The sequence below is a fragment of the Caulobacter segnis genome, from assembly GCF_003243465.1.
GTDB classification, from domain to species: Bacteria; Pseudomonadota; Alphaproteobacteria; order Caulobacterales; family Caulobacteraceae; genus Caulobacter; species Caulobacter segnis_A.
This window is the reverse complement of the sequence record NZ_QFQZ01000018.1, coordinates 1-53,324: the sequence shown is the minus strand read 5'-3', so window position 1 is coordinate 53,324 and position 53,324 is coordinate 1. Positions and strand designations below refer to the sequence as shown.

The following is a 53,324-nucleotide window of genomic DNA, read 5'->3' as shown; positions in this document are numbered from 1 at the left end:
TGGCGCTTCTGCCAGCGGATGAAGGTCTTGCGGGCGGCCAGAGAATAGCGCAGCACGATCATCAGTCCGATGACCAGCAGCGGCAGGCCCAGGTGCCCCGGCAGCGGGGTCAGCACGGCGCCGGCCAGGATCACCAGCGTCCCAAACCCGATGGCGATCCAGCGGAAGGCGCGGGCCGCCGACTCGCGCAGCAGCAAGGCCAGGCGCGCGCGACGCCGGACCCGGTGCTTGATGTCGATCGTCGCGACCGTGGGATTCACTGTCCGTTGCGCCTCGCCGCCCGGCGCTTCAGCGACTTGCGCCAGCGGACCGCCACGCGCCAGCGGCGCGGCGTGACCAGCCGCTCGACCCGCAGGGCCTGTTGCCAGGCGACGAGCACGACCTCGGGTTCGCGGCGCAGCAGACGGCGAAGCGGGAAGATCAGCTTGGGGTGGGCGTGCTGGAAGCGCACGAATTGCTTGCGCGCCTTGAACGAGTTGCGCAGCACCAGCATCAGCCCCACCACCGTCAGCGGCAGGCCCATGGGCCCGGGCAGCGGCGCGATGACGATGCCGCCAATGACCAGCAGGACGCCCAGGCTGAGCAGGATCACGCGCAGGAAGCGCGCGATGAGCTCACGGGCGAGATCATCGGCGGTGCGGCGGGCGCGCGGCATGGCGAGGACAAAGGCGGTCATGGGAGGGACAACGAGCTTGCGCGACGCATGCTCCCTGGATCACCCAGTCAACCCCGACGCGCTCCCCCGATATGTGGAGCGATGAGGGCGCCGTAAAGGCGCCCTCTGGTCGCAAGGGGGGTATGGAGAATGCTATTCAGCCGCCAGTGGCGCCGCGGCCACAGGTTTCCACCTCAACCGGGGCTTGCGGGCCGCTTGCGTCTCATCCAGGCGCCGGAGCGGGGCGTGGAACGGCGCGCCCTTGAAACGCTCCGTGTCCCCCGCCTTGGCCGCGCCGGCCAGGGCGCGCAGCGCCGCGACGAAGCGATCCAGCTCGTGGCGGCTTTCGGTCTCGGTCGGCTCGATCAGCATCGCGCCATGCACCACCAGCGGGAAGTACATGGTCATCGGGTGGAAGCCCTCGTCGATCATCGCCTTGGCGAAGTCGAGCGTGGTCACCCCCGTGCCTTCCAGCCAGGCGTCGTCGAACAGCGCCTCGTGCATGCACGGGCCGTCCGGGAAGGCCGGGCTCATCACGTCCTTCAGGCGCGCCTTGATGTAGTTGGCGTTCAGCACCGCGTCCTCGGCCGCCTGTTTCAGGCCGTCGGCGCCGTGGCTGAGCATGTAGGCGTAGGCGCGGACATACATGCCCATCTGGCCATGGAAGGCGCTCATGCGGCCAAAGGCGGTCTCGGCTCCCTCTTGGCCGGCGTGCTCGACCAGGTCAAAGCCGTCGTCGTCGTGAACCAGCCAGGGCGTCGGAGCGAAAGGCGCCAGGGCCTCGCTCAGCACCACAGGACCCGCACCCGGGCCGCCGCCGCCATGCGGCGTCGAGAAGGTCTTGTGCAGGTTGATGTGCATGGCGTCGACGCCCAGATCGCCCGGGCGCACCCGGCCGACGATGGCGTTGAAGTTGGCGCCGTCGCAGTAGAAGTAGGCCCCGGCCGCGTGGGTCAGGCGGGCGATCTCGACGACGTCGCGCTCGAACAGGCCGCAGGTGTTGGGGTTGGTGACCATGATGGCCGCCACGTGGTCGCCGAGCTTGGACTCCAGGTCCGCGAGATCGACGCGGCCGTCCTCGGTCTGGGCGATCTCGACGACGGTGTAGCCGACGAAGGCCGCCGTGGCCGGGTTGGTGCCGTGGGCGCTGGTCGGGGCCAGGACCGTCTTGCGGTGGCCGTTGCCGGCCGCCTCGTGCGCGGCGCGGATGGCCAGAAGGCCGCAAAGCTCGCCATGGGCGCCGGCCTTGGGCGACAGGGCGACGGCGGGCATGCCGGTCAGGGTCTTCAGCCAGTGGGCCAGGCGGTCCATCAGCGCAAGCGCGCCCTGCACGGTCGAGGTCGGCTGCAGCGGGTGGATGTCCGAGAAGCCCGGCAGGCGCGCCATCTTCTCGTTCAGGCGCGGATTGTGCTTCATCGTGCACGAGCCCAGCGGATAAAGCGCCAAGTCGATGGCGTGGTTCTTCTGGGACAGGCGCACATAGTGGCGGACGGCTTCCGGCTCCGACAGGCCCGGCAGGCCGATCGGCTCGGACCGCAGCAGGCCGGCGAGATCGCTGGACGGCGCGGCGGCTTCGGGCAGGTCGACGCCGGTCTTGTTCCAGCCGTCCAGTTCGAAGATCAGGGCCTCGTCCTGCAGCAGGCCGCGCGCGCCCGTTAGGGTCTCGTGTCCGGCGGGAGCGTCATTCGCGGCTTCAGGGCGCGTGGGGCGGCCGACGTTGTTCATGCTCATTGGCCCACCACCTTGGTCAGGAGCTTGGTCAGGAAAGTGATGTCGATGTCCATCGTCGTCTCGGTCGCGGCGACCAGCAGGACGTCGTCCATGCCGGCGCCGGCGTCGAGGCGCGAGAACGGCACGCCGGCCAGGACGCCGTGGTCCGCCAGGGTCTCGACCAACTCGGCCGCCTTGCCTGGGACCCGGACGGCGAACTCGTTGAAGAAGCGCGGCGTCAGGATCTCGTAGCCGGGGACGGCCGCCAGGGCGTCGCGCAGGGCGACCGCCTTCTGGTGGTTCAGCGCGGCCAGCCTGCGCAGGCCCGTCTCGCCCAGCAGGCTCATGTGGATCGAGAAGGCCAGGGCGCACAGGCCGCTGTTGGTGCAGATGTTCGAGGTCGCCTTGTCTCGGCGGATGTGCTGCTCGCGGGTCGAGAGCGTCAGTACGAAGCCGCGCTTGCCGTCGGCGTCCACCGTCTCGCCGCACAGGCGGCCCGGCATCTGGCGAACGAACTTTTCCTTGCAGGCGAACAGGCCGACATAGGGCCCGCCGAAGTTCAGGCCGTTGCCGATCGACTGCCCCTCGGCCACGGCGATGTCGGCGCCCATCTCGCCGGGCGACTTCAGAAGGCCGTAGGAGACCGCCTCGGTCGTCACGACGATCAGCAGCGCGCCGGCGGCGTGGGCCGCCTCGGCGATCTTGGTCACGTCGGTGACCGTGCCGAACACGTTCGGGGTCTGGACAACGACGCAGGCGGTGTCGGCGTCGATCGCGGCGATCACCGCATCCTCGGCGTCGATCGCGGCTGGCATGCGCGCCGTCTCCACGCCGGCGGCGTGGGCCAGGGTTTCGATCGCGCCGACATAGTGCGGGTGAACGCCGCCCGACATCACCGCCTTGTTCCGGCGGGTGACGCGCTGGGCCATCATCACGGCCTCGGCCGCGCCGGTCGAGCCGTCATAGAGCGAGGCGTTGGCCACCTCCATGCCGGTCAGGGCCGCGACCTGGGTCTGGAACTCGAACAGCACCTGCAGGGTGCCTTGGGCGATTTCCGGCTGGTAGGGCGTGTAGCTGGTCAGGAACTCCGACCGCTGGATGATGTGGTCGACCGTGGCCGGCACGTGGTGGCGATAGGCGCCGGCGCCGCAGAAGAACGCCCCCTCGCCCGCCGCGCGGTTGCGCTTGGCCAGGGCGGCCATCTCCCGCTCGACTTCCAGTTCGCCGACATGGTGCGGCAGGTCGACTGGCTTGTCGCGGCGGGCCGAGGCCGGCACGTCCACGAACAGGTCATCGATCGACTTCACGCCGATCACGCCGAGCATCTCGACGCGGTCTTCGGGGGTCAGGGGGAGATAGCGCATGTTTCTGTCCTGCTCCCTTCTCCTTGATGGGGAAGGGTGGGGATGGGGTGTTACAGGGTGGCCAGGAACGCTTCGTACGCGTCGCGGTCCATCAGGGCGTCGACCTCGGCCGGGTTAGCCAGCTTGATCTTGGCGAACCAGCCGCCGCTTTCCGGCAGGGCGTTGACGGTTTCCGGGGCGTCCGACAGTTCGCCGTTGCCTTCGATCACCTCCCCCGAGACCGGGGCGTAGACGTCCGAGGCGGCCTTGACGCTCTCGACCACGGCCAGGCCTTCGCCCTGCTTCACGGTCTTGCCGGCTTCCGGAACCTCGACGAACACCACGTCGCCCAGCTGCTCGGCGGCGTAGGCGGTGATGCCGACGGTCGCCACGTCGCCCTGGACGACGACCCATTCGTGATCTTTGGTGAAGCGCATCTGTCTCGGCCCTTGGATGGATTAGAGTTTGCGAACGTAACGGTTCGGAACGAACGGGCTGGCGACCACCTCGGCGGCGGCGGCCTTCCCGCGAACGATGACTTTCAACTTCGTCCCGATCGCGGCATGAGCCGGCGGGGCGAAACCGATGGCGATGGGGTAGCCCAGGCTGGGGGCGAAGCCGCCGCTGGTGACCTTGCCGATCACGGCGCCGGTCTCGTCGGCGATCTCGGCGCCTTCGCGGGCGGGGGCGCCTTCAAGCACCTTCAGGTTCACGCGGACGCGGGTGAGCTCGCCGGCCAGCTCCTTGGCGATACGATCGGCGCCCGGATAGTCGCCGGCCTCGCGGCGCGACTTGCCGACGGCGAAGTTCAGGCCCGCCTCGATCGGCGAGACGGTCTCGTCCAGGTCGTGGCCATAGAGCGGCAGGCCAGCTTCCAGGCGCAGGCTGTCGCGCGCGCCCAGGCCGATCGGCTTGACGCGGTCGTCGGCCAGCAGGGTGTTCCAGACGCGCTCGGCGGCGTCGGCCGGGACCGAGATCTCGTAGCCGTCCTCGCCCGTGTAGCCCGAGCGGGAGACGATCGCGTCGACGCCGAAGGCGGTCAGGGCCCTGGCGTCCATGAACACCATCTCAGCGGCCTCGGGGATGTGGGCGGCCAGCACGGCGGCGGCCTCGGGGCCTTGCAGCGCCAGCAGCGCGCGGTCCTCGAGGCGGGTCACCGTGGCCTCGCCGGCCAGCTCGCGGGCGATGATGGCGTAGTCGTTGTCCTTGCAGGCGCCGTTGACGACGACGAACAGGCCGTCCTCGTCCGGACGGGCGGTCATCAGGTCATCGACGATCCCGCCCTGCGCGTTCAGCAGCACGCCGTAGCGCTGCTTGCCGGCCTTCAGGCCCTGGTAGTCGGCGGAGACGACCTTCTCGAAGCTCTTCGCAGGGTTCTCGCCGCGGATGCGGGCCTGGCCCATGTGCGAGACGTCGAACAGGCCGGCGTGCTCGCGAGTCCAGAGGTGCTCCTTGAGCACCCCGTCCTTGTACTGCACGGGCATGGCATAACCCGCGAACGGAACCATGCGCGCGCCGGCCGCCACGTGGGCGTCGTAAAGCGGGGTCTTCTTGAGGTCTTCGGACACGGCATGGGCTCCAAACGAGGTCGGCGACGGGACCGGCTATCGCCGGTTGGTCGCGCCCCCGCTGTCCCTTGGGCCTGAGAGATTCCGGGACGAAGCGTCCCTTGCTCCTTCGGCGAGCCGCCCCCTCGGGAGGCCTCTTTCCAGCGTTCCTAAACCCGCGCGGTCCTTTTGCCTGAGCGTTTCCGGGGCGGTTGCGCCTTCGGCCTCGGGAGCGAATCCCGATGTCTCCCGCGGGGGTCCTCGGCGTGATGCGGGAGGCGGCGGCGGGAGTCAAGCTGGACCACCTCCAAGGGATCCTCTCAACGCCCCTTTCGCCGCCCGTGGCGCTTAAGGCAGCAGGTCCCCGAACCAGTCGTCCTCGCCGATCGGCGGACCCGGCGGGATCGCCACCCGCCCCTTGCCGCCCTCGACCAGAGCCGCCAGGGCCTCGCCGCTGTCGTCGTCGACGATCTCGGCCAGCCTGCGCGCCTGGGCGCGGTCGGCCGCCGAGGCGGTGGCGGGAAGCTTCAGCCCCTCGCCCCACTCTTCCAGGCGCGCCCGGATCAGGGCCCCGGCGGTGGAGGCCAGGGTCTTGTCGCCAAGGCTCTGGCCCAGATTGACCACCATGCGCTGGCGAACGCGGCGCGCCAGCTCGGCCTCGCGGCCCGAGGCCTTGCCGTCGAAGGCCACGGCGGCGAAGGCGCGATCCAGCAACCCCTCCAGCCCCGGCTGGGCCGGATCGCGGCGCTTGGCCTCGACGAGGCGGTTCAGGCGCGCCGGGGCGAACAGGGCGCCCCAGACCAGGTCGGCCGCCACCTCTGACGCCGCCGGCAGGTCGAACACCGGACCGTCGCCGAAGGTCTCGATCTCGTAGGCGTGGTCGGTCGATTGCGATTGGCCGACCGTCAGGAGGTCGAGGGTCTTGTCCGAGAGATCCAGCGCGGCCGGGTCCAGGGTCTTGAGCAGGGCGTCGATCGCGGCGGCCTGGCGGCCGGCGGGCACGGGCTTGGACGCTTCGCGGCCGTCGCCCTCGGCGGCGTAGGTGAAGTCGACCCCGCCCACCAGCTTGGCCGTCGCGTCCACCTGGTAGCGATGGAAGATGTAGATCGGCGCGATCACCCGCCGCAGGTCCGCCACCGACGCGCCCTTGGGCAGGTTGCGCAGGCCGAAGCGATCGAGGGCGATCTTGCGCACCGCCATCAGGTGCGAGAGCTCGGCGACCGGATCGGCGCCGTTGTCCCAGACCGCGCCCAGCGGATGGGCGGTGTCGGCGCCGCGCGCGTCCTCGTCGGAGACGTAGCGCAGGCCGTCGGCCTGGCTCTTGTCGGCCTTGGCCTTCAGCCAGGCCTTTTCGTCGGCGCCCGAAGGCGCGGGGCTATACAGCCACTCGATCGCGAACTTGTCCCAGGCGCCGATCCCCCGCGCATAGGCGTCGGAGAAGTCGAGCTGGCCGTCCTTGATGGCGATCTTCGGCGCGGGATAGTCCATCACCGAGGCGCGGCCCTGGGTGCTGGCCGCGAAGTTGTGCTGCAGCCCGATCGAGTGGCCGATCTCGTGCGGGGCCAGCTGACGCAGGCGGGCCAGGGAAATCTCGATGGGGTCGTTGGGTCCGCCCTTGCCCGTCTTTTCGGCGCCCTCCAGCCCCTCGAAGATCAGGCGGTCCTGGCGCACGCGCTGCGAGCCCAGCAGCACGTCGCCCTTGATGATCTCGCCGGTGCGCGGATCGACCACCGAGTGGCCGTAGGACCAGCCTCGCGTCTGGCGATGGACCCAGTTGACGACGCTGTAGCGGGCGTCCAGCGGGCTCACCCCCTCGGGCAGCACCTCCACCTTGAAGGCGTCGATGAAGCCGGCGGCCTCGAAGGCCTGGTTCCACCAGCGGCCGCCTTCGATCAGGGCCGAGCGCACCGGTTCGGGCGCGGCGCGGTCGACATAGAAGACGATCGGCTTCTTGACCGGCGAGCGGGCGGCGGTGGGGTCGGTCTTCTCCAGGCGGAAGCGATGGGCCAGCCGATAGACGAGCGGCTCGCCCAGCGGCGCCGAGTAGTCGGCCACCACGTGGTCGATCACGCCCACGCGCGGATCGTTCTGGCGCGGAACGAAGCCCGGCGCTGGCAGGGCCACGAACGAGTGGTGCAGAGCCAGGGTGACGTTGCGCGGATCGGGAACGATGCCGCGCACCTCCGAGCCCGGCTCGTCGCCGACGAAGGTCTCGACCGCCTCCAGCTCGATATTGGTCGGGAAGACGTTCACCGCCCCGGCGTCGGCGTAGGACAGGCCCTCGCTCAGCCGGAAGTCGCCCTGGCGAGTGCGTTTCAGCGTCTTGGCCACGCCCTGGGCGTCGCGCACCAGGAAGCTCGTCACGTCGACCAGCAGGCCGCCGTCGGCCGCCTCGGCCGCCACGTCGCCGGACCACACCGTGGAGATCGGGAACGACTCGGCCACCGCCTTCCGCTCGTCGAGCGAGCCCCGCGCCGCCGAGAAGCCCCAGTTCTCGAACTGGGCCAGGACCTTACCGCCGACCCGGCGGAAGGCGATGATCTGGGTCTCGCCCGGCGCCGAGCGGTCGAGCCCCGTGGGGTTGGAGCCCAGGCCCGCCCGCAGATAGGTCTGGTAGATGTAGCGGCCCGAGATCCCGTCCGGACCCGGCTTGGGCAGCAGCATCATCACCCGCGCGCGCTTGCGGTCGACGAAGACCGGCGCGAGGCCCTCCTTGCGCTCCAGGCCCGCGGTCGCCTCGGCGAACTTGTCGACCGGCTTGGCCGGCGCCGGGTCGGCCGCCAGGGCAGGCCCCGCGAGCGCGCCCACGCAGGCGCTCGCCATCAATAACGCGATCGAATTCTTCCCCATGGCCCCTCGTCCCCTCGACTCGCCGCAGACTGTCGAACCCCGCTTCAGGGAAAGCAATCCACAAGAGGGACGGGAGCCTGCGGCGCCGATGGAGCGGCGGCCTTACATCCTTTCCGGCGCTTCGATGCCGAGGAGCTCCAGCGCCAACTCCAGCTGACGCAGGGTCGTTTCCGCCAAGGCGAGGCGCGAGGCCCGCAGGGCGTCGCTGTCGGCGCTCATGATCGGGCAGGCCGCGTAGAATTTCGAGAACGACTGGGCCAGCTTGTAGGCGTGCTCGGCGACGAAGTTGGGGGCCTTCTTGTCGTAGGCCTCCTGCAGCGCGCCCTCGAAGGCGTCCAGCAGCATGGCCAGGTCCCGCTCGGCCTGTTCGCCGATGACGATCTCGCCCGCGCGAGCGCCCGCCTCGGCCGCCTTGCGCAGCACGCTCTTGATGCGCACCGACTGGTACAGCAGGTACGGGCCGGTCTTGCCCTCGAAGCTCGTGAAGCGATCCAGGTCGAAGACGTAGGAGGTGCCGCGGAAGTTCTGCAGGTCGGCGAACTTCAGAGCCGCGACGCCGACCTTGTGGGCCGTGTCCTCGAACTGCTCTTCCGAGAGCTCGGCGCCGAGGCCGGCTTCGCGCAGGCGTTCACGCGCCTTTTCGCGGGCCATCTCGATCAGGTCGTGCAGCTTCAGGACGCCGCCGGCGCGCGTCTTGAACGGCTTGCCGTCCGTCCCGTTCATGGTGCCGAAGCCGATGTGCTCCAGCGAGCCCTCCTCGGCGTAGCCGGCCAGATAGGCGGCGCGGAACACCGTCTCGAAGTGCAGAGCTTGGCGCTGGTCGACGCAGTAGAGGATTAGGTGCGGGTCGAACGACTGGCGGCGATCCACGATCGTGGCCAGATCCGTCGTGCCGTACATGGCCGAGCCCTCCGAGGAGACCACCAGCAGCGGCGGCACGTCCTGCTTGTCATCCTCGCGGGCGACGCGGACGATGCGGGCGCCCTGGTCCTCGACCAGCAAGCCCTTGGCCTCCAGCTGCTCGACCATCGGCCCGATCAGGTCGTTGGCGTCGCTCTCGCCCTTCCAGAGGTCGAAGTCCACGCCCAGGGCGTGGAACTCGCGCTCCAGGGCCACCCGGCTGACCTTGACGAAGTGGCTCCACAGCGCGCGATAGCCATAGCGGCCGTTCTGCAGTTCGGCGGTGGCCTTGCGGGCGCGCTCCTTGAACGCGGCGTCTTCCTTCTGGCGCAGCGAGGCGGCCGGATAGATGCGGTCGAGATCGGTCAAGCCGATGCGGGCGTCGAGCAAGGCGTTCAGCGCCGCGACGTCGGCCGGATCGGCGCCTTCGGCGGTCTCGGGCAGCTTCTCGACCAGGGCGGCGATCGTGGCGTCTTCGTCGAGGATGGCGCTGATCAGCAGGCCCATCTGGAAGCCCCAGTCGCCGAAGTGGGCGTCGCCCAGCACCTCGTCGCCGCGGAAGCGGTAAAGGCGCTTGATCGACTCGCCAATGATCGAGGCGCGCAGGTGGCCCACGTGCATCGGCTTGGCGACATTGGGACCGGCATAGTCGATCAGCACGCGGCGCGGGGCATCCAGCACCTGGGCGCCGGTCCGCGTGTCGGCGGCGATCTCGCGGGCGCGGGCCGACAGGGCCTCGTCGCTGACCCGCAGGTTGATAAAGCCGGCGCCGGCGATCTCGACCGAGGTTAGGCGCGGATCATCCTTCAGGATCTCGACCACCTGCGCAGCGATCTCGCGCGGATTGCGCTTGGCGCTCTTGGCCGCCGCGAGGGCGCCGTTGCACTGGAAATCGGCCAGGTCGGGACGGTCGGAGGCGGTGACGCGTCCGAATTCGGGAGGAAGTCCGGCGGCCTGGAACGCGGCCGAAGCCGCCTCGCTCAAGGACCGCTTCAAATCGTTCATTGCTTGGTGGAAGTCCCTGGTTGAACCTGACCGGCCTGGATGCGGAAGCGCTTGCCGTCACGGTTGAAGGCCGCCATTTCCGGCGTCACGTCGAAGCCGATCAGGACCTCGAAGTTGCTGCCGCTGACCTTGCCGTCAGCGCGCGGAATGGTGATCTGCTCGATCGTCTCGCGCGCATAGGCGCGGTCCTGGCCGGGCGCGAAGGTCACGGGCAGGTCGAAATAGTCCTTGGCGATCACGGCCTGGTTCCGCTCGGTCACGGCGACCCAGTAGCGGTAGACGTGCTTGTCGCCCTGCGCCTGCGGGCCCTTGCCCAGCTGGAACAGCGCCTCGAGGCGGATCCTGATCGGCTCGTCGCCCTTGTAGGCGCAGCCCGAGGCCAGGCTCTGGATCTCGCCGGTGAAGCCCGCCTGAGCGGCCGACTCCTTGCCGTCCTTGAACTCGACATAGCGGCTGGCGTCGTACAGCACCTTCACGAACGGGCAGGGACCGGCGTTGCGCAGCTGCGGCAGCGGCGCCTTCGGCTGGTTCCATTCCTCGTCGCGCTTCTTCTTCTTGGCGCCGTCGTCGTCACCGCCGCCCTGGTCGCCGCCGGGACCGCGCTGGGCGTAAGCGGCCGTCGCCGTGGTCGCGGCGATCGAGACGGCCATCAGGGCGCTGAGGGCGAGCGTGAAAGTGCGGCGCATGAAACGTCCGGTGAAAAGAAACGAGAGCCAAGCGAGGCCACAGGCCCCTTCGGCGTCATGCAGCCTGATAAAGGCATATGCGTGACGTCGCAACGACGCAGACTCCTGGCGCCGGCCGCGGCGAGAGACTAGGTTCCGGCCCATGAACGCCCAGACCCCGATCCGTCGCCCGATCTCGCTGCTGCTGGCCAGCCCGCGCGGCTTCTGCGCCGGCGTGGATCGCGCCATCCAGATCGTCGAACGCGCCGTCGAGAAGTTCGGCGCCCCGGTCTATGTCCGCCACGAGATCGTCCACAACCGTCACGTCGTGGACCGCCTGAAGGCCTTGGGCGCGGTGTTCATCGAGGAGCTGTCCGAGGCGCCCGACGACCGCCCGGTGGTGTTCTCGGCCCACGGCGTGCCCAAGTCGGTGCCGGCCGAGGCCAAGGCGCGCGAGATGATCTATCTCGACGCCACCTGCCCGCTGGTCTCCAAGGTCCATGTCGAGGCCCAGAAGCACTACGACGCCGGCCGCGAGATCGTGCTGATCGGCCACGCCGGCCACCCCGAGGTGATCGGCACCATGGGCCAGCTTCCGGACGGCGCGGTCACCCTGATCGAGGACATCAACGACGCCGCCGCCTGGGAGCCCAAGGACGCCGGCAACGTGGCCTTCCTGACCCAGACCACCCTGTCGGTCGACGACACCGCCGACATGATCGCCCTGCTGCGCGAGCGCTTCCCCGGCATCGCCGCCCCGCACAAGGAAGACATCTGCTACGCCACCACCAACCGCCAGGACGCGGTGCGTCGCCTGGCCGAGCAGGCCGAGCTCGTGCTGGTGGTCGGCTCGAAGAACTCGTCGAATTCGGTGCGCCTGAAGGAAGTGGGCCTGAAGGCCGGCGCCCGCGAGGCGCACCTGATCGACGACGCCTCGGGGGTCGACTGGGCCTGGTTCGAGGGCGTTTCGCGCGTGGGCCTGACCGCTGGGGCGTCTGCCCCAGAAGACCTGGTGCAGGGAGTCATCGACGCCATCGCCGCGCGGTTCGACACGACGGTCGAGGAACTGGTCGAGGCGCGGGAGACGATCACGTTTAAGCTGCCGCGGCTGCTGACGGCTTAGGGCGGTCAGCGAAACTGTGCCTATCGCTTCGGCCGAACCGTCACCCGCAGGTCCCGCGCGCTCCTCATCCGAATTTCTCCCGTGAAGCCGCTCGCCGGTCCGTCGGCGTTCGCCCGCATGTGCGAGCCGGAAAGCGGCAGCACGAGCGCCGCGCCTTCGCATCGTGGCGCGCCGAAAGTGAGGTTCAAGTGTTCATGGCGCGGCCAGCGCGTCCGAATGCTTTGGTCCACCAGCCGCACCGCATCGACAGCGCGGCTTTCCTCGGTGAAAAACACCTGCCCCTGATCCTCGGTCACCCCCACGCCCCGGAAAAACAACTTATCGGCACACGTCGTGGTGCTCCAACCGTGGCATATGTCGGTCATGATCAGCGTCGGAGCCCCGCCCGGCTTGCCCACGCGTATCTCCGAACATGACCCGCCCTGTTCGCGCTCAACTCGGATGGTCGTCTCCACAGTTGGCCGCTCCAGTGGCTCAGAAGCCGCTTGGCTAGCCGTCACAGTCAGGACGATCAGGAGAGGCAGACGAAGAGGACGCATGGCCTTAGTTGTGATGGCTAAAACCTAGACCGGCAACGGTTCAAAAGCCGACGTCGCCAGGTCGGTGCGATCCTTAAATCTCTTGGAGGCTGCAGCGTGCAGGGCTGATCAGGTCAGTCAAGGATCGCCTCGCCGTGAGATGTAAGGATGGCTCTCGCCCCGAAGGACGATCGGTCGCCGCCTTGTCGCGAGCTGAGACGTCCCACAAGATCATCACCTTGTGATCCGCCTCCGCCGCCAACGCCCTAAACGACGCGGGTTCGCAGCCACTCGGTCAAGGCGGGAATGTCGAGCTCCCCGGCGGCGACGGCCAACATGGTCTGGGTCGCGTCGTCTCCTTCGGCAATCAACTCCAGGCCATTGTCATCGAGGAAAAGACCGAGCGCCATGAACGCCGCCCGCTTGTTACCGTCGATAAAAGGATGATTGCCGGAGATCGCGACAGCATAGCTCGCGGCGAGCTCAACGAGATCCGCTACGCGCTCGTAGACATAACGATTGAGCGGACGGGCTAAAGCCGAACGCAGGAGATTGAGGTCACGCACTCCGGGCGCGCCGCCGGTCTCGCGCAGAACCTCGTCGTGAAGCCTCAGAAGAAGCTCCTCATCCATCCAAACCGGTTCGATCATCGCCTATTTTGCGAGGTCTTCGAACGTCTTGCGATATCGCCCGAGGAAGGCTCGACCGCGCTCGAACCGTTCCTCCAGGCTGCGCTGCTTCGAAATCACGAGCCGATCGCCTTCGGTCTCGGAGACGACGAAGATATCGCCGGGCTCGGCCGCGAGCAAAGCAAGGGCCTCGTCGTTTGGCACGAGCACGACATCGTCGCCTTGTTTCTCGACCTTCAGAACGATCATCTCGCGGCTCCTTCTCCGCAAATATAGCATGACCGCGAGATCGGGGACAGGATCGCCCCCCTTGACCGCCAGCGCCGGCTCCCGCATCCCCCCGTCATGGCCGTCTATACCGACATCACCGACGACGAACTCGCCGCCTTCCTCGAGGGCTACGACCTTGGCGCGCCGCTGGCGTTCAAGGGCATCGCCGAGGGCGTGGAGAACTCCAACTTCCTGCTGGAGACGGAGAAGGGTCGCTACATCCTGACCGTCTACGAGCGTCGGGTGAAGGCCGAGGACCTGCCCTATTTCCTGAATCTGCTGACCTGGCTGGCCGACAAGAACTATCCGAGCGCGCGGCCGATCCCCGACCGCCAGGGCCGGACGCTGTCGAGCCTGCGCGGCAAGCCGGCCGCGATCGTCGAGTTCATGCCCGGCCTCTCGGCGCGCAAGCCGACCGCCGCCCACTGCCGCGAGGCCGGCGAAGGTCTGGCCTGGCTGCACCTGGCCGGCGAGGGCTATCCGGCCCGTCGCGCCAACGATCTGGGCCAAGCCGCCTGGGCGCCGCTGTTTTCCAAGCACCGCAAGGCCGCCGAGGGCCTGAAGCCCGGCCTTTCCGCCACAATCGACCAGGACCTGGCGCAGCTGTCCCTGATGTGGCCGCGCAACCTGCCGAGCGGCACCGTCCACGCCGACTACTTCCCCGACAACGTCTTCTTCCACTCGGACGGCAAGTTCGCCGCCACGATCGACTTCTACTTCGCCTGCGACGACGCCTACGCCTACGACCTGGCCGTGACGCTGAACGCCTGGTGTTTCGAGGCCGACGGCAGCTTCAACATCACCGCCGCCAAGGCCCTGCTGAACGGCTATGAACGCCGCCGGCCTCTGAGCCCCGCCGAGAAGGAAGCCCTGCCGATCCTGGCGCGCGGCGCGGCCATGCGCTTCTTCCTGACCCGCCTGGCCGACTGGGGCGCGACGCCCGCCGGCGCGCTGGTCAAGCCCAAGGACCCGCTGGAGTACGAGCGCAAGCTGGCCGTCCACCGCGAGGGCCTCGTGCTGTTCGCATGACGCCCAAGGTCACGATCTATACCGATGGCGCCTGCAAGGGGAATCCGGGCCCCGGCGGCTGGGGCGCCATCCTGTTCTACGGCGACAAGAAAAAGGAAATCTGCGGCGGCGAGGCGGGGACCACCAACAACCGCATGGAGCTGATGGCCGCCATCCAGGCGCTGGAACTCCTGAACCGTCCCTGCACCGTCGAGCTCCACACCGACAGCCAGTACGTGATGAAGGGCATCCAGGAATGGATCCGGGGCTGGAAGGCCCGCGGCTGGAAGACCGCCGACAAGAGCCCGGTCAAGAACGACGACCTCTGGAAGCGGCTAGACGCGGCTCGCTCGCGCCATGACGTCGACTGGCGCTGGGTCAAGGGCCACGCCGGCCATCCGCTGAACGAACGGGCGGACGCCCTGGCCAACCAGGGGCTGCGCGAGGCCAATCCGCGCTTCTAGAGCCTTGGAGCGTGAGGTCAGCCGAAACCGGTTCCCACTTTCGGCCTCACGCTCTAACGCCGGACGTCACGCAACCTTCACGAAGCTTGGCTTGAGGCGGTCGCCGCGCGACGTCGTCTCAACGTTATGCGGATCGGCTTTCTCTTCAATCACGATCAGGTCCACCAGGTGGCGCACAGCCTGCCGATCGCGGTGGCGCTGGCGCGCGGCCGGCCCGACCTGGACATCGTGGTGGCCACGACCAACCCCCGCCTCAGCGCGGAGGTGATCAGGCTGTCCGAGGGTATGATCGGCAAGGGCGTGACCCTGGTCCAACTGGGCCTGAAACCCGGGTTGTCAAAGAACCTCGCGGGTGTCCTGGAGGCCTTGATCCCGGCCACCAAGCTGATGATCTATCGGGACAATCTCGATTTCTTCCGGTCGCTGGACATCCTGGTCGTCGCCGAGAAGACCTCGCTGATCCTGAAGACCCGCTACGGCCTGACCGATCTGAAGATCGTCCACACCCGGCACGGGGCCGGCGACCGGGCGATCGGCTTCGACAAGGCCAGCGCCGGCTTCGACCATGTGCTGGTTTCCGGCCCCAAGATCCGCGAGCGCCTGATCAGCGAGGCCGGCGTGAAGCCCGAGACGATCTCGGTTGTCGGCTATCCCAAGTTCGATCTCGCGCCGCCACGGCCGAACCTGCCGTTCGTCGACGACCAGCGTCCGGTGGTGCTGTATAATCCGCATGTCTCGCCGCACCTCTCGTCCTGGTACGACGAGGGGCGCGCGGTGCTGGACTGGTTCGTCGAGCATGACGAGTACCAGCTGATCTTCGCCCCGCACGTGATGCTGTTCGAGCGTCCGTTCGTGGTCACGATCGACAAGCTGCGGCTGGATCGCGCGGGCCATATCGACGAGAAGTATCTGCGGGCGGCCAACATCCACATCGACCTGGGCAGCCGGGCCTCGACGACCATGACCTACACCCAGCGGGCGGATATCTATCTGGGCGACGTCAGCAGCCAGATCTACGAGTTCCTGCTGCATCCGCGCCCCTGCGTGTTCCTGAACACCCACGGCTTCGACTGGCGCGGCGATCCCAACTTCGAGCACTGGCGCGCCGGTCCCGTCATCGGCCGAGCCGCAGAGCTGGGGCCAGCCCTGGCCGCCGCCCGGCAGGACCACGCCGCGATCTGGCGTCCGGTCCAGCAGGCGCTGTTCGACCGCAGCTTCGACCTCACCGCCGAACCGTCCTCGTCGCGGGCCGCGCGCGCCCTGGCCCGGTTCGCCGGGCTCGACTGGCCCGAGGCCTCCGTCCAGCCGGCGATGGCGGTCGCCGGCTAGCGCCATGCGGATCGCCTATGTGATCAACTCGCTGGAAGGCGGCGGCGCGGCCGCGCCGGTGCCGGCGGTGACCCGCGTGCTGCGCGCCCAGGGCGCCGAGGTCGAGGTGTTCGCCCTGCTTCGGCGCGACGGCCGGGCCCTGGCGGCCATCGAAGCCGACGGCCTGACGGTCCATGTCCGCGACGGCCAGGAAAAGGATCACGCCGCGGCCCTGGCCTGGCTGGACCGCAGCCTCGCCGCCTTCAAGCCGGACCTGGTCTGGACCTCGCTGACCCGGGCGACGCTTCTGGGACAGCTGGTCGGCTTGCGTCGGCGGCTGCCGGTGGTGAGCTGGCAGCACGCGGCCTTTCTCAAACCCGCCAACAAGGTCCTGCTGCGCGCCACCCAGAGCCTGAGCCAGCTGTGGATCGGCGACTCCGACAACGTCACCCGCTTGACCGCCGAGCGCCTGGGCGTTCCGGCCGAGCGACTGACGACCTGGCCCCTGTTCGCGGCGAAAGGCGAGGCGCCGACCGCCAGGCCCTGGACGCCTGGCCAAACGATCGAGCTCGGCTCGCTGGGTCGGCTGCATCGCGTGAAGGGCTACGACGTGCTGGTCGAGGCCTTGGCAAGCCTGAAGGCGGCGGGCTTCGCGCCGCCCGCGCCATTCTGCTTCAGGATCGCCGGCGACGGCGCCCAGCGCGAGGCTCTCACGGCCCAGATCGCCGCAGCGGGGCTCGACAATGTCGAACTCGTCGGTTTCCAGCCCCAGCCTCGGGCGTTCTTGGCGAGCCTGCACGCCTATGTGCAGCCCTCGCGCTCGGAAGGCCTGTGCATCGCCGCCCACGAGGCCATGGAGGCCGGCCTGCCAGTCATCGCTTCGTCGGTCGGCGAGATGCCGTTCACGGTCCTGGACCAGCGGACGGGCTACGTGGTCCCGCCCGGCGACGCCGGGGCCCTGGCGGATGCGCTGCGCAAGCTGCTCGCCGCGCCGGAGCGCTTGGCCGACCTGGGGGAGGCCTCTCGCGCCCGGGTGCTGGAGCGGTTCGGCGCCGACGCCTTCGCCCGCACCGGTGCGGCGATCTACGCCCGCCTGCCGCTGGGGCCCGACAATCGGCGCTAGGCCATGATCTCGGGCGCATAGGCGGCGAGATCTTCAGGATCCCAGTGCTCCACGATCCGGCCGATATTGACCTGGATCCAGTCGGCCAGCCCCCGCACGCGTTCGGCGGCCTCCAGGCCTAGCGGCGTCAGGCTGTACTCGACGTGCGGGGGCACGACCTCGAAGGCCTGCCGGCGGACGAAGCCGTCGCCTTCGAGCAGCTTTAGGGTCTGGGCCAGCATCCGCTCGCTGACGCCGCCGATCTGGCGCTTCAGCTGGCTGAAGCGCAGGGTGCGGGCCTCGAGCGCCATCAGCACCAGGACGCCCCAGCGGCTGGTGACGTGATTAAGCACCTCCCGCGAGGGACAGGCGGCGGCCATCACGTTCGCGCTAAGGCCGCCCTCGGCGACGATCTCGGACAGCAGCCGACGTGAAGCGGCTTCGGAGCGATCGGGTTGTTCCATACTTACCTTCATGTACGTACTTACGAAAAGTAAGCAAGGGTCTTAGATGAGCTGCGTCCGCTGAGAAGGAGCAGGAACATGACGACCATCGCCGTCACCGGAGCCACCGGCCAACTGGGCCGCCTGGCTATTGGACAACTGAAGACCCGCGCGCCGGGCGAGACGGTCGTCGCCCTGGCCCGGGATCCGGCCAAGGCCGCCGATCTCGGCGTCCAGGCCCGAGCCGCCGACTACGACAAGCCCGAGACGCTCGCCGCCGCCCTCGTCGGCGTCGATGTCCTGCTGCTGATCTCCAGCGACGCGATCGGCCAGCGCGTGGACCAGCACCGCAACGTAATCGAGGCCGCCAAGGCCGCGGGGGTGAAGCGGATCGCCTATACGAGCATCCTGCACGCCGACGACACCCCGATCGGCCTGGGCGTCGAACACCGCGCCACCGAGGCGCTGATCCGCGAGTCCGGCCTCGCCTACACCCTGCTGCGCAACAGCTGGTACCTAGAGAACTACGCCGGCGCGATCGCCGGCGCGCTCCACGCCGGCGCCTTCGTCGGCAGCGCGGGCGAAGGCCGGATCTCCGCCGCCACACGGGCCGACTATGCCGACGCGGCCGCCGTGGTGCTGACCAGCGACGGGCACGAGGGCAAGACCTACGAACTGGCGGGCGATGAGGCCTTCACCATGGCCGAGCTCGCCGCCGAGACCTCGCGCCAGACCGGTCGCACCCTGCCCTACAACAACCTGCCGGAAGCCGCCTACGCCGAGGTCCTGACCGGCATCGGCCTGCCCGCCCCTCTGGCCGCGGGCCTCGCCCAGGCCGACGCCGGCGCCGCCCGGGACGCGCTGTTCGACAACGATCGGCAGCTGTCGCGCCTGATCGGTCGCCCGACCACGCCTTGGACGGCGTTCGTCGCCGGCGTTCTGGAGTCGCTCTGAGACCGAGCCGCCGCGACCGCTCGCGAAGTCTGTGGGCGGTAGTAGTTTTCCGCTCGCCAGGGCGTGGCGGGTTTGCGATGGGCGGACGATGAAATTCGTCGGCTACTATCGCATCCCGCCCGCACCGGGGGTGTTCTTCAGCCCCGCCCAGGAGGAGCGCCTGCTGCTGCTGGGCTGCGAGCAGGTGTTCAGCGACCGCTGCCTGGCCTCGGGCGTCGTGCGTCCCGGGCTGGAGCGGGCCCTGGACGCGCTGGCGCTCGGCGGCGTCCTGGCCGCGCCCAGCCTCCACGCTCTGGGCGGCGATCTCGTCGCGGTGATGGATGTGGCTCTGAAGCTGCGCGCCCGCGGCCTGCACCTGATCGTCCAGCAGCCCGAGATCGACACGCGCGCAGACCCCGGCTTCTTCGAGGCCTGCGCGGCCCTGGCCGGCTTCAACGGCGAGCGCGCCATGATCCGTAGGGCCGAGACCGCCCTGGTCGCCAAGGGCGCCAAGGCGGGCGGGATGAAGGGACTGAAGGCAGCGGTCCCGGCCGAGGCGGAGGACGCCGAACACGAGGACGAAGACTAGACCTTCAGGCGATAGCCCGTGCGGAAGATCCACCAGACCGCGCTCAGGCATACCGCCAGGAACACCGCGGTCATGCCAAGGCTGACGCCGACCCCGACGTCCGACTGGCCGTAGAAGGCCCAGCGGAAGCCGCTGATCAGATAGACCACCGGGTTGAACAGGGTGATCTTCTGCCAGACCTCCGGCAGCATCTTGATCGAGTAGAAGCTGCCGCCCAGGAAGGTCAGCGGCGTGACGATCAGCAGCGGCACGATCTGCAGCTTCTGGAAGTCGTCGGCCCACACCCCGATGATGAAGCCGAACAGGCTGAAGGTCACCGAGGTCAAAACGAGGAACAGCAGCATCACGAACGGGTGGGCGATCTCGAAGGGCACGAAGATCCGCGCCGTGGCCAGGATCAGGAGGCCCAGGCAGATCGACTTCGTGGCGGCCGCCCCGACATAGCCGGCCACGGCCTCGTACCAGGCGACGGGGGCTGACAGCAGCTCGTAGATCGTACCGGCCCACTTGGGCATGTAGATGCCGAACGAGGCGTTGGAGATGCTCTCGCTGAGCAGCGACAGCATGATCAGGCCCGGGACGATGAAAGCCCCGTAGCTGACGCCGTCGATGGCCTGCATGCGCGAGCCGATCGCCGAGCCGAACACAACGAAATAGAGGCTGGTCGACAGCACCGGCGAGATGACGCTCTGGGCCAGGGTGCGGAACCACCGCGCCATCTCGAACTTGTAGATGGCCTTGATCGCGTAGAGGTTCATTGCGGCGCCCTCACCAGGCTGACGAAGATGTCTTCCAACGAGCTCTGGTCGGTCTTCAGGTCCTTGAACTCGACACCCTGCTCCGACAGCCGCTTGAGCAGGTCGGCGACGCCGGTGTCCTCGGCCTGTCCGTCGAAGGTGTAGACGAGATCGGCGCCGTCGTTCGCGAGAGCCAGGGACGGATCAGACAGGCTCGCCGGCAGGGCCGCGAGCGGCTCCTTGAGATGTACGGTCAGCTGCTTCTTGCCCAGCTTGCGCATCAGGACGGTCTTGTCCTCGACGAGGATGATCTCGCCCTTGTTGATCACCCCGATCCGGTCGGCCATCTCCTCGGCCTCCTCGATGTAGTGGGTGGTCAGGATGATGGTGACGCCGCTTTCGCGAAGCTTGCGGACCATCTCCCACATGTCGCGGCGCAGCTCGACGTCGACGCCGGCGGTGGGCTCGTCCAGGAACAGGATGGTAGGCTCGTGGCTCAGCGCCTTGGCGATCATCACGCGGCGCTTCATGCCGCCCGACAGCGCCATGATCTTGCTGTCCTTCTTGTCCCACAGCGACAGGTCGCGAAGGATCGTCTCGATCAGGGCGTCGTTGCGCGGCTTGCCGAACAGACCGCGCGAGAAGCTGACCGTGGCCCAGACCGTCTCGAAAGAGTCGGTGTGCAGTTCCTGGGGCACCAGGCCGATCTTGGTCCGCGCGGCGCGGTAGTCGCGGACCACGTCGTGGCCGTCGGCGGTCACCGTCCCCCGGCTGGGATTGACGATGCCGCAGATGATGCTGATCAGCGTGGTCTTGCCGGCGCCGTTGGGTCCCAGCAGCGCGAAGATCTCGCCCTTTTCGATGTCGAGATCGATCGTCTTCAGCGCCTGGTGGCCGGACGCATAGGTCTTGTTCAGACCCTTAACCGAGATGATGGAGGTCACGCCGTCTCCCTCAAAGCGTGAAGCGGATGCGACCGACCGGTCGCTCGCGGCACAGATGGTGCGGCGACGCGCCAATAACAGGGGCCAGCGCCGCTTTTGTCGTCGGCGCGGCTCAGTGAACGACCGGACGCACCTTCAGCACCGCGCCGTCGACGCCCGTGACGACCACCGTCTGCTCGAGCAGCGGCGCCGCCCCGTCGCTTTCCGCCGCCCAGTCCTTGCCGTCGACGAAGACACGGCCGCGCCCCTGCTCGAACGCGGACATCGCCTGACCGTGCTGGCCGACCAGCCGCTGCAGGGGATCGTTCAGGTCGGGACTGGTGGGCTCCAGCACCGGTCGCAGGAACCGGCGCGCCAGATAGGTCGAGGCGATGGTCAGCACGGCGAACAGGCCGACCTCCAAGGCCAGCCCCGGATGCAAGGCCTCGGCCAGCAGGCCGACGACGAAGGCGCAGGCGGCCGGCCACAGCAGCCAGCCGGTGCCCGTGGCCACCTCGATCGCCAGCAGCAGGGCGGCCAGGGCCAGCCAGGGCCAGAACGGGTGCGACGCATAGAGGGTCTGCAAAGCGCCCATGGTCAGGCCCCGCGCTTGCCGCCGGTCGGCGTGCTGGTGGCGGTGGGCGAGGCAGGTCTCGGCGTCGGCGACGGACGCGACGGCGGATCGGCGCCCAGGCTCTTGATCAGCTCGCCTACGCCCGCGACCGTCCCGGTCAGGCCGGCGAAGTCAGCCGGCACGATCACGGTCTTCTGCTGCGGACTCCTGGCCAGCTCGCCGAAGGCTTCGACGTACTTCTGGGCGATGAAGTAGTTGATCGCGTTGACGTCGCCCTTCGAGATGGCCTCGGAGACGAAGGCCGTCGCCTTCGCTTCGGCCTCGGCTTCACGCTCGCGGGCCTCGGCGTCGCGGAAGGCGGCCTCGCGGCGGCCCTCGGCCTGCAGGATGGCCGACTGCTTCTGGCCCTCGGCGCGCGCGATCTGGGACTGCTTCTCGCCTTCCGCCTCGGTGATCACCGCGCGCTTCTCGCGCTCGGCCTTCATCTGGCGGGCCATGGCGTTGGTGATGTCCGGCGGCGGCGTCAGGTCCTTGATCTCGATCCGCGCGACCTTGACGCCCCAGGGGCCGGTGGCGTGGTCGATGGTCGACAGCAGGCGGGTGTTGATCGCGTCGCGCTGGCTCAGGACCTCGTCCAGCTCCATCGAACCAACGACGGTCCGCAGGTTGGTCTGGGCCAGTTGGGTGATCGCGTAGATCAGGTTGTCGACGCGATAGGCCGCCGCCGCGGCGTCCATGACCTGGATGAAGACGATCGCGTCGACCTTCACCGACACGTTGTCCTTGGTGATGACCTCCTGCTGCGGGACGTCCAGCACCTGCTCCATCATGTTGACCTTGCGCCCGATCGTCTCGACGAACGGCGTGAGGATGCTGATGCCGGGCTTGAGGGTCCGGGTGTAGCGACCGAACCGCTCCACGGTGAATTCGCGCCCCTGGGGCACGATCTTGATCACGCTGATCACCAGGACGAACGCCAGGACCAGCAGGATCAGAACAACTATCGAGACGCCCAAGACGCCCTCCTCCACAATCTTGCGGTTGAGGTTAGCGCGCCGTTTCGGCGTCCGCCACGGAATCCGGCGCCGGCGGGTCGCGACGGACCTGGATCGTGGCGTGCGCGAGTTTCAGGGCCAGGGCCTGGCCGCGCCGGGCCACCTCGGCCTCGGCCTTGTGGCCTGCCTCGTCGCAGGCTTGTCCTCGTCGGGCGACGAACCCCGCGTTGAAACGTTCGCGAAGCTGAGCCTCCAGCATGGCGCCCGGCCGCTCGACCTGGACCAGCCGCATCAGCCGAGCGCGCCAGGACTGGTCGTCCTCGCCTTCACACGCCTGCCGCAGGGCGTGCCCCTCCCCGAGCGCATAGGCTAGCTCCAGAAGGCGCTGGCGCTGATCGGCCGGCCGATCCTGCGCCACGGCCGGCCCAGCGGCTAAAAGCGCCGTCGCGAGAAGACCGGAGAGAAGCGGGCGAACCATGCGCCCGGTTATCGCCAACCGCGCGCCGCCTTGTCACCCGCGGATCGCCGAAAGACGGGCAAATCTTCGCCGCTTCTGGGGACAAAGAGTCCACCGGTGTCAGAAAAAGCTTTAGCGATAAAGCACTTGCGCCAACCGCCGATCGGGCGTTCCCTGTGGATTACTGCAAGGAGGTCTAGCCATGACTGAGGTGCATTACGGCGTTGTCCGCGTTGGCGACCACTGGTCGATTATCGGCGAACACCTGCGTTTCGGGGCCTACGAAACCCCCGACGCGGCCCGGGCCGCGGTGCTTCGGCTCGCCGAACACCCCGCCGGCCTGGGCCTCCCTGTCGTGCTTCACGAAGAGGATGAAAGCTGGAAGCCCGCAAACCTCGAGGCGCTCAGCTGATACGTCATTGGGAGGCCCTCGGAAACTAAGCCGTGAGCTGTGCGCTTAAGCACCGTCACGGAGATTTCCATGTCAGCCACCGCCCGTCTTTCCCGCGGAGCCGCAGGCGGCGAAGACGCGCCGCCCTTCTCGGCCAACCGACTGCTGGCCGCCCTGCGTCCCGACGCCCTCGAAACCCTTTCCCCCTATCTGATCCTTGTCGATCTGCCCCAGGACGAGGTCCTTTTCGACGCGGGTGACGACGTCGAGCACACCTACCTGCCCTGCGGTCCCACCCAGGCCTCGCTGCTGGTCGTCACGTCCGATGGGCAGGAAATCGAGGCGGCGAGCATCGGCCATGAAGGCGCCATAGGCGGCATGGTCAGCGCGGGGTTCAAGCCGGCCTATGGCCGCGCCGTCGTCCGCGTTCCCGGTTACGCCTTTTGCGTGCCCACCGCGCGGCTCGAGGAGGTCAAGAACCGCTCGCCGGTCGTGGCCGACCTGTTCGACCGCTACGCCGACGTGTTTATCGCCCAGATGATGCAGGTCGCCGCCTGCAACGCCCTCCACCCGATCGAGCAGCGCGCCTGCCGCTGGCTGCTGTTCGCCCATGACCGCTCGGGCGACGAGCCGATCCGGCTGACGCAAGAAACCCTCGCCCAGATGCTGGGCGTGCAGCGCACGACGATCAGCGCCGTGGCGCGCAGCCTGCAGGATTCCGGCCTGATCCACATCGGCCGCGGGCGGGTCGAGGTGCTGGACCGACCAGGCCTGGAGAAACGCGCCTGCGAGTGCCACGACGCGGTCGAGGCCCACTTCCGCCGGGTGTTGCCGAAGGTCGCGGACTAGACGCGGCAGGCGTTGGCCCGCGCCAAGGCCGTCTCTGCTTCCTGCATCAACCGGACGACAAGCTCGCCGGCCGGCGGGGCGTCGTGGATCCCGCCGGCGCTCTGGCCCATGGCGAAGCAGGACTTGTCGGGGTCGAGGCCTTCGATCTGCCCGCCGATGCCGCCCATCGCGCCGTTGCGGATCGAGATCATCGCCTGCTGCGGGAAGGGCTGGATTTCGGTGGGCCTCGCCTCCCAGTCTTCGACGTAAGGATTTTTCTTCACCCGCATCGGCTTGCCGGAGTAGCAGCGCGTGCGGACCGTCTCCTCGTCGGAAGCCTCGATCACGGCCTGGCGGTAGAGATCGCCGGCGTGGGCCTCGGCCGAGGCGATGAAGCGCGTGCCCATCCATACGCCCTGCGCGCCCAGCGCCAGCGCCGCCGCCAGACCACGACCGTCGTAAAGCCCGCCCGCGGCGACCACGGGGATCTTCACGGCCTCGACCGCCTGGGCGACCAGGGGCAAGGTGCCAACGAGGCCCGTGTGCCCGCCGCCCTCGCCGCCCTGGCAGATGACGGCGTCGCAGCCTGCGGCTTCGGCCTTCACCGCGTGCTTCACCGCGCCGCAAACGACCATGACCTTTAGGCCGGCGGCCTTTAACCGCGCGATGATCGGGGACGGCACGCCCAGCCCGGCGACGAAGGAACTCGCCCCTTCCTCGATGATGACCTCGACGCTAGCGGTCAGGGCGTCAGGCGTGGCGGCCAGCAGGTCGACGCCAAACGGCTTGTCGGTCAGGGCGCGAACCTCGCGCATCTGGCTGCGGATGAAGTCGGGCGAGGTCCCGGCCATGCCTAGGACGCCATAGCCGCCGGCGTTCGACACCGCCGCCGCCAGGGGCGCATAGGAGACACCGCCCATGCCTGCCAGCAGGATCGGATGCTCGATATCCAGAAGACCGCAGAGCGGCGTGCGCAGCCCCATGCCCGTTCCTCCCATGTTTTGCGGAAGGATCAGGGCGAGCCGACGGCGTCACAAGCCTGCCGCGAGGTCAGTCTCGGTCCGGCGCCCCCAGGGGGAAGAGCGCGCGATAAGGCCGCCCTTCCTCCACGCAGCGCCGCATCGACGGCCGGTCCAACAGCCGAGCGCGATAGGCCCCCACCTTGGGAAACGCCTCCCCAATCGGACGCACCCAGTCCGCGTAGAATAGCGACGCCGCGGCTGCGCAGTCGGCCATGGTGAAATCGTCGCCCGCGGCCCAAGGGCCGTCGAGCTGCCCCTCCAACCATCCGTAAGCCGTATCCAAGGCGACGGCGGCTTCGGCCATCGCTTCCCTGCGACCGCCGTCGGGACGCAATGACTCGAACACCGGGACCTGCATCGGCGTCATGACGTAGTGGTCGAAGAAGCGATCGAGGAAGCGCACCCTCAGCGCGGCCTTCGGATCCTCGGGCAATAGCGCCACCGCCCCAGGGTGAAACAGATGCAGGTGCTCGATGATGATGCTGGACTCCACCACGGTGACGCCATCGTCCACCAGGACAGGAAAGCGGCCCAGCGGCCAGAGGCCCTGACGCTCCTCCATGGCGGCGGGATCCTCGGGGCCCAGCAGCCGGTAGGTGAACGGCAGATCGTTTTCGTAGAACGCGATCTGGACCTTCTGGCAGTAGGACGAGAAGGGATGGGCATAGAGGGTCAGTGACACGGGCCGCCTCAATCCGATTGCAATTTGCAAGCAGTTGATGCTTAGAGGCGCTGCTCCTACATCGCAACCAGTTTCTCGGAGCGAAAATGTCCCTCCCGCCTCACCGATCCGGCTGCCCCATCAATTTGACGCTCGAACTGCTGGGGGATCGCTGGAGCCTGATCGTCCTGCGCGACGTGATGTTCGGCGGTCGGCGCCACTACCGGGAACTGCTGAACCGGTCCGAGGAGGGCATCGCCTCCAACGTGCTGGCCGATCGGCTCAAGCGCCTGGTCGCCAACGGCCTTCTGTCACGCGTCGATGACCCCAGCCACAAGCAGAAGGGCGTCTACAGCTTGACGGAACCATCGATCCAGTTGGTGCCGCTGCTGGCGCAGATGGGGGCGTGGGGCAGACGACACACGCCGACCACGCCGGAACTGGCGATCCGCGCCGAGCTTCTGGAGGCCGGTGGGTCGGCGATGTGGGAGGCGTTCATGGACGAATTGCGCGCCATCCACCTGGGCGCGGAGCCTCCGCCGCGCTCGGTGAGCGCAGAACTCCAGGCGGCTTTCGAGAAGGCATGCGCCGTGGCTTCAGAGATCGCGCGCCCTTGATCTGGTAAGCGCGCTCCGAACGACAATCGGAACCCTAGTCGCGGCGGACCAGTTCGGCCTCGACGTCGGTGTCGTGGGTCCAGAAGCAGGCCATCATGCCGGTGAAGGCCAGGGCCAGCATCATCAGAAAGCCGCGCGGCGGCGCCAGGCTGACAACGTCTTGGGGCGTCATCGTTCTCTCTCGTTTCCTCGCGACGCCCGGATCTGATGTCCAGGCTGCCACAAGGGAAGTTTCTCACCACCGCGCAGGTTCCGCAACCCCCTGTTTTCAATAGGGTTTCAATGGACCGCAGAGTCCAAGAAACGCATTCTTAGAAGATCGAGTATCCGCCATCGATGACGATGGTCGTGCCCGACTGGTAGCTGGAGGCGTCAGAGGCCAGATAGACCGCCATGCCGCCGAAGTCGTCGGGCTCGCCCCAGCGGCGGGCGGGAACCCGGGGAATGACCTTCTCGGCGAAGGCGCTGTTGCCTTGCGCCCCAGCGGTCATGTCGGTGGCGATCCAGCCCGGCAGGATGGCGTTGGCCCGGACGCCGTAGCGGGCGTGCTCGACCGCGACCGACTTGATCATCGAGATCACCGCGCCCTTGGTGGCGGCGTAGGCCTCGTTCTTGGCCGCGCCCTCGATGGCGGCCAGCGAGGCGATCCCGACCAGCGAGCCGCCCGGATCACCGGCCTTGGCGCGTTCGACCATGTGCCGGCAGGCCTCGCGCAGGGTGAAGAAGACGCCGTCCAGATTGACCGACAGCACCTTGCGATAGACCTCGGTCTTCATCTCGACGAAGGACGGCGAGCCGTAGCCGATGCCAGCGTTGGCGAAGACGGCGTCGACGCGGCCCATGGCGGCCACCGCCTCCTCCATGCCTTCGCGGACCTGGGCCTCGTCGGCGACGTCGACGGTCTGGGCCTTCACGCGCACGCCCAGCGCCGTGAGTTCCTGCTCGGCGGTCTGGTTGCGCTCGGGATTGGAGCCCCAGATGACGATGTCGGCGCCGGCCTGGGCCATCGCCTTGGCCATGCCGAGGCCGATGCCGCGATTGCCGCCGGTGACCAGGGCCACCTTGCCCGACAGGTTGAACGGCGCGTAGGCCATGACGATCCTCCCCTCATTATCTTGAACACTTGTTTGAAGGGGAGGCGATCAGCTGCCGAAGGTCAAGACCCCCAGAAGTGGAAGGTCCGCCAGCCGTCGCCGATCGCCGCGCGCGGCACGCCCAGAAGGTCGGTGACCGTCAGGGCGGCCTTGAAGATCAGGTCGCTGACGCCGGGGACGAAGAAGATCAGGGCGAACAGCAGCAGGAATCCGACGCGCTCGACCTTGATCAACCTCGCGCGGACGCCGTCGGGCAGGAACGGCCGAAGGACGCCATAGCCGTCTAGGCCTGGAACGGGCAGCAGATTCAGCACGAAGGCCGTGGCCTGCAGGAAGGCCAGAAGCGCCAGGGCGTGGCGTAGCGGCGGCGCGGCGACAAACGGCAGGGCCGCGGCGATGGCGACCAGCACCAGCAACGTCCCCAGCGGCCCGGCCAGCGAGGCCAAAGACCGCCAGCCGCGCGACCGCATGAGGTCCTCGCGCAGATAGACCGCGCCGCCGGGGAAGCCGATGCCGCCCAGGGCCAGGGCGATCAGCGGAATGACGATGGTGGTGGCGAGGTCGGAGTATTTCAGCGGGTCGAGGGTCAGGTAGCCCTTCTCCACGATGGTGGTGTCGCCGGCCTTGTAGGCGGTCAGGGCGTGGCCGAACTCGTGGATCCCGACGCTGAACACCCAGGCGGCGGCCACGAAGGCGAAGGTGATCACGCCGGCGGGCGGAAGCCCGGCCCCGACCGCCCAGCCGAGGCCCACGCAGGCGGCCAGCAGGATCAGGGCGTTGGGGCTGATGGAGAAGCGGGGCGCTGGGGCGTCGAGCTGGGTCATGGAAGAGATGTCGGGGGAATGAAGCGTGAGCGCAAGCGCCTCTCCTCCCCCGCGATGCGGGGGGGGGGGGGGAGAACTACCCCCCAAACCGCTCGTAAGCCTCGGCGATCACCCGCCGCGTCTCGTTCCACTCCACCAGGGCCATCGCCTCCTCGCGCGAGACGAACCGGGCGTCCGCCGCGTCGTCGCCGGCCACGGGCTCGCCGCCGGTCCAGCGGGCGGCATAGTCGATCAGGACGTAGTGACGGGTGATCTCCCCGCCGGGACGCGCCGGAAACACCCCGTCGATCACGTCGATCAGGCCCAGGAGCTCGGCGTCGACGCCGGTCTCCTCCTTCAGCTCGCGCAAGGCGGCGGAAGCCGTCGTCTCACCCCACTCCAGGCGCCCGCCCGGCAGGCTCCACTGGTGGAGGCGCGGCGGTGTTCCGCGCTTGATCAACAGCACCTGGTCGCCGCGCAGGCAGACGACCCCGACCGTCGGCACGGGATGCGGGCTCACGGAAACCCGACCTTCAGGTCGACGCTGGACTTGACGCCGATGCAGGTCCCGCAGTCGGCGAGCCAGGCGTCGGCGGCGGCGCGGCCGCGCTCCTTCAGGTCGCTGAGAAAGCTCCACTCGGTGTTGAACTTGGTCGACAGCGACAGGTCCGCCAGCGGCTTGTCGGCGGTGATGGCGTGAACCAGCATCCGCCGGTAGCGGCCCCGGGCGTTGTCCTTCAGCAACCCCTCGTCCAACAGCTTCTGGACGAAGCCGATGGCCCGCAGCTCGGAAGCCAGGGAGGCGTTGAAGGTGATCTCGTTCAGCCGGTCCATGATCTCGCCCGGGGTCTTGGGCGTCTCCTCGCGGACGAACGGATTGAGGCTGACGATCAGGATGTCGTCGGGCGTGTCCTCGTAGAACAGCGGCCAGAGGGCCGGATTGGCCAGGAAGCCGCCGTCCCAATAGGGCTCGCCGTCGATCTCGACCGCCTGGAACAGTTGGGGCAGGCAGGCGCTGGCCATGATATGGCGCGCGGTCAGTTCGGTTTCGCGGAAGATCCTGGACTTGCTGGTGCGGATGGCCGTCGCCGAGATGAACAGCTTCACCGGCGAGCGCTCGCGCAACGCCTTGAAGGTGATCTCGGCCTCCAGCACGTCGTGCAGGGGGTTCAGGTTGAACGGATTGAACTCATAGGGGCTGAACGACAGGGCCAGGGTCTCGGCCATTCGCCAGCCGGGCGTGTTCTTCCACCAGTCGACGCCGCCGGAGAAGGCGCTGGTCCAGATCGAGGTGTCGCCGAAGACGTTGCGGCCGCCCGAACGGTTCACCTGCCGCCAGAACGAGTCGAGCCTGGCCTTGGCCCCGGCCTTGCCATCGTCGATCAGGCCCTGGGCCAGACAGACGGCGTTCATGGCGCCGGCCGAGGCGGCGGTGACCGCCCGGATCTCCAGGTCCTCTTCCTCAAGCAGGCGGTCCAGTACGCCCCACTCGAACGCCCCATGCGCGCCGCCGCCCTGCAGCGCCAGGCTCAGGGCGCGGCCGGTGGGCTTCTTACGCGTGAAGGGCGGGATGGGCACCCGCTAAGCCTATTGCGCGACCCAGCCGCCGTCGACCTGGAAAGCCGCGCCGTTGGCCGAGGCCCCGGCGTCCGACACCAGATACAGCAGCATGCCCGCCAGCTGCTCGAAGGTGACGAACTGCTTGGTCGGCTGGGCGGCCAGGATGACGTCCTTCATCACCGCCTCTTCCGAAATGCCGCGCGCCTTGGCCTGGTCGGCGATCTGGGCCTCGACCAGCGGCGTCTTCACGAAGCCGGGGCAGATGGCGTTGCAGGTTATGCCGTGGGTCGCGACCTCGAGCGCGACCGTCTTGGTCAGGCCCATGATGCCGTGCTTGGCCGCCACATAGGCCGACTTGAACGGCGAGGCGACCAGGGCGTGGGCCGAGGCGATGTTGACGATCCGCCCGCGCCCCTGCTCCTTCATGATCGGCACCGCCGCCTTGGTGGCGTGGAAGGCCGAGGAGAGGTTGATGGCGATGATCAGGTCCCACTTGTCGTCCGGGAACTCCTCGATCGGGGCCACATACTGGACGCCGGCGTTGTTGACCAGGATATCCAGCTCGCCGAACTCGGCCTTGGCCGCCTTGACCATGTCGGCGATCTCGATCGGCTTGGTCATGTCGGCGCCGTGATACAGCACCTCGACGCCGTGCTTTTCGGCCATCTCCGAGCGGGCGCGCTCGATGGCGTTCATTTCGCCGAGGCCGTTCATGACGATGTTGCAGCCTTGGGCCGCGAGCGCGTCGGCCAGGGCGTGGCCGATGCCGCTGGTCGAACCGGTGACGATGGCGACCTGCCCTTGCAAACCGAAATCGACGGCCATTCACGCGCTCCTGGATGACGCACCAACGATGTTGCGGCGCAACATATCGCTCGCCCTCGCGAAGGGCGAGGGGCTATAAATTCACCAATAGATGAATTTAAGGCTGCGGGCGAGCGAAAACCCAGTCGGCGTCCGTCGAGAGCGACGGCTGGAAGCGATAGCCGTCCAGGTCGAAACCCTTCAGGCCCTCGGCGCGGTCGATGCGGTTGTCGATGACGTAGCGCGCCATGCGGCCGCGGGCCTTCTTGGCGAAGAAGCCCAGCACGCGCAGCTCGCCGGCCTTCTCCTCCTTGAAGTGGCAGGTGACGACCGGCAGCTTCAAAGCCTTGGCGTCGACGGCGCCGAAATATTCCTGGCTGGCCAGGTTCACCAGGGTCGGGTCGGCGTGGCCTGCGGCGGCGGTGTTCAGGGTCTGGGAGATCGTCTCGCCCCAGTAATCGTAGAGGTTATGGCCGCGCTTGGTCTTCAGCCGCGTGCCCATCTCCAGGCGATAGGGCTGCAGGGCGTCGAACGGGCGCAGCACGCCATAAAGGCCCGACAGGATGCGCAGGTGGTCCTGCGCCCACTCCAGCGACGGCCGGTCCAGCTCGCGCGCGGCCAGGCCCGCATAGACGTCGCCGTTGAAGGCGATGATCGCCTGCAGCCCGTCCTCCAGTTCCGAGTCGAAGGCCTGGAAGCGCTCGCGGTTCAGCTTGGCCAGGGCGTCGGAGATGTGCATCAGACGCTTCAGGTCGGCCGCCGTCAGCTTGCGCGTCACCTTGGCCAGCTCGGCGATCTGGCCCTTCAGCTCAGGCGTCGTCAGCGGCAGGGCCTGGGCGGGCGCGGTGAAGTCCAGAGACTTGGCGGGCGAGATGACCATCAGCATGGCCGGGGAGATAGAGGCTTCGGAGGCGCGGCGCTAGGTGGGAGCAGCATCACTTTCCAGATCGGAAAGTTTTCACTTGCCAAGATGGAAAGCGACCCGCTATGACTTTCCGCAATGGAAAGTAAGGAGGTCGCGATGACCCGAGACGAAGACGCGTTGCGCATGCTGGCCGAGGTCGAGGCCGCCAACGCCGACATGGCCGAGCGCGCCAAGGCGCCGGTCTGGTATCACCCGGTGCTGGGCCTGCTGATGGGCGGACTTGCCGTAGCCCAGGCTGTGCCGATCGTATGGCAATACGCCTACTTCCCTATCTGCGGGTTGGGCATTTGGCTCTTGGTGAAGTCCTACGTCCGTAAGACCGGCATGTGGGTTTACGGCTATCGCGCCGGCCGGACGCGGATCGTCGCTGTCGCGCTAGCCACCCTGACAGGCGCAACCATGCTGACATCGGGCTGGCTGTTCCACATGAAGCATGTCAGCTACGCGCCCTATGTCGCCGGCGCGATCATCGCGGTGATGGCGACCATCGGCGGCTTCGTCTGGGAGGCCGCCTTCCGCGCCGACCTGCGCGACGGACGCCCGCTGTGAGCGCCGAGCTCGATCCCGTGATCCACGCCCCCAACCGCCTGCAGATGTGCTGCATGCTGGCCGCCGTCGACACCATCGACTTCGCCACGGTCCGCGAGGCCCTCGACGTCTCGGAGTCGGTGCTTTCCAAGCACGTGAAGACATTGGAGGAGGCCGGCTATGTGAAGGTCAAGAAGGCCACCTCAGACGGGCGTCAACGCACCTGGCTCTCCCTGTCGAAGCCCGGCAGGGAGGCGCTGAAGGGCCATCTGGCGGCGCTAAGGGCGATGATGGCGGGAGTGCCGGAGGGCTGAGACTCCTCGACCTCGTTACGCGGCGAGGGTATCAGCGGGTCATGCAGACCCTTGGCCTCGCCGCCGCCCTCGCCTGGCCGCTTCCGATGATCGTCGCCCTGTTCCTGGTCCTCCGCGATCGGGGACTGAAGTTCCGTCCGGTCTGGGCGGTGATGTGCTTTGTCGGGGTCGGGGCGTTCTGGATGGAGCAGGCGACCGGCCGGTGGGGCTTCATCCCGTGGGCGATCAACCTGCTGCCAGGATCGCAGCCGGGCTTCTACAAGGCCACGATCCCCGCCGGGGCGTTCGCGGTGATGCTCGTGCTGTTCCTGCGCGCCCGCAAGCGCGCGGCGGCTAGAACAGCACCCGGGGGTTCATGATCCGCTTGGGGTCCAAAGCCTGGCGGATCGACCGCAGGGCCGCGACCTCGATAGGGTCCTTGTAGGTCAGGGCCTCGGCCGTCTTCATCGCGCCCAGGCCGTGTTCGGCGCTGATCGAGCCAGAGAATCCGGCGGCGATGTCGTGGACGATCTTGGCGCCGGCCTCGCGCTGGACGTCGTGGGCGTCGTCGTCGGCGCCGACGGGCTTGAGCACGTCGTAGTGGACATTGCCGTCGCCCACGTGGCCGAAGGCGATGATCCGCGTCCCCGGGAAGGCCTGCTCGATCGCGGCGTCGGCGCGGGCGATGAAGTCCGGGATCTTCGAGACCGGCACCGACACGTCGTGCTTCCACACAGCCCCCTCCGGCTTTTGCCCGGCGGAGTGGCCCTCGCGGATGTGCCAGAAGGCCTTCATTTGCGTTTCGGTCTGGGCCACGGCGGCGTCGGCGATCAGGCCGCTCTCCAGCGCCCCGGTCAGCAGCCGCTCCAAGGCCGCCTCGGCCGCGCCGGGCTCGCCGCTGGCGATCTCGATCAGGACGTACCAGGGATGCTCGGTCGGCAGCGGATCGCGCAGGCCCGGCACGTTGCGGACCGTCAGGGCGAAGCCCAGCAGGCCCATCAGCTCGAAGGCCTCGACCGAGCCACCGGTCTCCTCCTTGGCCCGCGCCAACAGCTGGATGGCGTCGGCGGGCGAGCCCAGGCCGACGATCGCCACGGCCCGCGAGGCGAGCGGGGCCTGGATCTTCAGGCTGGCGGCGGTGACGATTCCGAGCGTGCCCTCGGCGCCGATCAGCAGCTGCTTCAGATCGTAGCCGGTGTTGTCCTTGCGCAGGCGCTTGAGGCCATTCCAGATCTCGCCATTGGGCAGCACCGCCTCGATGCCCAGCACCTGCTCGCGCATCATGCCGTAGCGCAGGACCGCCGTGCCGCCGGCGTTGGTCGAGATCAGGCCGCCGATCGTGCAGGAGCCTTCCGAGGCGACGCCGACCGTGAAGCGGCGACCGACCTTGGCGGCCTGCTGATGGGCCTCGTAGAGGGTGACGCCCGCCTCCAGCACCATGGCGTCGTCGATCGGATCGACGTCACGCACGGCGGTCAGCTTGCGGGTCGAGAGCAGGATCTCGCCGTGGGGGATCTGGCCCGCGACGAGGCCGGTGTTGCCGCCTTGGGGCGTGATCGCCACGCCCTCGGCCGCACAGATCCCGACCACGGCGGCGACCTCGGCCGTCGTGCGCGGGGTGACCAGCAGCGGCGTCTCGCCCTTCCAGCGGCCGCGCCACTCGACCAGCAGCGGCGCGACAACGTCCGGATCCTGACTCCAGCCGCCCTCGCCGAGCACGGCTTTCAAACGCGAGACGACATCGGCGGGAACGGGCTTGGTCATGGCCTGGGAGGATACGCTTTTAGCGGCCGGCTGGATAGTATATCCTGGGTTATATACCGGAGGGCGCGATGGGCATCTTCATCAAGAACCCCGAGACCGAGAAGCTCGTACGCGAGATCGCCACCCTGCGAGGAACCACGATCACCAGCACGATTGACGCCCTGGCGCGCGAGGCGCTGGCGCGGGAGCGGCAAACGCCAAAACGGCTCAGCGTCGCGGAACTGCAGGCCTTGACGGATCGGGTCGTGACTCCGGCCGCTCGGGCGGGCCTGTTGGCGCCGATCACCAAGACGGACTTCGACGAGATCAACGACCTTCCCGGCCTGCCGACCGCATGAGGCTGGTCGTCGACACCTCCGCGCTCGTGGCGATCATCACCGGCGAGCCTGAGCGTGCGGCCTTCCTGGGCGTCCTCGCACAAGGCGACGAGATGCTGCTGTCCGAGATCAACTACGCCGAGGCCGGCATCGTGCTGGTCGCCCGGGGCTATCTGGCCGACCAGCAAGCCTTCGACACCTGGCTCGAAGGGGCGCGGATCCAGGTCGCGCGCGAGCCGGCTCTGCACGAGCCGGCGCTGAAGGCCTACCTCGCCTACGGCAAGGGTCGACATCCCGCCGGCCTGAACCTCGCCGACAGCTTCGCCTACGCCCTCGCCAAGACGCTCGACGCGCCCCTGCTCTACAAGGGCGACGACTTCGCCCTCACCGATATTCGCGCGGCGCTCTGACGCCGCGAGGAAAGAGGCCTTTAGCCGATGAAGCCGGCCGCGCGACGCAGCCGGTCGTTGATCGCCTCGCCCAGGCCCTCCTCGGGGATGGGCGCGACGGCGATGGCCGAGGGGTGGGTGCGGTCGGCGGCGCGAAGATACGAGAACAGGTTCGCCGCCGCCTCGGCCAGATCGCCCCTGGGGCTGAGATTGAACACCCCCTCGCCGCTCGCCCCGCCGCCAAAGGCCAGGAAGGCTTCGCCTGGCTTGGCCGCCTTGGCGTTGATCCGCACCGGCGCGTCCGGGGCGTAGTGCAGGGCCAGGCGCCCCGGCGAGCGCTTGGCGTCATCGTCCGCCTCGGCCAAGGGGCCGACGATCTGCTGCAGCTGGACGCGGGTCACGGCGCCCGGCCGCAGCAGGCGGGCCTGCCCGTCCAGCACGGAGACGACGGTCGACTCCAGGCCCACCGCGCACGGCCCGCCGTCCAGCGCCGCGGCCGCCTTGTCGCCGGTCTCGGACACGGCGTCGGCATAGGTGGTGGGGCTGGGACGACCTGAGCGGTTGGCCGAGGGCGCGACCACGGCGCCGCCGAACGCGGCCAGCACGGCGCGGGAGATCGGATGGCGCGGCACGCGGATGGCGACGGTGTCGAGGCCGGCGCGGGCCAGGTCGCAGACCGCCGAGGCGTCCCTGATCGGCGCGACGATGGTCAGCGGCCCCGGCCAGAATTCGCGGGCGAGATCCCGCGCCCGCTGGTCGAACTCGGCGATCCGCTCGGCGGTCTCCAGGTCGGCGACGTGGGCGATCAGCGGGTTGAAGCGCGGCCGGCCCTTGGCCTCGAAGATCGCCGCGACGGCGGTGGGATTGGCCGCGTCGGCGCCCAGGCCATACACGGTCTCGGTCGGCAGGATGACGAGACCGCCGACGCGCAAGGCGCCGGCGGCGGCGCCTATTTCCGCTTGGCGGTCAGCGAGAAGCTGACCTTCACCTTGGCCGCGATCTGATCCGTAGACGCCCATTCGCCCTGTCCAACCCCGAACGTGGTCCGGTCGAGGGTGGTTACACCGCGCGCGGTCGCCGTGTCGCCGACGATCTTCAGGGAAAACGGCAGGCTGACCGGCTTTTTCACGCCGCGCAGGTCCAGTGTGCCGTCGGCGACATACTGGCCCTCGCCCGCCTTGCGGAACTTGGTGGCCGTGAAGGTGGCCTTCGGGTGGGTCGCGGTGTCGAAGAAGTCGCCGCTCGGCAGGCTCTGGTCGCGCTGGTCGTCGCCGGTGACGGCCGAGGCCATGTCGACGCTGACCGTCAGCTTCGAGCGGTCCAGGGCGTCGGGCGAGAACAGGATGTCTGCGGTCCAGCGGTTGAAGCGCCCCTCGACCGGCGTCCCGGACCAGGTGGCCGAGAAGGTCAGGCTGGCGCCCTTCTGGACGGTCCAGGCGACGGGATCCTTGAGCGCGGGCGGGGCTTCGACGGCGGCGGCTTCAGGCTTGGCGGTTTCGGCGGCCGGAGCGGCCTGCTCGACAGGCGCGGGCGCGGCGGGCTCGGCCGGCGCCGCGGCCTCGGCGGGCGGCGGCGGCAGGGCCACCGGCTTGGCGGCCTTGACCGTCGGGGTGAACAGGTAGGCGGCGGCGACCACGGCGGCGAGACCGGCGGCGGCCAGCCAGGCGCGCGGCTCCTTCAGGCCTGGCTTGGCGCCCGGGGCCATGTTCTGGAACACCTCGTCCTTGTCGAGCACCTGGTGTTTGGCCACCGCGCCCAGGTGCAGGAGCAGCAGCAGATAGGTCAGCTTCACAAGGACGCCGTGACCGATCTCGCCGAACTCGTGCCAGGCGTGCTTGGGACCGGCGGCCAGCTCGGGCAGGCCCGGCAGGTGCGGCCACGGAATCACGCCCCACCACAGGGTCGGCACCACCACGCGGCTGGTCGAGACCAGGATCCAGCCGGTCAGCGGCAGGCCGATCATGATCACGTAGAAGCCCACATGCACGAGCTTCGAGGCGATCTGTTCCCAGCGCGGCTGGTGGACCGGCGGCGCCGGGGTGCGGTTGAAGATTCGCCAGGCCAGGCGCGCCACGCTGAGCAGCAGGATCGTGAAGCCGATCGACTTGTGCAGCTGGAACAGGGCGAAGGTCGTCGGCGAGCCCTTGGGCCCGTCGCCCATGCGCCAGCCGATGATGATCTGGAAGATGATGGCCGCGGCGATCAGCCAGTGAAGAACAATCGCCACCGTGGTGTAGCGCGTGCGGGTCGCGGCCATCGGGTACTCCGGGCAGTCGTGGAAGAAACGCGCCGCGCCGATCCCACGGGACCGGCGCGGCGCGCCAATAGCTTACTTCTTGTCGAACTCGACTTCGATGCTCAGCGCGACGTCGTCGCCGACCAGCGGGACGTACTTGGTGACGCCGTAGTCCGAACGCTTGATCGTCGTCGAGGCCGAGAAGCCGGTCTTGACGCTGCCCGGGGCGAAGCTGGAGCCGACGCCGTTGAAGGTGACGTCCAGCACGATCGGCTTGGTCACGCCGTGCAGGGTGAAGTCGCCATAGACCTTGCCGGTCTGGCCCGCGCCCGGCTCGACCTTGGTCGAGACGAAGGTGGCCGTCGGGAACTTGTTGGCTTCCAGCCAGCCGTCGCCGGCCAGCTCCTTGTTGAACTTCAGGCCGAACTCGTCGGCGCCGGTGGCGGTGTCGATCGAACCCGGATCGATGGTCACCTTGATCTTGGCGTCCTGCGGGGCCTTGGGATCATAGTCGAAGCTGGCGTCGACCTTGGTGAAGCGGAACTGGTAGTTCGAGAAGCCCATGTGCTTGATCTTGGCCACGACCGAGGCGTGGGTCTTGTCGAGCACGTAGTGGCCGGCCGGCAGGTCGGCGGGCTTGGTGGAGGTGACGCCCGGCGCGGCCAGGGCGGCCGGGGCGGCGAGCAGGGTCGCCGCGAGGGCGGCATAGGCGTAAGGACGGAACATCGGGCAGTGTCTCCTTCGAACTAGAACAGGACTAGTTACGGTTCCCCGACTTAATCACTCCAGCATAGCTTTGAAGGCCCGACGGATCACGAGATCGTTACCTGGCGAACAAATCTGTGGCCGGCTTTGCGTCGCGAGCCCACGCGCCTAAAGAAAACGCCGATAACCTGGAGTTCGTCGGCATGACCTTCCGCGCCCCCGTCCGTGACCTCGCCTTTTCGCTGCGCCATGCGGCGGGCTTCGACCGGTTGGCCGACGCCTTCCCCGAAGCGGACGCCGACACGGTGGCGGCGGTGCTCGAGGCGGCCGGCGCCTTCGCGGCCGATGTGCTGGCGCCGCTGAACCGCCAGGGCGACCTGGTCGGCGCCAAGCTCGAGAACGGCGTGGTGCGCTGCGCGCCAGGCTTCGCCGACGCCTACAAGCAGTTCGCCGAGGGCGGCTGGGCCGGCCTCGCGGCGGCTCCGGAGCACGGCGGCCAGGGCCTGCCCAAGACGCTGGAGGTCGCGGTGCTGGAGATGATCCAGGCGGCCAACATGGCGTTCGGCCTCTGCCCGATGCTGAGTCTCGGCGCGATCGAGGCCCTCGACCACCACGGTTCGGACCGCCAGAAGGCGCTCTATCTGCCCAAGCTGGTCTCCGGCGAATGGACCGGCACCATGAACCTGACCGAGCCTCAGGCCGGCTCTGACCTGGCGGCCCTGACCACCGTGGCCACGCCGGATGGCGAGGGCGGCTGGCGGATCACCGGCCAGAAAATCTACATCACCTGGGGCGACCACGACGCCGCCGACAACATCGTCCACCTGGTCCTGGCCCGCACGCCCGACGCCCCTCCCGGCGTGAAGGGCGTCTCGCTGTTCCTGGCCCCCAAGGTGCTGGTCGGCGAGGACGGGACGCTCGGCGAGGCCAACGCCCTGCGGGTCGGCGGGCTGGAGCACAAGCTGGGCATCCACGGCTCGCCAACCTGCGTGATGCTGTTCGAGGGCGCCAAGGCCGAGCTGGTCGGCGGGCTGGGCCAGGGCCTGCCCAACATGTTCACGATGATGAACGCCGCGCGGCTGCAGGTCGGGACGCAAGGGACCGCCATCGCCGAGCGCGCCTATCAGCAGGCTCTGGCCTTCAGCCAGGACCGCGCCCAGGGCCGCTCGGCGTGGACGGGCGCCTATCCTTCGCGCCTGTTCGACCATCCCGACGTGCGCCGCAGCCTCGTCCTGATGAAGGCCCACATCGAGGCGGCGCGGGGCATCTGCCTGTCGACCGCCGTCGCCGCCGACCTGGCGCGCGCCGCCGCCGACGAGACGACGCGCGGCAGCGCCAAGCTGCGCGAGGAGCTGCTGACCCCGATCGCCAAGGCCTGGTCGACCGACGTCGGCGTCTGGGTCGCCTCGCAGGGCGTGCAGATCCACGGCGGCATGGGCTTCATCGAGGAGACCGGCGCGGCCCAGCACTATCGCGACGCTCGCATCGCCCCGATCTACGAAGGCACCAACGGCATCCAGGCCATCGACCTGATCGGCCGAAAGCTGTCGATGGGCGAGGGCCAGGCGATCGCCGACCTGATGGACGACATCCGCGACACGATCCAAGACCTGAAGGGCTCGGACCTGAAGGGCGTGGGGCTGCGCATGGAGGCCGCGCTCGACGCCGCCGCCAGCGCCACCGCCTGGCTGATCGAGCGCCGCGCCAAGGCCATGCCGGACGCCCTGTCGGGGGCCACGGCCTATCTGAAGCTGCTGGGCGACGTGGTCGGCGGCTGGATGCTGGCCAAGGGCGCCCTGGCGGCGGCCGGCGAGGCCGATGCGGCCTGGGCCGAAAGCAAGCGCGCCCTGGCCCGTGTCTTCGCCGAAAGCGTCTTGGCGCAGGTTCCGGGCGCGGCCGCGGGCGTGATGCTCGGCGCGGAGGACCTGGAAGCGATGACGCCGGAGGTGCTGGGGGCTTGATGAAACAAAGGTAACGGGCGGTCGCGTTCGGCTTGATCTAGCTTCCCCGCCACTCTGGGAGGAAGCATGCGCAAAGCTCTTGGCCTGGCCGTCGCGGCCGTCGCGGCCGTCGCGACGGTCCTTTCAGGCGGGACCACCCTGGCGGCGGACCGCTACGCGGGGCCGGTGATCGACACCCACGCCCACCTGCGGACGAGCCCGACCAACGGCCTGACCGACGCCCATCCGATGGGCACGGCGGCTCTGCGGGCCTTGGACGCGGCCGCCGGCGTCCAGCGCAGCGCCCTGATCGTCATGGCCGACAAGGGCGATATGCCCGCCACACGCGCCCTCAACGACGCCCTCCTGGCGGCGGTGGCGGCCGATCCTGACCATTTCTATCCCATCGCCTCGGTCCATCCGGCGGACGGCGATGCGGCGCTGGCGGAGCTGGAGCGCCTGGCGCGGCTGGGCGTCCGGGAGATCAAGCTGCATCCCAACAGCCAGCAGCTGGATGTCGCCGACCCGGCCGTGGCCCGCGTGACCGAGAAGGCCGGCCAGCTAGGCATGGCCGTGCTGTTCGACAGCTACAACCCGCTGGACACCAACCAGCCGGGGAAGCTGATGATGCTGTCGTTCCAGCAGCCGGGCACGAATTTCATCTTCGCCCACATGGGCTTCACGGAATTCCGCGAGTTCCAGAGCCTGGCGACGCTGCGGAAGCTGGGTCGCGGCGGCAACGTCTGGCTGGACGTCTCGGCCATCGCCCCGGCCTATGCGGGATCACCGGTGGCGCCGGAACTGGTCTGGACCCTGCGCCGACACGGCATGGACCACGTGCTGTTCGGTTCGGACTGGCCCGTGGACAGCCCCGCCGAAGCCTTGAAGGCGGTCCGCGCCCTGGGCCTGACGGCCGCCGAGGAGAAGCTGGTGCTGCACGACAACGTGGTCAAGTTGCTGAAGCTGGACCAAGGCCGCTGAGCCGCCCTTCCCCCGCCCGGAGGAGGGAAGACCGGAAAGACTACAGCTGATCCAGCAGATACTCGGCGTCTGGAGGCGATGACGGCGGAGGTCCTGGGGGCTCAGAGTCACTTAAACGCAAAAAACAGCGTGTCATCCCGGAAGCCTCGAAGAGGCTATCCGGGACCCAGGGGCCAAGCGCATTGCGGCTGCCCTGGGTCCCGGCTCTCCGCTTCGCTACGGCCGGGATGACACAGCTATATCTCGTCCGCCCTTACGCCTTGAAGAAGGCCAGCAGGTCGGCGTTGATGACCTCGGGGTGGGTCGAGGCCATGCCGTGCGGCAGGCCCGGATAGGTCTTCAGCGTGCCCTTCTTGACCAGCTTGATGGCCAAGTGGGCGCTATCGGCGATCGGGACGATCTGGTCGTCCTCGCCGTGCATGATCAGGACCGGGACGTCGACCTTCTTCAGGTCCGGCGTGAAATCGGTCTCCGAGAAGGCCTTGATGCAGTCGTAGTGGGCCTTGGCGCCGCCGGCCATGCCCTGGCGCCACCAGTTGTCGATCAGGCCCTGGCTAACCTTCGCGCCAGGACGGTTGAAGCCGAAGAACGGACCCTCCGGAATGTCGCGGAAGAACTGGGCGCGGTTGGCCAGCAGGGCCGAGCGGAAGCCGTCGAAGACCTCGATCGGCAGGCCGCCCGGGTTGGCCGGCGTCTTCAGCATGATCGGCGGCACCGCGCCGATCAGCACGACCTTGCCCACCCGGCCCGGCTTGGCGCGGGCGGCGTAGTGGATCGCCTCGCCGCCGCCCGTGGAGTGGCCGACGTGGAAGGCGTTCTTCAGGTCCAGATGATCGGTCAGGGCGATGACGTCGGCGGCGTAGGTGTCCATCTCGTTGCCGGTGTCGGTCTGGGTCGAGCGCCCGTGGCCGCGGCGGTCATGGGCGATGACGCGATAGCCCTTCAGCAGGAAGAACATCATCTGGGCGTCCCAGTCGTCGGCGCTGAGCGGCCAGCCGTGGTGGAACACGATCGGCTGGGCGACCTTGGGCCCCCAGTCCTTGTAGAAGATCTGGACGCCGTCCTTCGTGGTGACGAAGCCGCTCTGGGCGCGGTGGGCGGCATGCGGCTTGGGGGCGGGCTTCGGCGAAGCCGCCTGAGCGGCCTGAGCGGCCAGGGGGGCGGCGGCGGCCGCGGCGGCCAGGCCGAGACCAGCGGTCATCAGCCCACGGCGGGAAGCTTGTTTCGACTGGCTCATGATCATCCTCATTGATCTTGCGACAACGATTATCGCGATAAGGAATTATCTAAGCGAGAGCGTTACGAGAGTCCAGGACTTTTATTATCGCGATAGCGTTTTTCGCAGCAAACGCGCGCCGGCACGGTCACGCAGCGCCAGCATGGCCCAGCCTCAACTGGCAGGCGACCAAAAAAGGAGTCGGCGTCCGCCCTCGCACGCATGGCGCGAGGGCGACGCTCGGACCGAAGCTTACAGCTGCTCCAGCAGGTACTCGGCCGACGAGACCTTGAACTGGCCGGCTTCCTCGACGTTCAGCTGGGTGACGACGCCGTCCTTGGCGATCAGCGAATAGCGCTGCGAGCGCGCGCCCATGCCGAACTTGCTGCCGTCGAAGTCGAGACCGATGGCGCGGGTGAAGTCGCCGTTGCCGTCAGCCAGCAGCAGCACCTCCCCGTCGATGCCCTGGTCCTTGCCCCAGGCCTTCATCACAAAGACGTCGTTGACCGAGACGCAGGCGATCGCATCCACGCCCTTGGCCTTCAGGTCGGCCGCGTGGTCCTTGAAGCCCGGCAGGTGCTTGGCCGAGCAGGTCGGGGTGAAGGCGCCCGGCACGGCGAACAGCGCCACGGTCTTGCCCTTGAAGATGTCGTCGGTGCTGATCGGCGCCGGCCCTTCGGCCGTGCTGGTCATGAAAGTCGCCGCCGGGAGCGTGTCGCCAACCTTGATCGTCATGGGCCGTGTTCCTCTGGTGTGGGATGGAAGGCCTGGAGATATCCCCCCGGCGCGCCGCCGCCAAGCGACGGTTTGACGGCGCCGCGCCAGGCGGTTTCTGCGGCGGCGGACTTGAAAGCGTCACGCGGAGGGCCAATGCTCCCCCCATGGCCAGCTTGATCGATGACGACGAGGGCGAGTTCCTGACCGGCCGGCTCCTGGTGGCGATGCCGGGCATCGAGGATCCGCGCTTCGAGCGGACCGTGCTCTATCTGTGCGGCCACGACGAGGAGCAGGCCATGGGCCTGGCGGTCAATCGTCCTGTCGAGGGCCTGACCGTCCATGCTTTGCTTGAGCGGCTGGGGATCGCGTCTGACATCCAGGCGCCGCGCGATCTGGTCCTGCTGGGCGGCCCGATCGAGCGGGAGCGGGGCTTCGTCCTTCATACCGACGACTTCCACTCGCCGGACTCGACCCTGCCCGTCGCCGAGGGCGTGGGCCTGACCGCGACCCGCGACGTGCTGGACGCCATGGCCAGCCCCATGCGCCGCCCGCGCAAGGCGATGCTGGCGCTGGGCTACGCCGGCTGGGGACCTGGCCAGCTCGAGCAGGAACTGCGAGACAATGTCTGGCTGATCTGCGACGCCGACGAGGGCCTGCTGTTTGGCGAGGACCACGAGCAGAAATGGACGCGAGCCCTCGCCAAGCTGGGGATCAGCGCCGACCACCTGTCGGCGACGGCCGGACGGGCTTAGGGAGTAAGTCTGCTCCCCCTCTGGGGGAGCTGTCGCCCCCGGGACCGACCGCAGGTCGGCCCGAGGATAAACTCCGCGACTGAGGGGGCTTCGCTGGCCTGGGCTGAGTTACCCCCTCCGGCCCTCCGGGCCACCTCCCCCAGGAGGGGGAGGAAAGCTGCTTATCCCCGCGCCTTCACCGGCGCGGCGCCGTCGACATAGGCTTCGTTGAGGTAGACTTCGGCCTCTTGCGGCGAGAGGGCCGGCGCATAGCCGAAGCCCTGGCCGTAGTCACAGCCCAGGTCCTGCAGCGCGCGGGCCATCTGGGCGTTCTCCACGCCCTCGGCGACGACTTCCAGGTCGAGATCCTGGCCCAGCTTGACGACCGACCGGACGATCTTGGCCGAGCCGGCGTTGGTCCCCATGGTGCGGACGAAGTAGCGGTCGATCTTCAGCGTGTCGAACGGCAGGCGCGTCAGGTACGACAGCGACGAGAAGCCCGTGCCGAAGTCGTCGAGCGCCAGGCCCGCCCCGGCGTCGCGCAGGGTGCGAAGGATCACGGCGGCGCGCTCCGGGTCGCGCATGATGTCGCTTTCCGTCACTTCCAGCTTCAGGGCCCCGCGCGGCAGGTTGTTCTCGCGCAGGGTCTGGGCGACGTCGTCCACCAGGCCGGGTCGGTCGATCTCGCCCGTCGACAGGTTGACGCTGACGGTCATGGCGCTCATCGCCGGGTGGCAGTCGCGCCAGACCGACAGCTGGCGCGCCGCCGCGTGCATCATGTGCGCGCCCAGCTCGCTCATCAGCCCCATCTCCTCGATCAGGGGCAGGAACTCGTCGGGCGGCAGCATGCCCCGGCGCGGGTGGATCCAGCGGGCGAGGGCTTCGAAGCCGGACAGCGCGCCGGTGGACAGGCGCACGACGGGTTGGAAGTAGGGCCGGATCTCGCCGCGCCCGATCGCGCCGCGCAGGTCGGCCTCCAGCGCCAGGCGCGACAGGCCGTCGGTCTCCATGGCGCGGCCGTACGCCGCCGCCCCGCCCCGCCCCGCCGATCCCGCCGCCTCGACGGCCAGTTCGGCGCGACGCAGCAGTTCGACGGGATGCGGCGCCTCAAGCCCGCCTTCGGCCGACACGCCGCCGACGGAAAGGGTGGGGTGAATGTCGAAGCCGGCGATCCGCAGGGGTTGCTCCAGCGCCTCGCGCAGCATCTCCGCGGGCTGGTAGCCATCGGGCCGGCACAGCACGGCGAACTCGTCCTCGCCGATCCGGCCAAGAATGGAGTCGGCGGGGAAGGCGGCCGCGAGCCGCGAGCCCAGCGCGGCCAGCACCAGATCCGCGCGATCGTGGCCCAGCGCCTCGTTGAGCCGGCGCAGGCGATCGAGGTCCGCCACGACCAGCTCATGCGCGCCCGGCTCGGCCAGGCGCTCGCGGGCGCGGGCGATGAAGCCGCGGCGGTCGAGCAGCCCGGTCAGATCGCAACGCTCGGAGCCCGCGAACTTGGTTTCAGCCGCGACGACGCCGGCGGCGCGCACGCCCTCTTCCAGCCAGACCCCGCGCCACAGGCAGACCTCGCCGCCCCGGACACGGAAGCGGGCCACCACCGGTTGGCCCGGCTCGCGAACCTTGAGAACTTCCTCGGCCTGGGCGCGGTCCTGCGGCAGGGCCAGGGCGCGGAACGCCGCGGACGAACATTCGGGGGCCAGGGGGCCAAGGCCCAGCGCGCGCGCCGCGCCGTTCAGGCGCAGGCGGTCGGCGTCCGGCTCCCAGATCCAGAGCGCGACGTCGGCTCCGCCCAACGCCTCGAGCGTCGCGGTCGTATCCCAGATTCGTCGCTCGCCTGGCCGAAAAGACATACCCGTCCCACAGTGTCGGCCGCGCCGCCCCTACTTACTCAGGCGCCACCAAGCCGAACAGACGATGATCTCGCCAATCGCCGTTAATTTTCAAATAACCCCGCGCATATCCTTCCTCGGAAAAGCCACATTTGAGAAGCAGCGCGGCCGACGGGGCGTTTTCGGGCATGCAGGCGGCTTCCAGCCGGTGGAGGCCCAAGCCCTTGAAGGCAAAGCGGATCAGGGTCTCGACGGCGTCGCGCGTGTGGCCTTGGCGAGCGAAAGGCTGCCCGACCCAGTAGCCGATCGTCCCGGTCTGGGCGACGCCACGTCGCACATGGAAAAGCCGCACGCCGCCGACCAGGGCGTCGTCGGCGCGCCGGAAGACGAAGAACGGATAGGCGTCGTCCTGCTCCATCTCGCGGGCATAGGCCGCCAGCCGCGCCCGGAACGCGGCGCGGGTCAGGTCATGTTCCGGCCAGACCGGCTCCCACGGCTCGAGGAACGGCCGCGAACGCCCCCGCAGCGCCGCCCAGGCGCGATAGTCGGCGAGCTTCGGCGGCCGCAGATAGACGCTCTTTCCCTGCAGCCGCAGAAAGGGGCGGGGCTTGAGAAACGAGGGGAGCATCGTGCGCTTGCGACTCAGGCGGCCGAGAACAGTGTCTTGCCGAACGCCTCGCCGGCCTTCAGCGAGCCCTTGGCGCCCAGCACCGCCGACGCGGCCCGCCCCGCCACCAGCCGGCGGCCCAGTCGGGCCACGTCCTCGGCGGTCACCGCGTCGACCTCGGCGGCCAGCGCGCGCGGCGCGTAGAGGCGATCGAACAGCAGCACCTGCCCCGCCCCCTGCTCGGCGCGCGACAGCGGCTGCTCGCGGGCCATGAACATGTGGGCCTTCAGCTGGGCCTTGGCGCGGGCCAGCTCGGCGTCGTCGATATGCTCGACCAGCTTGGCGACCTCGGCCGCGCAGACCTTGGCGGTCTCGACGGCGTCGGAGGCCGCGCAGCCTGCGTAGACGCCCAGGGCGCCATGGTCGGCGTAGGTGTCGGCATAGGCGTCGATATTGTAGGCGAGGCCGCGCTTTTCACGGGCTTCCTGGAACAGGCGCGAAGACATGCCCCCGCCCAGCACCTCGGCGAAGATGCGCAGGGCGAAGTAGTCCGCGTCGCGCGAGCCGCAGGCGGGCAGCATGAAAACGAGGTGGCTCTGCTCCAGCTTGCGGGCCTCGGCCTCCGGACCGCCGATGAATTCGGCCGCCTCCGGGACCGCCGCACCGGGCGCCGCCGGCAGGTCGCCGAAGGCCCGCTCGGCGGCGGCCATCAGCTCGGCCTCCTCGACCGCGCCCGTGGCGCTGACGACCAGGCGATCGGCGGCGTAGAGCGCGGCGCGCCAGTCAGACAGGGCCTCGACGGTGGCGGCCTCGACCGTCTGGTCGCTCCCCAGGATCGGACGGCCCACCGGATGGTCGCCCCAGCTGGCCTTCTGGATCAGGTCGAAGACGTAATCGTCGGGGGCGTCGGCCGCCTCGGCGATCTCCTGCGCCACCACCTGCTTCTCGCGGGCGAGGTCGGCGGGGTCCAGCGTCGGCCGCCGCACGAGGTCGGCGATCACGTCCATGCCCAGATCGAGCCCGCCGCGCAGCGCCCGGACCTGGAAGCTGGTGCGTTCATAGCCGGTGGCGGCGTTGATCGAGCCGCCGGCGCTTTCGATCACCTCGACGATGTCGCGGGCCGAGCGCTGGCCCGCGCCCTTGAACACCATGTGCTCCAGCAGATGCGACCAGCCCGACCGCGCGGGATCCTCGTAGGCCGCGCCGCGGCCGGCGACGACGCTGAGCGCCAGGGTTTCGAGGCCCGGCATCGGATCACAGACGACGCGGACGCCGTTCTTCAGGGTGCGGAGAGTGGCGGTCATTCAGCTCTTTTTACGCCTCCCCCGAAAAACGGGGGAGAGGAAGGGGGCGCTGCATATAGTCGCTAAACGCCCCCGCGACCACTGCGCGGCGCGGATCGCCGTCAGGTCGTCGCCGCGAAGGTGCGGACGAACGCCTTCACGGCCGCGCCGTCGGCCGGCAGGCGCTCGAACTTCTCCGGTTTCTTGGAGAGATCCGGCGTGGCGCGCGGCGTGACCGGCGGGACGCCGGTGGCGGCCTCGACGGCTTCGGGGAACTTGGCCGGGTGGGCGGTCGACAGCACCACGACGGGCACCGACGCCGGGACATCGACACCCCGCGCGGCGGCGAGGCCGACGGCGGTGTGCGGATCGACGATCTCACCGGTCTCGTTCAGCGTCGAGAGCATGGTCTTGGCGGTGTCGGCCTCGCTGACCGACGCGCCGCGGAACAGCTCTTTCATCCAGGCCTGGGCGGCCGGCGGAATGTCCAGGAGGCCGGTGTCGGCGAAGGCGCGGAAGGCGCGCTCGGTCTCGACGGCGTCGCGGCGGACGGCTTCGAAATAGAGGCGCTCGAAATTGCTGGCGACCTGGATGTCCATGGCCGGGCTCTGGGTCGCGGCCACCGCGCCGCGCGCGTAGCGGCCGGTCTCGAAGGCGCGGGCCAGGATGTCGTTGGAGTTGGTCGCCGCCGTGATCGAGTGGACCGGCAGGCCCAGCTTCTTGGCGACGAAGGCGGCGTAGGCGTCGCCGAAATTGCCGGTCGGCACCACGAACGCGACTTCACGGGCTGGCGCGCCCAGGGCCACGGCGGCGGTGAAGTAGTAGACGCTCTGGGCCGCGATCCGGGCCCAGTTGATCGAGTTGACGCCGGACAGGTCGACGCCGTGGCGGAACTGGTCGTCCTGGAAGGCCTGTTTGACGATGTGCTGGCAGTCATCGAACGAGCCCAGCACCGAGATGCAGGCGACATTGGCGTCGGCGGCCGTGGTCATGAAGCGGCGCTGCACTTCGCTGATCCGGCCTTCGGGGAAGAGCGCGACGATGCGGGCGTTCTTGCGGCCTCGGAAGGCCTCCACGGCCGCGCCGCCGGTGTCGCCCGAGGTGGCGCAGATGATGGTCATCTTCCGCGACTGGCGCTCGAGCACATAGTCGTAGAGACGGCCCAGCAGCTGCATGGCGACGTCCTTGAAGGCCAGGGTCGGGCCGTGGAACAGCTCCAGCAGGAAGCGGTTGGGGCCCAGCTGCTTCAAGGGAACGACGGCGGTGTGGGCGAAGGTGGCGTAGGCCTCCTCGCACATCTGGGCCAGGTCGTCCTTGGGGATGTCGTCGCCGACGAACTTGCCGACCACGGCGGCGGCGACCTCGGCGTAGGTCTTGCCGGCGAAGGCCGCGATCTCGGACGAGCGGAAGCTCGGCCACTCGGACGGCACGTAGAGGCCGCCGTCGGGGGCCAGGCCGGCCAGCACCGCATCCAGGAAGCCAATGGGCGCGGACTGCCCGCGGGTCGACACGTAACGCATCAGGGTCTCACTCTCCGCCAGAGCATGGCGGCATAGATAAACAGCAGGGTCACGGCAAGACCAAACCACGTCAGCGCGTATTCGAGGTGACGATTGGAAATTTCTGCCGGAAGCGGCGCGGGCGTGATTCCGGCAGGAGCGGGGGTCTCGGTCTCGGCCATCAGCACCAGGGGCGCGGGCTTGCGGCCGGGGAAGCGCTCCAGGACCTTGGCGCGATCGCCGCCGAGTTGGCGGACCGGAATGAGCACGCCGACCACGCGGCGAGGCGGATCGAACGAACGCGGCGGCGGGGCGACCTGGCCGTTCAGGGCCGGGACCAGGCCTCGGTCGACCAGGATCATGTTGTAGGGGCCGGCCAGCACCGCGCACGGCGCCTGGGCCCGCCAGACCACGTCGCCCTCGCGGACGCCGTAGACCAAGGGCAAGGGCTCGCCCGCCACGTCACCGCAATCGACGCTGACCCGGGTCCAGGCGAGGTCCTCGGGGCGGGCCTTGGCCGTCAGGACCTGGACGAGCGGCATGGCCGGAGCGGTCTTCAGGGCCTCGATGCGGGCGAGAACGCCTTCCTTCCAGTGCAGACGCTGGATCTGCCAGGCGCCCAGACCACAAAGGATCACGAACGCGACCGCCGTGGCGATCGTCAGGCCGACCGGAAAGCCGGCCTTCTTGGGCGAAACATCAGACATGGTCGCGGCCGGCTTCCGAGGCCTTCTGCGCGACCTGGGCGGCGACCATCAGGCCCTTGGCCGGACGCATCAGCCCCAGGGTGATCACGAACACGGCCGGCAGCCAGACGACCAGCAGCAGCCAGACCGGCCAGTTCCAGGCGAACATCGAGAACAGCGCCCCGAACGCGCAGACCGTCCCGGCGATCAGGATCACGAAGGTCGCCGCGCCGTCGCCGGTCTCGTACTTGCCCAGCTCGAAGCCGCACGCCTCGCAGGTCGGCGCCACCTTCAGGAAGCCGTCAAAGAGATAGCCCTCGCCGCAGTGGGGGCACAGGCCGCGCGCGCCGGCGGCGTAGGGATTGGTCTTGGTCATGGCTCGAAGCCTCTGAAACGAAAAAGGCCCGGAACGCTGGTCGGCGTTCCGGGCCCCATCGGAGTATCCGATCTAGTGGGCCGAGGCCCCGAAGATCACGTAGATGAAGGCGAACAGGAACAGCCAGACGACGTCCACGAAGTGCCAGTACCAAGCCGCCGCCTCGAAGCCGAAGTGCTGCTTGGGCGTGAAGGCGCCGTTCATCAGGCGGATCAGGCAGACGATCAGGAACAGCGTGCCGACGAACACGTGGAAGCCGTGGAAGCCGGTGGCCAGGAAGAAGGTCGAGCCATAGAGGCCCGAATTGGCGGCGGCTTCCGAGTAGAACAGGTGCTCGTGGTTGATGTGGCTGTACTCATAGACCTGGATGGTCGTGAACAGCACGCCGAGCAGGATGGTCAGGATCAGGCCCCACTTGGCGCCCTTGCGGTCGCCGACCTGCAGCGCGTGGTGAGCCCAGGTCACGGTCGTGCCCGACAGCAGCAGGGTCAGGGTGTTGACCAGCGGCAGGTGCCAGGGCGAGACGGTCTCGACGCCGGCCGGCGGCCAGGTCGCCCAGGCGGTGCGGACTTCCTCGATCGCCGACAGGGTGCGGTGATGATGGAACAGCGCCATCTCGAAGAACATCCAGAACCACGCCACGAAGAACATCACTTCCGAGGCGATGAACAGGATCATGCCGTAGCGCAGGCCGATCGAGACGACCGGGGTGTGATCGCCGGCCTTGGCTTCCTTGGCCACGTCCGACCACCAGCCGAACATGGTGTAGAGCACCCCGGCCAGGCCCGCGGCGAAGATCGCCCAGTTGCCCTTGTCGATGCCCAGGACGCCGCCCTTGAGCCAGCCGATCAGGCCGATGGCCATGACGGTCGCGGCCATGGAGCCGACGAACGGCCAGGGGCTGGGCGGAAGGATGTGGTAGTCGTGTTTGACGGCGCCGGCCATGTTGCTGGTTACCCCTATTATCCTTCTGAGCGCGGTCGCTGGTCCCCCGCGCCGCGATCTTGTTGAAAGCTATAGCCCTCTCGACGGCGCGCCGCCAAGAGGTTCGACGATGCGAGGCGTCGTCGCGCCCGCGACTTGACCCGTTTTGCCCTTCCCGTCCTCGACGGCCGGGAAGAAGGTGTAGCTAAGCGTGATCTCGTTCTTGCCCTTGGTCTCGGGATCGTCCGCGAACTGGGGATCCACGAAATAGACGACCGGGAACTCCACCGTCTGGTGAGGCTGGATCGTCTGGCTGGTGAAGCAGAAGCACTCCAGCTTCTGGAAGTACGGCCCCGCCGACTCCGGCACGACGTTGTAGAGCGCGCGGCCCGTGATCGGCTTGTCGGTCGGGTTGGTGACCTTGAAGAAGGCCAGGCCGGTGTCGCCGATGCGGACGTCCTGGCTCGCCTGCATGGTCTGGAATTGCCACGGCAGCTCGCGGATGTTGGCGTCGAAGCGGATGGTGACCTTGCGGTCCAGGATCCGCGTCGGCTTGACCTCGGCCTTACGCACCGTGCCATCGAAGCCCGTGACCTGGCAGAACAGCTTGTAGAGCGGAACGGCCGCGTAGGCCGCGCCGACCATGCCGAAGAAGGCCGCCGCACAGATCAGCGCGACCCGGCCATTGCGGCGGGCCATGGCCTCCTGCGGGGTCAGCGCCGCCTTGGGCGCCTTCGGAGCCTTAGGGGTGCGGGTGAACATTGCCGCTGAGCCTCACCAGGGTGACGACGAACACCAGGACGACGAACGCCGCCAGGCCCAGGCCGATCGCGATGTTGCGGCCATCGCGCGCCTTCTTGGCGGCCTGCTTGTCGGCGTCCGTGTCGATCGACTTGCTCACTTGAGAAGCTCCAGGGCCCCGACGCCGGCGACGGCCTCGCCCAGCAGGGCGGCGAACAGGGCGAACAGGTAAAGGATCGAGAAGGCGAACAGATTGCGAGCGGCTTTCGCCCCGGCGGCGCGTTCGTCCTCGGTGACGTCGTAGAGGGCCCGGTCGGCCACGCGCGGATCGGCGGCGTCGCCCGCCTTGCTCATGAAGACCCGAGCGGCCAGCAGCAGGAACACGGCGCCGCCCAGGGCCGCCACGGCCAGGTAGAACGGCCCGCCCAGGCCCGTCAGCACCGGCGCCAGGCAGATCGGAACGAAGACCAGGCTGTAGAGCAGGATCTGCTTGCGGGTCTCGCGCGCGCCCTTGACCACCGGCAGCATCGGCACGCCGGCCTTGGCGTAGTCGGTGGTGACGTACAGCGACAGCGCCCAGAAGTGGGGCGGCGTCCAGAAGAAGATGATGGCGACCATCAGCCAGGCGTTCAGCGGCGCGTGGCCCGTGGCCGCGGCCCAGCCGATCGCGGGCGGCAGGGCCCCGGCCAGGCCGCCGATGACGATGTTCTGCGCCGTCCAGCGCTTGAGCCACATCGTGTAGACGACGGCGTAGAAGACGATGGTGAAGGCCAGCAGGCCCGCCGCGAACCAGTTGATCGCGAAGCCCAGGAACATCACGGAAAGCAGGCTGAGAACGACGCCCAGCGAGGCGGCCTCCTCGCCCTTGACCTTGCCGGCCGGCACCGGACGGCCGCGCGTGCGGCGCATCTTCTGGTCGATGTCGGCGTCGTACCACATGTTCAGGGCGCCCGAGGCGCCGGCGCCGATCGCGATGCACAGCACCGCCACCGCGCCCAGGATCGGATGGATCGGCGCACGGGCGGCCAGAAGCCCCGTCAGGCCAGTGAACACCACCAGCGACATGACGCGCGGCTTCATCAGCTGGAAGTAGTCCTGCCAGCGCGCGGCTTGCGAGGCGTCCGCCGTCGAACTCGACGCGGTTTCCGGGGTCATGGCGGCGGTCTTCATCGGTGTCCGTTACGGAACGTGTCTGTCTCGCTCGAAGGGCGAAGGGCGCGGCCCGGATCCTGCTTGGATCCCGACCGCGCCCCCGCTTGGTCCAGTCCGGACGGCCTTAGTGGTGGTCGTCCGCCTTGATCACCGGCGGTTCGCTGAACTGGTGGAACGGCGGCGGCGAGGACAGGGTCCATTCCAGCGTGGTGGCGCCTTCGCCCCACGGGTTGGCCTCGGCCTTGCGGCGACGGATGGCCGCCTCGATCAGCACCAGCATGAAGATGCCCACGCCGACGACAGTGATCATGTAGCCGACCGACGAGACGTAGTTCCACTTCGCGAAGGCTTCCGGATAGTCGATGTAGCGACGCGGCATGCCCTGCAGGCCCAGGAAGTGCTGCGGGAAGAACACCAGGTTCACCCCGATGAACATCACCCAGAAGTGGGCGGCGCCGAGGAACTCGTTGTACTTCACGCCCCACATCTTCTCGAACCAGTAGTAGAAGCCCGCGAAGATGGCGAACACCGCGCCCAGCGACAGCACGTAGTGGAAGTGCGCCACCACGTAGTAGGTGTCGTGCAGGCTGTAGTCGATGCCGGCGTTCGACAGGACGACGCCGGTGACGCCGCCGACCGTGAACAGGAAGATGAAGCCGATCGCCCAGAGCATCGGCGTCTTGAAGTCCAGCGAGCCGCCCCACATCGTGGCGATCCAGCTGAAGATCTTCACGCCGGTCGGGACGGCGATGATCATCGTGGCGGCCACGAAGTAGGCGCGCAGGTTGATGCTCATGCCGACGGTGTACATGTGGTGCGCCCACACGACGAAGCCGACGAAGCCGATGGCGACCATCGCGTAGGCCATCGCCAGGTAGCCGAACACCGGCTTCTTGGAGAAGGTCGAGACGATGTGGCTGATGATGCCGAAGCCCGGCAGGATCAGGATGTACACTT

The 53,324-nt window shown here is 68.6% G+C and carries 62 protein-coding genes and 1 riboswitch (1 of these 63 running past the window's edge); of the genes, 18 read left to right on the top strand and 44 right to left on the bottom strand.

The window, feature by feature from the left end; genetic code table 11:
* From DI526_RS08175 to DI526_RS08135, 9 genes are all read right to left on the bottom strand, one after another.
* Positions 1 to 260: the 5' portion of a hypothetical protein gene (locus DI526_RS08175; protein ID WP_304276377.1), read on the bottom strand. The gene continues 184 nt to the left of window position 1, outside the view; the window shows 260 of its 444 coding nt (coding positions 1-260); the start codon lies at positions 258 to 260; its stop codon lies off the left edge, out of view.
* A complete protein-coding gene (locus tag DI526_RS08170; protein WP_304276375.1) occupies positions 257 to 676 on the bottom strand; it encodes a hypothetical protein in 420 nt (139 codons plus the stop codon). The genes DI526_RS08175 and DI526_RS08170 overlap by 4 nt, the downstream gene beginning before the upstream one ends.
* Positions 677 to 808: 132 nt before the next feature.
* Positions 809 to 2,386 carry an aminomethyl-transferring glycine dehydrogenase subunit GcvPB gene (gene gcvPB / locus DI526_RS08165; protein ID WP_304276373.1) on the bottom strand — a complete coding sequence of 526 codons (1,578 nt, stop codon included), beginning with the start codon at positions 2,384 to 2,386 and terminating at the stop codon, positions 809 to 811.
* Positions 2,383 to 3,729: an aminomethyl-transferring glycine dehydrogenase subunit GcvPA gene (gene gcvPA / locus DI526_RS08160; RefSeq protein WP_304276372.1), complete on the bottom strand. Its 1,347-nt coding sequence runs from the start codon at positions 3,727 to 3,729 to the stop codon at positions 2,383 to 2,385. Before gcvPA ends, gcvPB begins: the two co-directional genes overlap by 4 nt.
* A 50-nt stretch (positions 3,730 to 3,779) precedes the next feature.
* A complete protein-coding gene (gcvH, locus tag DI526_RS08155) occupies positions 3,780 to 4,163 on the bottom strand; it encodes a glycine cleavage system protein GcvH (protein ID WP_304276419.1) in 384 nt (127 codons plus the stop codon).
* Positions 4,164 to 4,166: 3 nt separating this feature from the next.
* On the bottom strand, positions 4,167 to 5,276 hold the full coding sequence (gcvT, locus tag DI526_RS08150) for a glycine cleavage system aminomethyltransferase GcvT (RefSeq protein ID WP_304276370.1): 1,110 nt from the start codon (positions 5,274 to 5,276) through the stop codon (positions 4,167 to 4,169).
* A gap of 150 nt (positions 5,277 to 5,426) precedes the next feature.
* Positions 5,427 to 5,517, bottom strand: a riboswitch (glycine riboswitch).
* Between the two features lie 86 nt (positions 5,518 to 5,603).
* A complete protein-coding gene (locus DI526_RS08145; protein WP_304276368.1) occupies positions 5,604 to 8,105 on the bottom strand; it encodes a zinc-dependent metalloprotease in 2,502 nt (833 codons plus the stop codon).
* A gap of 102 nt (positions 8,106 to 8,207) precedes the next feature.
* Positions 8,208 to 10,010: an arginine--tRNA ligase gene (locus DI526_RS08140; RefSeq protein WP_304276367.1), complete on the bottom strand. Its 1,803-nt coding sequence runs from the start codon at positions 10,008 to 10,010 to the stop codon at positions 8,208 to 8,210.
* A complete protein-coding gene (locus tag DI526_RS08135; protein ID WP_304276365.1) occupies positions 10,007 to 10,696 on the bottom strand; it encodes a Tat pathway signal sequence domain protein in 690 nt (229 codons plus the stop codon). The genes DI526_RS08140 and DI526_RS08135 overlap by 4 nt, the downstream gene beginning before the upstream one ends.
* A gap of 142 nt (positions 10,697 to 10,838) precedes the next feature.
* Between DI526_RS08135 and ispH the strand changes: the two genes are divergently transcribed.
* Entirely contained in the window at positions 10,839 to 11,798 is a 960-nt protein-coding gene (gene ispH, locus DI526_RS08130; RefSeq protein WP_304276363.1) for a 4-hydroxy-3-methylbut-2-enyl diphosphate reductase, read from the top strand.
* Positions 11,799 to 11,818: 20 nt separating this feature from the next.
* On the opposite strand, the gene DI526_RS08125 is transcribed toward ispH, so the two are convergent.
* The 3 genes from DI526_RS08125 to DI526_RS08115 all read right to left on the bottom strand — a co-directional run bounded on the left by DI526_RS08125 (position 11,819) and on the right by DI526_RS08115 (position 13,194).
* Positions 11,819 to 12,253, bottom strand: a complete 435-nt coding sequence (locus DI526_RS08125) for a hypothetical protein (protein WP_304276361.1) — start codon at positions 12,251 to 12,253, stop codon at positions 11,819 to 11,821.
* 329 nt (positions 12,254 to 12,582) lie between these two features.
* Positions 12,583 to 12,966, bottom strand: a complete 384-nt coding sequence (locus DI526_RS08120; protein ID WP_304276360.1) for a type II toxin-antitoxin system death-on-curing family toxin — start codon at positions 12,964 to 12,966, stop codon at positions 12,583 to 12,585.
* Positions 12,967 to 12,969: 3 nt separating this feature from the next.
* Positions 12,970 to 13,194, bottom strand: a complete 225-nt coding sequence (locus tag DI526_RS08115; RefSeq protein WP_304276358.1) for a hypothetical protein — start codon at positions 13,192 to 13,194, stop codon at positions 12,970 to 12,972.
* A 96-nt stretch (positions 13,195 to 13,290) separates the two neighbouring features.
* Here DI526_RS08115 and thrB point away from each other — a divergent pair, with 96 nt between their 5' ends.
* The 4 genes from thrB (at position 13,291) to DI526_RS08095 (ending at position 17,118) form a co-directional block, all read left to right on the top strand.
* Positions 13,291 to 14,244 carry a homoserine kinase gene (gene thrB, locus DI526_RS08110; RefSeq protein WP_304276357.1) on the top strand — a complete coding sequence of 318 codons (954 nt, stop codon included), beginning with the start codon at positions 13,291 to 13,293 and terminating at the stop codon, positions 14,242 to 14,244.
* Positions 14,241 to 14,687 carry a ribonuclease HI gene (gene rnhA, locus DI526_RS08105; protein WP_304276354.1) on the top strand — a complete coding sequence of 149 codons (447 nt, stop codon included), beginning with the start codon at positions 14,241 to 14,243 and terminating at the stop codon, positions 14,685 to 14,687. Before thrB ends, rnhA begins: the two co-directional genes overlap by 4 nt.
* Positions 14,688 to 14,813: 126 nt before the next feature.
* A complete protein-coding gene (locus tag DI526_RS08100; protein WP_304276353.1) occupies positions 14,814 to 16,016 on the top strand; it encodes a hypothetical protein in 1,203 nt (400 codons plus the stop codon).
* Positions 16,017 to 16,020: 4 nt separating this feature from the next.
* The gene (locus DI526_RS08095) at positions 16,021 to 17,118 is read left to right on the top strand and encodes a glycosyltransferase family 4 protein (RefSeq protein ID WP_304276352.1); all 1,098 of its coding nucleotides are present in this window, start codon (positions 16,021 to 16,023) and stop codon (positions 17,116 to 17,118) included.
* On the opposite strand, the gene DI526_RS08090 is transcribed toward DI526_RS08095, so the two are convergent.
* Positions 17,115 to 17,561 (bottom strand): helix-turn-helix domain-containing protein, encoded by a 447-nt coding sequence (locus DI526_RS08090; protein WP_304276351.1) that lies wholly within the window; start codon positions 17,559 to 17,561, stop codon positions 17,115 to 17,117. The genes DI526_RS08095 and DI526_RS08090 overlap by 4 nt on opposite strands.
* 78 nt (positions 17,562 to 17,639) lie before the next feature.
* Here DI526_RS08090 and DI526_RS08085 point away from each other — a divergent pair, with 78 nt between their 5' ends.
* Both DI526_RS08085 and DI526_RS08080 read left to right on the top strand, forming a co-directional pair.
* A complete protein-coding gene (locus tag DI526_RS08085) occupies positions 17,640 to 18,494 on the top strand; it encodes an SDR family oxidoreductase (protein ID WP_304276349.1) in 855 nt (284 codons plus the stop codon).
* An 88-nt stretch (positions 18,495 to 18,582) separates the two neighbouring features.
* Entirely contained in the window at positions 18,583 to 19,062 is a 480-nt protein-coding gene (locus DI526_RS08080) for a recombinase family protein (protein ID WP_304276347.1), read from the top strand.
* On the opposite strand, the gene DI526_RS08075 is transcribed toward DI526_RS08080, so the two are convergent.
* From DI526_RS08075 to DI526_RS08055, 5 genes are read right to left on the bottom strand one after another with little or no spacing between them, the layout of a single operon-like run.
* Complete coding sequence (locus tag DI526_RS08075) at positions 19,059 to 19,820, bottom strand: ABC transporter permease (protein WP_304276346.1); 762 nt, start codon at positions 19,818 to 19,820, stop codon at positions 19,059 to 19,061. The genes DI526_RS08080 and DI526_RS08075 overlap by 4 nt on opposite strands.
* Positions 19,817 to 20,800 (bottom strand): ABC transporter ATP-binding protein, encoded by a 984-nt coding sequence (locus DI526_RS08070; protein WP_304276417.1) that lies wholly within the window; start codon positions 20,798 to 20,800, stop codon positions 19,817 to 19,819. Before DI526_RS08070 ends, DI526_RS08075 begins: the two co-directional genes overlap by 4 nt.
* 55 nt (positions 20,801 to 20,855) lie before the next feature.
* A complete protein-coding gene (locus DI526_RS08065; protein WP_304276345.1) occupies positions 20,856 to 21,317 on the bottom strand; it encodes an NfeD family protein in 462 nt (153 codons plus the stop codon).
* A 2-nt stretch (positions 21,318 to 21,319) separates the two neighbouring features.
* Positions 21,320 to 22,312 (bottom strand): SPFH domain-containing protein, encoded by a 993-nt coding sequence (locus tag DI526_RS08060; RefSeq protein WP_304276343.1) that lies wholly within the window; start codon positions 22,310 to 22,312, stop codon positions 21,320 to 21,322.
* Between the two features lie 31 nt (positions 22,313 to 22,343).
* Positions 22,344 to 22,769: a TIGR02301 family protein gene (locus DI526_RS08055; protein ID WP_304276341.1), complete on the bottom strand. Its 426-nt coding sequence runs from the start codon at positions 22,767 to 22,769 to the stop codon at positions 22,344 to 22,346.
* A 181-nt stretch (positions 22,770 to 22,950) separates the two neighbouring features.
* On the opposite strand from DI526_RS08055, the gene DI526_RS08050 reads away from it, so the two are divergent.
* Positions 22,951 to 23,160, top strand: a complete 210-nt coding sequence (locus tag DI526_RS08050) for a hypothetical protein (protein WP_304276340.1) — start codon at positions 22,951 to 22,953, stop codon at positions 23,158 to 23,160.
* A 69-nt stretch (positions 23,161 to 23,229) separates the two neighbouring features.
* Positions 23,230 to 23,988: a Crp/Fnr family transcriptional regulator gene (locus DI526_RS08045; protein ID WP_304276338.1), complete on the top strand. Its 759-nt coding sequence runs from the start codon at positions 23,230 to 23,232 to the stop codon at positions 23,986 to 23,988.
* Here DI526_RS08045 and DI526_RS08040 read toward each other — a convergent pair.
* Together DI526_RS08040 and DI526_RS08035 are read right to left on the bottom strand one after the other, a co-directional pair.
* Complete coding sequence (locus DI526_RS08040) at positions 23,985 to 24,950, bottom strand: nitronate monooxygenase family protein (RefSeq protein WP_304276337.1); 966 nt, start codon at positions 24,948 to 24,950, stop codon at positions 23,985 to 23,987. The genes DI526_RS08045 and DI526_RS08040 overlap by 4 nt on opposite strands.
* 67 nt (positions 24,951 to 25,017) lie before the next feature.
* The gene (locus DI526_RS08035; RefSeq protein WP_304276335.1) at positions 25,018 to 25,671 is read right to left on the bottom strand and encodes a glutathione S-transferase family protein; all 654 of its coding nucleotides are present in this window, start codon (positions 25,669 to 25,671) and stop codon (positions 25,018 to 25,020) included.
* Between the two features lie 125 nt (positions 25,672 to 25,796).
* Between DI526_RS08035 and DI526_RS08030 the strand changes: the two genes are divergently transcribed.
* The gene (locus DI526_RS08030) at positions 25,797 to 26,267 is read left to right on the top strand and encodes a helix-turn-helix domain-containing protein (RefSeq protein ID WP_304276334.1); all 471 of its coding nucleotides are present in this window, start codon (positions 25,797 to 25,799) and stop codon (positions 26,265 to 26,267) included.
* Positions 26,268 to 26,301: 34 nt separating this feature from the next.
* Here the strand turns inward: DI526_RS08030 and DI526_RS08025 are convergent, their stop codons facing one another.
* The 7 genes from DI526_RS08025 to yaaA all read right to left on the bottom strand — a co-directional run bounded on the left by DI526_RS08025 (position 26,302) and on the right by yaaA (position 31,414).
* A complete protein-coding gene (locus DI526_RS08025) occupies positions 26,302 to 26,439 on the bottom strand; it encodes a hypothetical protein (RefSeq protein WP_304276332.1) in 138 nt (45 codons plus the stop codon).
* A 139-nt stretch (positions 26,440 to 26,578) separates the two neighbouring features.
* On the bottom strand, positions 26,579 to 27,361 hold the full coding sequence (locus DI526_RS08020) for an SDR family NAD(P)-dependent oxidoreductase (protein ID WP_304276330.1): 783 nt from the start codon (positions 27,359 to 27,361) through the stop codon (positions 26,579 to 26,581).
* Positions 27,362 to 27,423: 62 nt separating this feature from the next.
* The gene (locus DI526_RS08015) at positions 27,424 to 28,185 is read right to left on the bottom strand and encodes a site-2 protease family protein (protein ID WP_304276328.1); all 762 of its coding nucleotides are present in this window, start codon (positions 28,183 to 28,185) and stop codon (positions 27,424 to 27,426) included.
* A gap of 76 nt (positions 28,186 to 28,261) precedes the next feature.
* Positions 28,262 to 28,684, bottom strand: a complete 423-nt coding sequence (locus DI526_RS08010) for an NUDIX hydrolase (protein WP_304276327.1) — start codon at positions 28,682 to 28,684, stop codon at positions 28,262 to 28,264.
* Complete coding sequence (locus tag DI526_RS08005) at positions 28,681 to 29,742, bottom strand: patatin-like phospholipase family protein (protein ID WP_304276326.1); 1,062 nt, start codon at positions 29,740 to 29,742, stop codon at positions 28,681 to 28,683. Before DI526_RS08005 ends, DI526_RS08010 begins: the two co-directional genes overlap by 4 nt.
* 9 nt (positions 29,743 to 29,751) lie before the next feature.
* A complete protein-coding gene (locus DI526_RS08000) occupies positions 29,752 to 30,549 on the bottom strand; it encodes a 3-hydroxybutyrate dehydrogenase (RefSeq protein WP_304276324.1) in 798 nt (265 codons plus the stop codon).
* 97 nt (positions 30,550 to 30,646) lie between these two features.
* Entirely contained in the window at positions 30,647 to 31,414 is a 768-nt protein-coding gene (yaaA, locus tag DI526_RS07995; protein WP_304276323.1) for a peroxide stress protein YaaA, read from the bottom strand.
* 135 nt (positions 31,415 to 31,549) lie between these two features.
* Here yaaA and DI526_RS07990 point away from each other — a divergent pair, with 135 nt between their 5' ends.
* From DI526_RS07990 to DI526_RS07980, 3 genes are read left to right on the top strand one after another with little or no spacing between them, the layout of a single operon-like run.
* On the top strand, positions 31,550 to 32,002 hold the full coding sequence (locus DI526_RS07990) for a hypothetical protein (RefSeq protein ID WP_304276321.1): 453 nt from the start codon (positions 31,550 to 31,552) through the stop codon (positions 32,000 to 32,002).
* Positions 31,999 to 32,295 carry a transcriptional regulator gene (locus tag DI526_RS07985; RefSeq protein WP_304276319.1) on the top strand — a complete coding sequence of 99 codons (297 nt, stop codon included), beginning with the start codon at positions 31,999 to 32,001 and terminating at the stop codon, positions 32,293 to 32,295. The genes DI526_RS07990 and DI526_RS07985 overlap by 4 nt, the downstream gene beginning before the upstream one ends.
* 41 nt (positions 32,296 to 32,336) lie before the next feature.
* Positions 32,337 to 32,654: a hypothetical protein gene (locus DI526_RS07980; RefSeq protein WP_304276318.1), complete on the top strand. Its 318-nt coding sequence runs from the start codon at positions 32,337 to 32,339 to the stop codon at positions 32,652 to 32,654.
* Here DI526_RS07980 and DI526_RS07975 read toward each other — a convergent pair.
* Positions 32,629 to 34,038: an FAD-binding oxidoreductase gene (locus DI526_RS07975; RefSeq protein WP_304276316.1), complete on the bottom strand. Its 1,410-nt coding sequence runs from the start codon at positions 34,036 to 34,038 to the stop codon at positions 32,629 to 32,631. The genes DI526_RS07980 and DI526_RS07975 overlap by 26 nt on opposite strands.
* Before the next feature lie 68 nt (positions 34,039 to 34,106).
* Between DI526_RS07975 and DI526_RS07970 the strand changes: the two genes are divergently transcribed.
* A complete protein-coding gene (locus DI526_RS07970; RefSeq protein ID WP_304276314.1) occupies positions 34,107 to 34,376 on the top strand; it encodes a type II toxin-antitoxin system VapB family antitoxin in 270 nt (89 codons plus the stop codon).
* Positions 34,373 to 34,765, top strand: a complete 393-nt coding sequence (locus DI526_RS07965) for a type II toxin-antitoxin system VapC family toxin (RefSeq protein ID WP_304276312.1) — start codon at positions 34,373 to 34,375, stop codon at positions 34,763 to 34,765. Before DI526_RS07970 ends, DI526_RS07965 begins: the two co-directional genes overlap by 4 nt.
* Before the next feature lie 20 nt (positions 34,766 to 34,785).
* Here the strand turns inward: DI526_RS07965 and DI526_RS07960 are convergent, their stop codons facing one another.
* From DI526_RS07960 to DI526_RS07950, 3 genes are all read right to left on the bottom strand, one after another.
* Positions 34,786 to 35,763 (bottom strand): L-threonylcarbamoyladenylate synthase, encoded by a 978-nt coding sequence (locus DI526_RS07960; protein WP_304276311.1) that lies wholly within the window; start codon positions 35,761 to 35,763, stop codon positions 34,786 to 34,788.
* On the bottom strand, positions 35,694 to 37,001 hold the full coding sequence (locus tag DI526_RS07955; RefSeq protein WP_304276309.1) for a YceI family protein: 1,308 nt from the start codon (positions 36,999 to 37,001) through the stop codon (positions 35,694 to 35,696). Before DI526_RS07955 ends, DI526_RS07960 begins: the two co-directional genes overlap by 70 nt.
* A 72-nt stretch (positions 37,002 to 37,073) precedes the next feature.
* Positions 37,074 to 37,706, bottom strand: coding sequence for a YceI family protein (locus DI526_RS07950; protein ID WP_304276307.1), 633 nt, complete (start codon positions 37,704 to 37,706; stop codon positions 37,074 to 37,076).
* A 182-nt stretch (positions 37,707 to 37,888) separates the two neighbouring features.
* On the opposite strand from DI526_RS07950, the gene DI526_RS07945 reads away from it, so the two are divergent.
* Positions 37,889 to 39,646 carry an acyl-CoA dehydrogenase gene (locus DI526_RS07945; protein WP_304276306.1) on the top strand — a complete coding sequence of 586 codons (1,758 nt, stop codon included), beginning with the start codon at positions 37,889 to 37,891 and terminating at the stop codon, positions 39,644 to 39,646.
* 66 nt (positions 39,647 to 39,712) lie between these two features.
* The gene (locus DI526_RS07940; RefSeq protein ID WP_304276305.1) at positions 39,713 to 40,606 is read left to right on the top strand and encodes an amidohydrolase family protein; all 894 of its coding nucleotides are present in this window, start codon (positions 39,713 to 39,715) and stop codon (positions 40,604 to 40,606) included.
* Between the two features lie 253 nt (positions 40,607 to 40,859).
* Here DI526_RS07940 and DI526_RS07935 read toward each other — a convergent pair whose 3' ends face one another.
* Complete coding sequence (locus DI526_RS07935; protein ID WP_304276303.1) at positions 40,860 to 41,843, bottom strand: alpha/beta fold hydrolase; 984 nt, start codon at positions 41,841 to 41,843, stop codon at positions 40,860 to 40,862.
* A 231-nt stretch (positions 41,844 to 42,074) separates the two neighbouring features.
* Complete coding sequence (locus tag DI526_RS07930) at positions 42,075 to 42,557, bottom strand: peroxiredoxin (protein ID WP_304276302.1); 483 nt, start codon at positions 42,555 to 42,557, stop codon at positions 42,075 to 42,077.
* A 146-nt stretch (positions 42,558 to 42,703) separates the two neighbouring features.
* Here DI526_RS07930 and DI526_RS07925 point away from each other — a divergent pair, with 146 nt between their 5' ends.
* A complete protein-coding gene (locus DI526_RS07925; protein ID WP_304276300.1) occupies positions 42,704 to 43,291 on the top strand; it encodes a YqgE/AlgH family protein in 588 nt (195 codons plus the stop codon).
* 161 nt (positions 43,292 to 43,452) lie between these two features.
* On the opposite strand, the gene DI526_RS07920 is transcribed toward DI526_RS07925, so the two are convergent.
* The 11 genes from DI526_RS07920 to DI526_RS07870 form a co-directional block, all read right to left on the bottom strand.
* Positions 43,453 to 45,120 (bottom strand): bifunctional diguanylate cyclase/phosphodiesterase, encoded by a 1,668-nt coding sequence (locus DI526_RS07920; RefSeq protein WP_304276299.1) that lies wholly within the window; start codon positions 45,118 to 45,120, stop codon positions 43,453 to 43,455.
* A 34-nt stretch (positions 45,121 to 45,154) separates the two neighbouring features.
* Positions 45,155 to 45,727, bottom strand: coding sequence for a GNAT family N-acetyltransferase (locus DI526_RS07915; protein WP_304276298.1), 573 nt, complete (start codon positions 45,725 to 45,727; stop codon positions 45,155 to 45,157).
* 14 nt (positions 45,728 to 45,741) lie between these two features.
* A complete protein-coding gene (locus DI526_RS07910) occupies positions 45,742 to 47,010 on the bottom strand; it encodes a pitrilysin family protein (RefSeq protein WP_304276297.1) in 1,269 nt (422 codons plus the stop codon).
* A 101-nt stretch (positions 47,011 to 47,111) separates the two neighbouring features.
* Positions 47,112 to 48,509, bottom strand: coding sequence for a threonine synthase (gene thrC / locus DI526_RS07905; RefSeq protein ID WP_304276295.1), 1,398 nt, complete (start codon positions 48,507 to 48,509; stop codon positions 47,112 to 47,114).
* Positions 48,509 to 49,195 carry an SURF1 family protein gene (locus tag DI526_RS07900; protein ID WP_304276293.1) on the bottom strand — a complete coding sequence of 229 codons (687 nt, stop codon included), beginning with the start codon at positions 49,193 to 49,195 and terminating at the stop codon, positions 48,509 to 48,511. Before DI526_RS07900 ends, thrC begins: the two co-directional genes overlap by 1 nt.
* Positions 49,188 to 49,550 carry a DUF983 domain-containing protein gene (locus tag DI526_RS07895; protein WP_304276292.1) on the bottom strand — a complete coding sequence of 121 codons (363 nt, stop codon included), beginning with the start codon at positions 49,548 to 49,550 and terminating at the stop codon, positions 49,188 to 49,190. Before DI526_RS07895 ends, DI526_RS07900 begins: the two co-directional genes overlap by 8 nt.
* A 72-nt stretch (positions 49,551 to 49,622) precedes the next feature.
* Positions 49,623 to 50,495 (bottom strand): cytochrome c oxidase subunit 3, encoded by an 873-nt coding sequence (locus DI526_RS07890; RefSeq protein WP_304276290.1) that lies wholly within the window; start codon positions 50,493 to 50,495, stop codon positions 49,623 to 49,625.
* A gap of 69 nt (positions 50,496 to 50,564) precedes the next feature.
* Entirely contained in the window at positions 50,565 to 51,236 is a 672-nt protein-coding gene (locus tag DI526_RS07885) for a cytochrome c oxidase assembly protein (RefSeq protein ID WP_304276288.1), read from the bottom strand.
* Positions 51,217 to 51,375 carry a hypothetical protein gene (locus tag DI526_RS07880; RefSeq protein ID WP_304276286.1) on the bottom strand — a complete coding sequence of 53 codons (159 nt, stop codon included), beginning with the start codon at positions 51,373 to 51,375 and terminating at the stop codon, positions 51,217 to 51,219. Before DI526_RS07880 ends, DI526_RS07885 begins: the two co-directional genes overlap by 20 nt.
* A complete protein-coding gene (locus DI526_RS07875; protein WP_304276285.1) occupies positions 51,372 to 52,385 on the bottom strand; it encodes a heme o synthase in 1,014 nt (337 codons plus the stop codon). The genes DI526_RS07880 and DI526_RS07875 overlap by 4 nt, the downstream gene beginning before the upstream one ends.
* A 106-nt stretch (positions 52,386 to 52,491) precedes the next feature.
* Positions 52,492 to 53,324: cbb3-type cytochrome c oxidase subunit I (locus tag DI526_RS07870; RefSeq protein WP_304276282.1), on the bottom strand; the 833-nt coding region annotated here is incomplete at its 5' end.

Coding starts and splice junctions, on each gene's coding strand:
- DI526_RS07965 (WP_304276312.1), top strand. CDS start 34,373: ATGAGGCTGGTCGTCGACACCTCCGCGCTCGTGGCGATCATCACCGGC.
- DI526_RS07945 (WP_304276306.1), top strand. CDS start 37,889: ATGACCTTCCGCGCCCCCGTCCGTGACCTCGCCTTTTCGCTGCGCCAT.
- DI526_RS07900 (WP_304276293.1), bottom strand. CDS start 49,195: ATGTCTGATGTTTCGCCCAAGAAGGCCGGCTTTCCGGTCGGCCTGACG.
- DI526_RS07970 (WP_304276314.1), top strand. CDS start 34,107: ATGGGCATCTTCATCAAGAACCCCGAGACCGAGAAGCTCGTACGCGAG.
- DI526_RS07990 (WP_304276321.1), top strand. CDS start 31,550: ATGACCCGAGACGAAGACGCGTTGCGCATGCTGGCCGAGGTCGAGGCC.
- DI526_RS08050 (WP_304276340.1), top strand. CDS start 22,951: ATGACTGAGGTGCATTACGGCGTTGTCCGCGTTGGCGACCACTGGTCG.
- ispH (WP_304276363.1), top strand. CDS start 10,839: ATGAACGCCCAGACCCCGATCCGTCGCCCGATCTCGCTGCTGCTGGCC.
- DI526_RS08145 (WP_304276368.1), bottom strand. CDS start 8,105: ATGGGGAAGAATTCGATCGCGTTATTGATGGCGAGCGCCTGCGTGGGC.
- DI526_RS07895 (WP_304276292.1), bottom strand. CDS start 49,550: ATGACCAAGACCAATCCCTACGCCGCCGGCGCGCGCGGCCTGTGCCCC.
- DI526_RS07910 (WP_304276297.1), bottom strand. CDS start 47,010: ATGACCGCCACTCTCCGCACCCTGAAGAACGGCGTCCGCGTCGTCTGT.
- DI526_RS07955 (WP_304276309.1), bottom strand. CDS start 37,001: ATGGCCGCGACCCGCACGCGCTACACCACGGTGGCGATTGTTCTTCAC.
- DI526_RS07885 (WP_304276288.1), bottom strand. CDS start 51,236: ATGTTCACCCGCACCCCTAAGGCTCCGAAGGCGCCCAAGGCGGCGCTG.
- DI526_RS07875 (WP_304276285.1), bottom strand. CDS start 52,385: ATGAAGACCGCCGCCATGACCCCGGAAACCGCGTCGAGTTCGACGGCG.
- DI526_RS08170 (WP_304276375.1), bottom strand. CDS start 676: ATGACCGCCTTTGTCCTCGCCATGCCGCGCGCCCGCCGCACCGCCGAT.
- thrB (WP_304276357.1), top strand. CDS start 13,291: ATGGCCGTCTATACCGACATCACCGACGACGAACTCGCCGCCTTCCTC.
- DI526_RS08140 (WP_304276367.1), bottom strand. CDS start 10,010: ATGAACGATTTGAAGCGGTCCTTGAGCGAGGCGGCTTCGGCCGCGTTC.
- DI526_RS07915 (WP_304276298.1), bottom strand. CDS start 45,727: ATGCTCCCCTCGTTTCTCAAGCCCCGCCCCTTTCTGCGGCTGCAGGGA.
- DI526_RS08055 (WP_304276341.1), bottom strand. CDS start 22,769: ATGGTTCGCCCGCTTCTCTCCGGTCTTCTCGCGACGGCGCTTTTAGCC.
- DI526_RS08080 (WP_304276347.1), top strand. CDS start 18,583: ATGAAATTCGTCGGCTACTATCGCATCCCGCCCGCACCGGGGGTGTTC.
- DI526_RS08115 (WP_304276358.1), bottom strand. CDS start 13,194: ATGATCGTTCTGAAGGTCGAGAAACAAGGCGACGATGTCGTGCTCGTG.
- DI526_RS08085 (WP_304276349.1), top strand. CDS start 17,640: ATGACGACCATCGCCGTCACCGGAGCCACCGGCCAACTGGGCCGCCTG.
- DI526_RS08015 (WP_304276328.1), bottom strand. CDS start 28,185: ATGACCCAGCTCGACGCCCCAGCGCCCCGCTTCTCCATCAGCCCCAAC.
- DI526_RS07950 (WP_304276307.1), bottom strand. CDS start 37,706: ATGTTCCGTCCTTACGCCTATGCCGCCCTCGCGGCGACCCTGCTCGCC.
- DI526_RS08000 (WP_304276324.1), bottom strand. CDS start 30,549: ATGGCCGTCGATTTCGGTTTGCAAGGGCAGGTCGCCATCGTCACCGGT.
- gcvPB (WP_304276373.1), bottom strand. CDS start 2,386: ATGAGCATGAACAACGTCGGCCGCCCCACGCGCCCTGAAGCCGCGAAT.
- rnhA (WP_304276354.1), top strand. CDS start 14,241: ATGACGCCCAAGGTCACGATCTATACCGATGGCGCCTGCAAGGGGAAT.
- DI526_RS07975 (WP_304276316.1), bottom strand. CDS start 34,038: ATGACCAAGCCCGTTCCCGCCGATGTCGTCTCGCGTTTGAAAGCCGTG.
- yaaA (WP_304276323.1), bottom strand. CDS start 31,414: ATGCTGATGGTCATCTCGCCCGCCAAGTCTCTGGACTTCACCGCGCCC.
- DI526_RS08075 (WP_304276346.1), bottom strand. CDS start 19,820: ATGAACCTCTACGCGATCAAGGCCATCTACAAGTTCGAGATGGCGCGG.
- DI526_RS07980 (WP_304276318.1), top strand. CDS start 32,337: ATGCAGACCCTTGGCCTCGCCGCCGCCCTCGCCTGGCCGCTTCCGATG.
- DI526_RS07925 (WP_304276300.1), top strand. CDS start 42,704: ATGGCCAGCTTGATCGATGACGACGAGGGCGAGTTCCTGACCGGCCGG.
- DI526_RS08120 (WP_304276360.1), bottom strand. CDS start 12,966: ATGATCGAACCGGTTTGGATGGATGAGGAGCTTCTTCTGAGGCTTCAC.
- DI526_RS07890 (WP_304276290.1), bottom strand. CDS start 50,495: ATGGCCGGCGCCGTCAAACACGACTACCACATCCTTCCGCCCAGCCCC.
- DI526_RS08065 (WP_304276345.1), bottom strand. CDS start 21,317: ATGGGCGCTTTGCAGACCCTCTATGCGTCGCACCCGTTCTGGCCCTGG.
- DI526_RS08100 (WP_304276353.1), top strand. CDS start 14,814: ATGCGGATCGGCTTTCTCTTCAATCACGATCAGGTCCACCAGGTGGCG.
- DI526_RS08095 (WP_304276352.1), top strand. CDS start 16,021: ATGCGGATCGCCTATGTGATCAACTCGCTGGAAGGCGGCGGCGCGGCC.
- DI526_RS08040 (WP_304276337.1), bottom strand. CDS start 24,950: ATGGGGCTGCGCACGCCGCTCTGCGGTCTTCTGGATATCGAGCATCCG.
- DI526_RS07940 (WP_304276305.1), top strand. CDS start 39,713: ATGCGCAAAGCTCTTGGCCTGGCCGTCGCGGCCGTCGCGGCCGTCGCG.
- DI526_RS08045 (WP_304276338.1), top strand. CDS start 23,230: ATGTCAGCCACCGCCCGTCTTTCCCGCGGAGCCGCAGGCGGCGAAGAC.
- DI526_RS08020 (WP_304276330.1), bottom strand. CDS start 27,361: ATGGCCTACGCGCCGTTCAACCTGTCGGGCAAGGTGGCCCTGGTCACC.
- DI526_RS07960 (WP_304276311.1), bottom strand. CDS start 35,763: ATGGGCGTCTACGGATCAGATCGCGGCCAAGGTGAAGGTCAGCTTCTC.
- DI526_RS08025 (WP_304276332.1), bottom strand. CDS start 26,439: ATGACGCCCCAAGACGTTGTCAGCCTGGCGCCGCCGCGCGGCTTTCTG.
- DI526_RS07930 (WP_304276302.1), bottom strand. CDS start 42,557: ATGACGATCAAGGTTGGCGACACGCTCCCGGCGGCGACTTTCATGACC.
- gcvPA (WP_304276372.1), bottom strand. CDS start 3,729: ATGCGCTATCTCCCCCTGACCCCCGAAGACCGCGTCGAGATGCTCGGC.
- DI526_RS07920 (WP_304276299.1), bottom strand. CDS start 45,120: ATGTCTTTTCGGCCAGGCGAGCGACGAATCTGGGATACGACCGCGACG.
- DI526_RS07935 (WP_304276303.1), bottom strand. CDS start 41,843: ATGAGCCAGTCGAAACAAGCTTCCCGCCGTGGGCTGATGACCGCTGGT.
- DI526_RS08135 (WP_304276365.1), bottom strand. CDS start 10,696: ATGCGCCGCACTTTCACGCTCGCCCTCAGCGCCCTGATGGCCGTCTCG.
- DI526_RS08090 (WP_304276351.1), bottom strand. CDS start 17,561: ATGGAACAACCCGATCGCTCCGAAGCCGCTTCACGTCGGCTGCTGTCC.
- thrC (WP_304276295.1), bottom strand. CDS start 48,509: ATGCGTTACGTGTCGACCCGCGGGCAGTCCGCGCCCATTGGCTTCCTG.